Raw genomic sequence first — 57,671 nt, forward strand, 5'->3', positions numbered from 1 at the left:
CTTTTTTAGAAAATCCATTTTTCTTTTTAAATTTTCGTTATAGCTATTAAAACAATACTTCGCATCGTTTCAATAATTTTGATTTTTGAATTCATCTTAAATCCAAAGTTTTAAATTTTTTTTCTTCCAAATATTGTAATTTTGGGAGAATGGTTTTTAGAGAAGCTTAGGAAAAATTAATTTGGATATTTGTTAAAGAGAAAGGAACCACAAAAATGAAATCGCTTAGAGTAAAAGAAGTATATCTACCCAAAAAAAAAGGCAACCAAAAGATTGCCCTTACAGTTAAAATTTTTTAACCGTACGTTAAGGCAGTACGTCACCAATGAATTTAACCGTACGTTAAGGCAGTACGTCACCAATGAATTTGACCGTACGTTAAGGCAGTACGTCACCAATTTTTAACTGCATGAATATTTTACAAATTTTTATAAAAATAATCAAAACTTTCTGCCCTAAAAGACATCAATTTTGAACAATTCTATCAAATTTAAAATTATATCTATCTCCATCTTTTTCATATGAGAGATAGCTAGGATATTTTTGGCCTTCTATTTTTTTAACTACAATTTGCTTTTTATCGTTTCCATGGAAACTATATGTGATTTCTTTGGCTTGAACACCGTCTATGTCAACCATTTTAGACGATTCATTCATTACTAATGGATCCATCTTATAGATTTTTTTACCGTTTGTATATTGGAAACTATCAGGTAATTTTCCAAAATATGAGAGCTGAAAAGCAATGGAAAATAAATCGAATGTTGGTAATTCTAAAGTCACTGAATTCTTAGTTTCTTTAGCCTTACCGTATGTTAATTGACCGTTTTTCACGACCGCATCAGCATATACCTTTCCGTTTCTAACATCTTTATAAGTTTCAAGTTCAAAAATTCCGTTTTTGATACTACCTTCTGTTGAAAAACGCATTTTATATAAAGGTATATTTATAGCTGTTGAAACCTTATAATTTGAGCCATCAACAATGTATGTAATGTAAGCTGAAATAAGTTTATTGGAGTTATATTTAACAGTCACATTTTGATTTTCTTGTGCAAAGCTACTAGCAGCTACACCAAAACATAAACAGGCACTAATAAAAACGTTTTTAATCAATTTCAATGTTCATCCCTCCCGTAAAATTTAACCCCTAATTCAATCCTAGGGCGTCCTTGACTTAAACGGTATCGATTTGCATCTCTCAATGAATGACTGCATCCACAATATTCTTGCTGATAAAAGCCTTCTCGCTTGCTAATTTCAACCATACGAGCGGAGCCTCCACCTTTACGCCAATTGAAATCCCAATACACAAGATCAGGGTAGGGTTCGACAGCTCTGTGACCGCAGCCGTTGATTTGATTCATATCCTTCCATCGCGATATTCCTAGGCTACTTGTTAAACAATCAAATCCATGGTCGTGGGCAAATTTAGCACTTCTCTCAAATCGCATATCAAAGCATACTGTACAACGTGGGCCACGCTCAGGCTCCCACTCCATACCTTTAGTACGTGCATACCAATTTTCTGGATCATAGTCGTCATCGAAAAATTCAATTCCATGCTTTTCAGCAAATCGAATATTTTCGTTCTTACGAATATCATATTCTTTACGAGGGTGGATATTAGGGTTATAGAAATATATTGAATAATCTATTTCGGAAGCCAGTAGTGCTTCCATGATCTCACCAGAACACGGAGCACAACAGGAGTGCATCAAAAGTTTTTTCTTTCCCTGTGGCAATGAAAGTTTGGGTCTCTCAATAGGAGTGACAAAAGGTTTTTCGGTATTCATTGATGATTAATTTAATACTAAATTAGTTAATTGTTTAACGGCTTCAATCTCTGAATTTAAGGTACTTGGATCCACTTCCACGACCGACTTTTCTTGAAGCCTATACTCATGTTGTATTTTACGATAAGTTCTATATGCGCTTGCACATTTTGCGGCAAGTTCAGAAGGTATAAGTTCTAAATCAGATGCAATCTGCAATAGATTTATATTACCTAAGTTTTTAGTCAATATATCGTGTTTATGAGAATAGCTTAAAACTAAAAATTGAGTTATAAATTCGATATCAATCATGCCACCATTGCCATGCTTGATATTAAAAAATCCAGATTTGGGTGGAGGATGTGACCTAGAGATGCGCTCCTTCATTTTATGTATCTCGCCCTTGGTGTCCATTTGATCACGTTTACGTCTTAAGATTTCTAGACGCAGATTTTCAAATTCTTCGCCAATTGCAGGAGATCCAGCAACAAAGCGAGCTCGGCTAAGAGCCTGATGTTCCCATACCCATGCATCTTCAAGTTGATATTTTCTAAAACTATCCATAGTGACAGTCAGCAAACCCGAATCGCCATCTGGCCTAAGCCGCATATCGACCTCGTATAGACGTCCTGAGGAAGTCATCGCTGTAAGCCAATTTATAAGACGTCTGCCTAACTTACTATACATCTCAGAGGCATTTGGATCTTCGCTATCAAATATGAAAACTAAATCTAAGTCAGAGAAGTATCCGAGTTCTTTGCCACCTAATTTACCGTACCCAATAATCGCAAATTCTGGATTCTCGGGCCAATTTTCTTTGCGAAGATTCGCCCAGCACCATTTTAAGCAGGTCTCAAGCAAAATATCCGCTAATAAAGATAGGTGATCTGCAAGTTTTTCAACTGTAAAAGCACCCTCTAAATCTTGAGCAAGAAGTTGAAAGTTGGCAATGTTAAACGCATCTCTAACTAAATTCATTTGACGCTCAATGTCAGCATATCCTTTTGCATCTACGCTTGCAGCCATTTCCCTGTCTAAATTTTCTTTCAATGCATCAAAGTCTAACGGCTCCATTAATGCATTCCAATCAAGTAGACTATCTAGCAAAATAGGGTGCGTCAGAAGAACTTGAGCTGCTAATCTACTTGCACTCATAATTCTAGCTACTCTATCTATTACATCAGGATACTCAAGAAGCAACGTTATATATGTGCTTCTTTGGGCAATGGTCTCGATTAGCTCACATAATAGATTGAATGTTTTCACATAATCTTTGGATTTTAGGCTACTATTTGTAAGGTGAACAAACAATTCATCAAGACGTTTGATATTGCTAGTACTGAGCTGCTTTATTTTGTTTTTGTTTTTAAATTCTCCCCAGTTTTTTTTAAGCAACTGCAATTCTTCAGAATCATTAGATACCTCAAGCTCTGCATTATTTCGTGAAGAATCGCTTTGCAAACCGACTAAATTGAAGACTTCCTCAAATTTCTGAGAAACAAAGTCGCAATTTTCCTTTAAAAGCTCCTCAAACTTTTCTAATTCATAACCTAGTGCCTCAGCTAAATTTCGACGCGTTTCTTGATCATCAGGTAAATCATGAGTTTGCTGATCTTCGCGGTATTGCAACATATGCTCCAGTCTTCGATGGAAATAATATATTTCAATCAAACGAGAAGCATCTTCTGAGTCCATAAGACCAGCAATACTTATCGCCTTCAAAGCATTTACTGTTCCACGCTCTTGTAGACTAGGGAGCCTTCCACCTTTCATAAGCTGAATCAGTTGTGAGATAAATTCAATTTCTCGAATACCCCCATCACCCAATTTGATATTAAAAGCGGCATTTATTTTAGATTCAGTTTTTCTATCCCAATCTTCCTTAATTTGCTCCCTCAAATCTCTCAGCGAATTAAGCGTATCAAAATCGAAATATTTTCTATAGACAAATGAAGTCCTAAGGTCTTCAAAATAGTCATAGTCATCTATGTTTGACGGTTCCGAATCATCTAAATTTATTGCACGTGCTTTAAGATATGCATAGCGCTCCCACTCACGACCCTGAGTAATTAGATAATGTTCAAACGCCCCCAGACTCCATGCCAATGGACTCCCATCGCCGTCTGGTCTAAGTCTAAGGTCGGTCCTAAAAACAAATCCATCCGCATCCCTATCTGACAGAATATGCATTATTCTTTGGGTAAGTTTGTGATAAAACTCGTGATTTGATATAGGTTTGCGACTGTTTGTATTTCCTTGAACAGAATACAAAACAACTAGGTCTATATCGGATGATACATTAAGCTCATAGCCACCAAGCTTGCCCATCCCAATAATTATTGGTGCCAATTCCAATCCTGTCTCTGGATCGGTTGGATATCCATATGTAGCAGCAAGTTTTGAATTAATAGTTTGATAAGCTATTTTTATGCATGTGTCTGCAAGCAAGCTCATCATTTGAACTACTTGTGATGTATTTATTTCTTTGGCAATGTCCTCGACTATTGTCGTTAGGAGTATTCTTTCCCTAACTCGTCTAAGAGCCGACTTAATAATAGTGGGATCCAAATTTGCGATATCCTCATTTAAATCCAAACCTTCTTCTTTTAATACAAAAGAAAGTAAAGACCTTCCATAATCAATGGTAAGGTCCTTATGGAGATGCTCTAAAACAGTATTTTTCGAGTCTAATCGATTTGCTAAAAAATTAGACCATTTAGCGGCCTTATCGATTTTTTCCATTTATTATTTGGAGAAAATCCTCTTAAAGACTATTTGATCAACTGCAAATGCACCAAAAAGTGAAACTACAGCTAAATGTGACCAGTGTACTTGAACATGTTGAATAGTCATTAGAACAATTGCTGTACCCGATACTGCACCTATAACTGCTCTAGCAGCCAAGTAAACATAATTTTCATCTCTTAATTTAGGTAATTTTGATTTGGAAAAAGCTAAATCGCTATTACTGAAGCTACAAGTTCCAACAGATACTACAGTACCTAACATACCAAAAAATAAAGTTATAAAGCTAACAGACCAGGAAATAAGAAGCCCGATAATTCCAAAGGCAATTAAAACAAGAACAAACATGCCGTTTGAGAAAATTGATTCTTGCTTCAGTTGAAGCTCAGAATTATCTTCACCGTTAAACTGATTGATATCATTATTCATAGACACCTCACAAAATTAGTAGATAAGTAAGCTAAATTAAGCTATATTTTTACATAGAATAATAAATTTTTTAGGAGAATCATATGATTAGAATTATTATTACAAGTCTTTTAATTGCCTTAACAAGTGTATCAATTAGTGCATGCTCTGTAGGCGGTAGTGTTAAAGCGAATAATAGCGGTGTTGGCGCTAGTGTTGGTGGCGGAATTAATTTCAATTGAATTTAGTTAATTTTTTATTTCGACTTTAAATATTTCCCATCTTAAGTAAAATAACAAGTTAACAAAAAAATTTATAACTTATCTAGGGTATATTCATGATTACCAATAATGAATCAAAAGTTGAAAAACTTGATGGCTTAAAACGTCAAATTGAAATTCGTGTTAGCCAAAAAGCTGTGGAAGATGCTTCTCAAGCAGAACTTAAAAAAATCGCTAAAACAGCCAAAATTCAGGGCTTTAGACCAGGTAAAGCACCTATTAAAATGATAGAACAAAGCCATGGCCCTAGTGTTAGGTATGATGCATTAAATAAAGAAGTTACTAAAGAGTTAGATAAAGCAGTTCGTGAGCACGATTTACGTATTGCAGGTAAGCCAGAAGTTGTACCTAAAGAGGGTGAAACTTCAGAAGAGGATTTAGTATTTTTAGCTAAATTTGAGATATATCCTGAAGTTAATTTAGGTGATATTAGCTCTATGAATTTCACCAAGTTTAAAACTGAATTAGGTGATTCTGAAATCAACGATACTATTGAAATTTTACGCAAGCAACGTACAAAATTCTCAAAAGTTGACCGTGAGTCTCAAGATCAAGACCGTGTTACAGTCGATTTTGTAGGAAGAATTGATGGCACTGAATTTGAAGGCGGAAAAGCTGATGATTTTCCGTTTGTTTTAGGTGTTGGTGCTATGCTTCCCGAATTTGAAGAAGCAGCAAAAGGCTTAAAGGCAGGGGAAGAGAAAACATTTCCACTAGCATTTCCAGAAGATTATCACGGAAAAGAAGTTGCAGGAAAGACAGCAGAATTCACTCTTACTATGAAAGAAGTTGCTGAGCCTGTACTTCCAGAGGTTAATGAGGAATTTGCGAAATCCCTTGGTCAGACCGACGGAAATGTAGAAAAACTTAAAGAAGAAATTAAGTCTAATCTAGAACGTGAAACTAATACACGCACATTAGCTCGCACAAAAACATCTGTTTGGGATGAATTAGTTTCAAAAGTTGAGATGGAAGTGCCTAAAGCATTAGTTGATATGGAGATTGAGGATCGCATTGCCACAATACGTCAACAATTAGCCCAAACTAAAACTCCTAATGCAGATACATTGCCAATTGATGGTGAAAATTTTAGAGAAGAATCTGAAAGACGTGTAAAACTTGGTCTGATTGTTGCTCATATCGTAGAGAACGAGGATATTCAGCCTACTCAAGAACAAGTTAAGGCAAAAATCGAGGAGATTTCTAAAAACTATGAAAAACCTCAGGAATTCGTTGCTTATTGTTTAACTAATCGCGAGGCTCGTTCAAATATTGAGAACTCTGTTCTAGAAGATAATGTTGTGGATTATTTCCTATCTAAAGGACAAGTTAAAGAAGAGTCGATTCCTTTCAAAGAACTTATGGGTCAGAAATAATGAGTTCTTTTGATTACAACTCAAAATTCATCGATTTTTATACGTCATTTTATGGGGGCGATTCTGTTCGTCCTCATGGTTTAGGCTATATTCCGCATGTAATTGAGCAATCTGGTAGAGGGGAGAGAGCATATGATATATATTCTCGTCTTCTTAAAGAGCGTATCATTTTCATGGTCGGTGAAGTAAATGAGCAGACAGCTAATCTTGTCGTTGCTCAATTGCTTTTTTTGGAGTCGGAAAACCCAGAAAAAGATATCTCCCTATATATTAACTCCCCTGGTGGTGGGGTGTATGCTGGTCTTGCCATATATGACACTATGCAATTTGTAAATCCTGATGTGTCTACTATGTGTACTGGTCTTGCTGCAAGTATGGGTGCTCTTTTGCTGACTGCAGGTGCAGATGGTAAGAGATATAGTTTGCCTAATTCGCGTATTATGATTCACCAGCCATTAGGCGGGGCAAAAGGGCAAGCTACGGATATTGAAATTCAGGCTAGAGAGATACTTGATCTTCGTGAACGTTTAAACCGCATTCTTTCTAAACACTGCGATAAAGATATCGAAATCATTCGTAAGCATACTGAACGAGATTACTACATGAGCCCAGAGGAGGCTCTAGAGTTTGGTCTTATTGACACAGTATTTACTAAACGCAGTGACATTGCCAAATAATATATGACTTCAAAATCTACTAAAACTCAACGCTGTTCTTTTTGCTCCCGAAAAAAAGAAGAGGTTAACCAGCTTATTGCCGGGCCATCTGGCTTGTTTATCTGTGATGTGTGCGTAAGTGATTGTACAAATCTAATCAATGAACAATCAAAATCTGCTGAGGGGGATGCTGAACCAGTTAAGCTTCCAACTCCTACGGAAATTAAGGATTTTTTAGATAAGTATGTTATTGGGCAGGAAATTCCAAAAAAACAATTGGCCGTCGCAGTTTATAACCACTATAAACGTATCAGGCATGCAGGCACAAAAGCTGATGATGTTGAATTAAGTAAAAGTAATATTTTGCTAATTGGACCTACGGGATCTGGGAAAACTTTGCTTGCACAAACGATTGCAAGACAATTAGATGTACCATTTGCGATGGCAGATGCGACTACATTGACAGAGGCAGGATATGTAGGTGAAGATGTAGAACATATCATTCAGAAACTGTTACAAAACTGTGATTTTGATATTGAAAAAGCACAGCAAGCCATTATATACATCGATGAGATAGATAAAATCGCTCGGAAGTCTGAAAATCCTTCAATTACTCGAGATGTATCGGGTGAGGGTGTACAGCAAGCTTTGCTTAAACTCATTGAAGGAACGGTTGCAGCTGTACCACCGCAAGGGGGTCGTAAGCATCCAGGGCAGGAGTTCATTCAAGTTGACACTACAAATATATTATTTATAGTGGGTGGTGCTTTTGATGGACTAGAGAAGATCATTCAAAATCGCACTGAGAAATCAGGAATTGGTTTTAATGCATCGGTCTCTCATAAAACCGAGAAAGGTGTGGGTGAATTATTTGCTCAGGTCGAACCCGAGGATATTATTAAATTTGGATTGATTCCTGAACTTGTTGGTCGCCTACCAGTTGTGACTACATTGCAGGAATTGGATGTAGAGACTCTAGTACAGATTCTTACAGTTCCTAAAAACGCTTTAGTTAAGCAGTATCAGACTTTATTTGCGATGGAAGATGTTGAACTTGAAGTTACAGATGAAGCATTAAAAATAATTGCAGAAAAAGCGATTAAGCGTAAAACTGGGGCTAGGGGACTGAGATCCATAATTGAGTCGGTACTTATGCCTATTATGTATGAGATGCCTTCTCGTAAGGATATTAAAAAGGTTATCCTTAACAAAGAAGCCGTTTCAGGTGGAGAGCCAGAAATTATCAAATGATGACTCTCCCTTTATTTAGAGGAAGTATATGTCATTAGATAAAAAACAGGTAAATCTACCATTATTGCCACTACGTGATATCGTAGTTTTTCCTCATATGGTTGTGCCTTTATTCGTGGGTAGAACAAGATCTATTGCCACCCTCGAGAAGGCTATGGCCGAAAAAGATGTACATCAAGTTATTCTTACTGTTCAGATCTCTCCTGAAGTAGACGAGCCTAAGTTTGACCAAATTAACAAATTTGGTGTGGTGGCTAATATTCTTCAATTAATTAAACTGCCTGACGGAACTATAAAAGTTTTAGTGGAGGGTGTTGAGAGAGTTCTAATCGATTCTATCGAGGATGATGGGAATCACTTCATGGCTACTGGTAGTATCGTTGAGACTACTATATCGGATGAAGATCAGGTTTCACCACTTGTGCGTACTGTAGGTACAAAATTTGAGGAATTCGCAAAAATAAATAAACGACTTCAACCTGATGTTGTTCAATCTATTTTACGCATTGAAGACCCAGTTCGTTTTGCAGACACCATTTGTGCTCAACTTCATATTAACCAGAGTAAGAAACAAAGTCTCTTAGAAAAAGAAGATTTAGTCGATAGATTAAATAGTCTGCTTTTCTATCTTGAGTACGAGATGGATATCATCTCATTAGAGAAAAAGATTCAAGATCGCGTAAAAAAACAGATGGAAAAAAGTCAACGCGATTACTACTTGAATGAGCAAATTAAGGCTATTCAAAAAGAGCTTGGGGAAGGTGAAGACGGTGCGGATCTTGAGGCTTTAGAGAAAAAAATAAAAGATGCTGGCATGCCTCCAGAGACAGAAGAGAAGGTGCTATCGGAGCTTAAAAAACTCAAACAAATGGCCCCTATGTCTGCTGAAGCTGCGGTTATTAGAAGTTATATTGATGCCGTAGTTGCTGTGCCGTGGAAGAAAAAATCTAAAGTAAATACTAAGCTTTCATTTGCACAAGAAACTTTAGATGCGGATCATTACGGGCTAGAAAAAGTTAAAGAGCGCATTGTAGAGTATCTGGCTGTTCAAAAACGCGGTAATAAACTTAAAGCGCCTATTCTATGTTTGGTTGGGCCCCCAGGAGTGGGTAAAACTTCTCTTGGTCAATCTATTGCAAGAGCTACGAACCGTAAGTATGTTCGTATGGCCTTAGGTGGCATGCATGATGAATCAGAAATTCGTGGTCATAGACGTACATATATCGGGGCTATGCCAGGAAAAATTATTCAAAATATGACTAAAGTTGGAGTAAAAAATCCGCTATTTTTACTCGATGAAATCGATAAAATCGGTCAAGATTATCGCGGAGACCCTGCTGCAGCATTGCTTGAAGTTTTAGATCCTGAACAAAACAACACTTTCCAAGATCATTATCTTGAAGTGGATTATGACCTATCGGATGTATTGTTTGTTGCTACTAGTAACACGATGAATATACCTGCTCCATTACTTGATCGTATGGAAGTAATTAGGTTGTCGGGGTATACAGAGGACGAAAAACTGCACATTGCCAAAGACCATTTAATTCCAAAACTTATGAAAAATAATGGAATTAAAAAGGGTGAACTTAGAATCGATGACTCGGCTATTATAGATATTGTTAGATACTATACACGCGAGGCAGGTGTACGCTCTTTAGAGAGAGAATTAGGAAAAATTTGTCGTAAAGTCGTGAAGGCTGTAGTTCAAAAAGAAGAAGAGACATCCAAGAAAGTAGCAACTACATTGACTGTAGTCGATAGCGAAAATCTTGATAAGTATTTGGGAGTACGTAAGTTTACTTTTGGCCTTGCCGAAAAAGAAAACCGAATTGGACAAGTTACAGGTCTGGCTTGGACAGAGGTCGGAGGAGATCTACTATCTATTGAGGTTGCTGTTGTTCAAGGTAAAGGACAAATTCAGCATACAGGCTCGTTAGGTGATGTGATGAAAGAATCTATGAGTGTGGCACGTACTGTGATTAGATCGTGGGCATACCAATTAGGTTTTTTCGATAATCTTTTTGAGAAAAAAGATATGCATATTCACGTTCCAGATGGAGCTACTCCTAAAGATGGTCCATCGGCAGGTATTGCTGTGACTACTGCCCTTGTGTCTGCTTATTCAGGTATTCCTGTTAGGGCTGATGTAGCTATGACAGGTGAAATTACACTAAGAGGAGAAGTCCTTGCCATTGGTGGTTTGAAAGAGAAACTTTTAGCCGCACTTCGCGGAGGAATTAAAAAAGTTTTAATTCCTCAAGAGAACGTGAAGGACTTGGCTGAGATTCCAGATAACGTTAAAAATGGTCTTGAGATTATTCCTGTTAAGTGGATAAATGAGGTTCTAGAGCATGCTCTAGAAAGACTACCTAAGCCACTTTCCGAAGAACAAATCTCAAAACTAAAGGCAGAAGCGCTTAAAAACGAAACTTCTTCTGGTTCAGCTTCACAATCTATTAATTAATAGGTGTTGGAAATTCCCCACTTGGCTGAGGCTGAGTGGGTTCTTCAATGATAGGCTCTGGGAATGAATTCCTTGGGCTTTCATCATTTGATGTGGAATCAGCTTCATCCAAAGGCTCTGGAAAGACAGTATTTGTTGTTTCTCCAATATAGTCCTCTGAGTTTTCCCCTTCAGATGTATCTCCCATCTGTTCGGCGGCTGTATCAGATTGCAAATTATCGAAGGATGCCTCCGAACTCGTGTCAACCTGCTGGGTTTCAGGAGTATCAGGGGTATCAGGGGTTTGAGCTGTAATAGAGCCTGTAGCCGTAGGATTATCTTTAGTATTTGGTAAGTTAAGCATGTTTGAAATACCAGACTTTATTTCAGAGTTAGGGGTTGCTTTAACGACGGGAATACTTGGCTCTTCTTTTTTTATTTTTGGACCTGTGTTCGGTGCCGTTAGTACTCTAATTAATACTGTGGCAATGAACACGATAATTACAGCTGAAATTAGTAAATAAATCCAAGATATATTCTTTTTCATATAGATATTATATTTAGTGCTAAAATTTAGAGTTATATTGAAACTTTACTAATGATGCATTTTTATGCGTCTTTTTTATTTTAGGTTTATTTTTATAGATGATACAAGTAACCCTTCCTGACGGTTCTTCTAGAAGTTACGAAAGTCCACAAACCGTAGCTCAGATTGCACATTCAATTGCACCAAGTTTAGCTAAAGCTGCAATCGCAGCAACTGTGAGATCAAATGAAGGTATTGAATCAACGGTCGATACAAGTTATCTCATTGACCGTGATGTTTCCTTGTCTATTATCACACCTAAAGATGATATTGGCTTAGATATTATTCGTCACTCAACAGCTCACTTACTTGCTCATGCGGTTAAAGAATTATTTCCAGATGCTCAAGTAACAATTGGTCCAGTTATAAATAATGGCTTTTATTATGACTTCTCCTATAAGAGACCATTTACACCTGATGATCTTCAAAAGATTGAAAAACGCATGAATGAACTTGCTAAGCAAGACATTGCAGTCGTGCGTGAAGAATGGGATAGGGATGATGCAGTTGAGTTTTTTAAAAAAGAGGGTGAACTCTACAAAGCAGAGATTATTTCGTCTATTCCTCAAGGTGAAACTATTAGTCTTTACAAGCAAGGCTCATTCATTGACTTATGTCGTGGTCCTCATGTACCGTCAACAGGAAAGCTTAAGGTATTTAAGTTGATGAAAGTTGCGGGTGCTTATTGGAGGGGAGATTCTAATAATGAGATGCTTCAAAGAATTTATGGTACAGCTTGGAGTTCTAAAGAGGATCAAGCTCATTATCTGAATATGCTTGAGGAAGCAGAAAAAAGAGACCATAGAAAATTAGGTAAAGAACTTGATTTATTCCATTTTCAAGATGAAGCACCAGGGCTTATCTTTTGGCATCCAAAAGGTTGGACCATTTGGCAGCAAGTCGAGCAGTTCATGCGTAAGGTTTACATAGAAAATGGTTACCAAGAAATTAAGGCTCCTCAAATTCTTGATCTCAGTTTATGGAAGAAAACTGGACACTGGGATAACTATAAAGAAAACATGTTTACTACTCAGTCTGAAAACCGTGAGTATGGCTTAAAACCAATGAATTGTCCTGGTCATGTTCAGATTTTCAATTCAACCTTGCACTCATATAGAGAACTTCCAATAAGATATGGTGAATTTGGTCAGTGTCACCGAAATGAACCTTCAGGCTCATTACATGGCATGATGCGTGTTCGTGGCTTCACTCAAGATGATGGCCATATTTTCTGTACGGAGGATCAGCTTTTGGAAGAGTGTTCTGCATTTACGGCACTTCTTCAAAAGGTCTATAAACAATTCGGATTCGATAAGGTTCTTTATAAGATTGCAACTAGACCAGAAAAAAGAATCGGTGCGGACGAAATATGGGATAAAGCCGAAGAGGCTCTTATGGAAAGTTTACGCAGCTCTGGATGCGAATTTGAGATTTCTCCAGGTGAGGGTGCGTTTTATGGACCTAAGATTGAGTACACACTTAAAGATGCTATTGGTCGTCATTGGCAGTGTGGAACTATTCAAGTGGATTTCTCAATGCCTGCACGTTTGGGTGCTGAGTATGTGGATGCGGATGATACCCGTAAAACTCCTGTGATGTTACATAGAGCTATTTTAGGCTCTCTTGAAAGATTTATCGGTATGCTTATAGAAAACCATGCAGGTGCTATGCCTCCATGGTTATCTCCTGAACAAGTAGTGGTATGCCCAATTTCTGAGGCATTTAATGATTATGCACTCGATGTTCAGTCAAAATTAAACGAAAAATTTAGAGTTAAGGTGGATTTACGCAACGAAAAAATAACTAAAAAAATCCGTGAAAACTCTATGCAAAAAATTCCTTATATCCTTGTGGTTGGAGAAAAAGAGCGTAGCACATCAAGTGTTGCGGTTAGAGCCAGAGGAAATGTGGATTTAGGCGTTTTAACCGTTGATGAGTTTATAGCTCGTCTTCAAAATGAAATCGATAACAAATTAGATGTTGTCGTACCATCTGTTTAATTTAATAGGAGTTCTAACATAGCTACTGGAAAAACCCACAACATTAATGGCGAAATTAACGCCAAAGAAGTGCGTCTCATAGGTTTAGATGGGGAGCAATTAGGTATTGTCCCACTGAAAGCTGCTTTAGCTAAAGCCGAAGAAGAAGATACTGACCTAGTTGAAATTGCACCTAACGCTGAAGTTCCTGTTTGTCGACTAATGGACTACGGAAAATTCAAATATCAAGAGCAAAAGCGTCTTCAGGAAGCAAAATCAAAACAAAAGATTGTACAGGTTAAGGAAATTAAATTCAGACCTGGAACAGACGAAGGTGATTATCAAGTAAAACTTAGAAGTCTCAAAAGATTTATTGAAGACGGCGATAAAGCCAAGGTTACTTTAAGATTTAGGGGTCGTGAGATGACACATCAGGACCTTGGTATGAAGGTTTTGGAGCGAGTTAGAGAGGATTTAGGCGATTTAATTACCGTTGAATCAATGCCTAAATTTGAGGGCAGACAGATGGTTATGGTCGTGGCCCCTAATAAAAAAGCTAAATAAATGATATCAAATTCACCAGATACATTCGTTGTTCTTTGTGTTCATAGTCCTATGCATAAAGCCTATTTAGAGGTTATAGAACATATTGGAGAGAATAATACAAAATTTCTTGGGTATGACATTGTTGCAGATGTAGAGCCTGAAAGAATAGCGAATCAAATTTTTGATGAAATCTTAGGCACAATTGAAGAGAAGCAAAGTGTGCTGATACTTACCGATTTAATAGGTGCTACTCCATACAATATTTCTAAAAGTGTCTTAGAGAAATTACAAAAAAAAGGTGTTCAATCAGACTTGATTTCTGGCATTAATATGGGCATTTTGTTGACTGCATTACGAAGTCATTCTTTGCCATTTAATGAGCTGAAACAAAAGATAATTCTTTCGGGAAGAAAGTGTATGAAACTTGACTCGGAAGTGAACGATATAGCTGAGAGTTGAGGTTCATGTTATGACACAAGTTGAAGTAGTTATATCTAACAAACTCGGATTGCACGCAAGAGCCGCATCAAAATTAACTCAGCTTGCATCTAAATTTAAAAGCGAAATATCAATATCTAAAGGCAATCAAAAAGTTAACGCAAAAAGTATTATGGGCGTTATGTTGCTAGCAGCTGGAAAAGGTTCAACCGTTATATTAAATGCAAATGGTGACGATTCAGAAGAGGCTTTAGAAGCTATAAAGGAGTTGTTTGACTCTAAGTTTGGCGAAGAAGAGTGAGATAAATAAAATATGCGAAGTACTGCCGTTATTGCACTTTACGGTAAAGGAGTATCCAAGGGCATTGCCATCGGTAAAGCCTTGCTCTTAGGCTCTGAATTTAATGAATCAAATTTCTCACATATTACAGAGTCAGAGATAAGTAGCGAGTGCATTCGCCTTGAAAATTCACTAAAAGCGGTATCTAAAGAATTGCGTGCATTAAAGGATGCATTGCCACCAGATGCACCAAAAGAAATCGGACCACTTCTTGAAGTACATAGTTTATTGGCTTCTGACACTTCTCTTTGCTCGGAAACTAAGGAAATAATTAAATCTAATTTATACAATGCACAGTGGGCACTTGTTAGTTACGGCAAAAAAATAGAAAAACAATTTGAAACCATTGAAGATACGTATTTAAAAGAGCGTCTATCCGATATTCAACAGGTGATTGAAAGAGTTGTTTCGCATCTATCTGGAAATAGTGCACGTTATCTACCTAAAATTTCTAATAAGTCTGACAGCTTTATTCTTGTGGCTACGGATATAAGTCCAGCTGATTTGCTTGATCTTGGAAATCAAAAATTTGGAGCCTTTATATCGGATTTAGGTGGACCTACATCTCATTCTTCCATTGTCGCAAGAAGTATGAGATTACCTGCAGTAGTTGGAATGAAAAATGTCAGAGAGCTTGTAAATCCAATGGATTTGCTTATTGTGGATGGAGATCAAGGTCTAGTCATAGTAAATCCATCTCACAAAATATTAAGCCAATATAAGAAAAAGCAGTCTGAACAAAAATTAGCTCAAAATAAATTGATGGCTTCAGTGCCGAAAGTCCCACTTACTAAAGATGGTGTTGCTGTAAATTTAGAGGCTAATATCAAGCATCCTTCTGAAGTGGAGTTTGCTAGCAAGTCTGGAGCTCGTGGAGTAGGGCTCTTTAGAACAGAATTCTTATTTATGAATAGGGATGAGCTACCGACTGAGGATGAGCAGTTTGAGGCGTATAAGCATGTTCTAGAGACTATGAATCCATTGCCAGTTACTATCCGCACTCTTGATATCGGAAATGATAAGCTCTTTAAGAACGCCACCAATACAGAAGTAAATCCTGCTCTTGGTTTGAGAGCTATTCGTTATTGTTTGTTGAATTCTGAAATCTTTATTACTCAACTAAATGCTTTAGTGAGAGCTTCTAAATACGGTCGCTTGCGTATCTTATTACCTATGATTTCGCATGTAGACCAAGTTGCACAAGTTAAGGCCTTGCTTGAGAAATGTCAGGATTCTATTCAATTTGATAATCGATCCAATTCAACTAAGATTGAACTTGGTGCCATGGTTGAAATTCCTGCCATGGCTATAGCTATTGCACCTTTTCTTAAAGAGCTTGATTTTGTGTCTATTGGTACAAATGATTTAATTCAATATGCATTAGCAGTTGATAGGATTAATGATTCTGTGGCTAGTTTATTTGAGCCTTCACATCCTGCAGTAATTAAACTAATCAAAATGATTATCGATGCATCTGATAAATTTAAAAAACCTGTTCATATGTGCGGTGAGATGGCAGGAGACTCAATTTTTACTAGCCTTTTGCTTGGTTTGGGATTAAGAAATTTCTCCATGCATCCAAACAACTTTATCGAGGTTATTCAAAGAGTAAAATCCACTGATATATCGAAAGTTAAGCAATATATCGAGCCTTGTTTAGAAAAGGATGCATATATTGATTTAGAGAAGTTAAACGCATTATGAGAAATTTGCATTTCTTGATTCTGTCTTTTGCCATTATAGGGCTATCAGCATGTTCTGGTGCCATATATGAAGAGACTGATGTTCACTTCACCTACAATTGCACCTCAGGTGATGGATGTCCTAAGAAAATTGAAGAATTTAAGAATATTTGTTCTAAAAAATATAATGGAACTGTTATCGATACTGGCCGTCGAGGAAAATATGTTCACCTTAGATGTAGACCATCAGAAGCGAAAAAACCTAAATTTAAAATCTTCAATCCTAAAAAACCATTTGTAGAACCTAAAGCTTAGTGTTTCTTTTTATAAGATTTAAGCTTCTCTTGATATCGGCTTAGGACACCGCTAGGTCTTACAAAATCACCTCTAGCTCTCACGAGATCTGCTCTATCACTCTCTTTCGTATTAAATGCAGTCCCACCGTCCATAATTGATTCACTAAGTACATTACGCATAGCTTTAGCAATCTTTGTCCAATCTTTGTTTTTTAATAAACAAATTGGTGTGCTTGGATCGATGCCAGATTCGTATATAACCTCTCGAGAATAAATCGCCCCGCATCCCTTAATAGCTCCCGACTTTCCTATAAAAGCTAGTAAATTCATTTTCGAATTTACCCATTTTTTTGTCGTTTGAATTGGATGATTCTGAATAAAATTTATAAGAGATTTGGGGTCAAAGTCAGATAAGTGCGGATCCCAAGATGATATAAAACTATTCTTGAAGTCGGCTAATTCTTGATCATTTAAAATAGCCCATTCTCCAAATCTTCGTACATCGTGAAATAAGAATACGCGACCATCTTCAAGCAAAAATCCAGTGTGATGATGTTTTGCAAATACTCTGTCTGTTGATGTATTTAATAAAGAGAGAAAATCAAGTCCTCTGCCCAAAGCAATCAGTTCCTTATCGTTTTCTGTGGCAATGATAGGGTAAATTGTCGCTGACATGCCTAGATGGACAATAATATGCAAACCAATATTTGTGCTAATAATTATAAATTTGGCGATTCTTTCAATTGATAAAATCTGAGCACCAGATAAAAGTTTGCGTCTGTTTTCGTAGTCTAATATTTGAGCAATAAAATCTCTTTTGTTATTTTTTGGATTTGTTTTGGCAGAGTAAAACTCTTTTGTATATGGCAATGCATACGCAATTGTCTTCGATTTTGGGCTATTATCGCTTCCCAAAATCATATCGTTCATATCTTGTTTTGTGACTTCTACTTCTGGAAGTTCTGGCATATTAACAGAGTCCTAAACAGTGTGGATTCTGATGGTTTTTAGCATAATATTCAGTAACTATCTTAAGCACTTCATCTGCATCATCCGTAACGGAAATTAGATCTAAATCTTTGGGTGAAATATAACCATTTGCAAGCTGTCCATTTTTAATGAAATCTAATAATCCTGACCAGAATTCACTTCCAACTAAAATAATGGGTGCTTTATTTGCTTTGCCTGTCTGCACTAAAGTTAGGGCTTCAAATAATTCATCCATAGTGCCGAATCCGCCTGGCATAATTATGTATGCCCAGCTATTCATAAAAAAAGTGGTTTTTCTAGAGACAAAATATTTAAAATAAATGCTTTGAGATTGATATGGATTATTGGTCGTTTCATGCGGTAATTTAATATTTAATCCGATACTATGACCATTAACTTCATGTGCACCTCTGTTAGCGGCTTCCATTATCCCAGGTCCACCACCTGAGATAATAGTAAAACCAGCAGAAGCTAACTTTCTGCTAATATCAGTTGTTAGTGCATAAAGTGGATCATCTTGTTTTATACGAGCACTACCAAAGATACTTAGTGCTTGAGTTACATTTTTTAGATGAGATGCTGCATCTTGAAGTTCACCAGCAATCTCTGTAATTTGACCTTGTATAGTTTTAGATCTTAATTCGACCATGAAGAAAACCTTGTTATTAGTAGATGGTTCTAGTTTTTTGTATAGAGCTCATTTCGCGATGCCAAACTTGCGTAGCCCTGATGGTGAGCCTTCAGGAGCAATTTTTGGCTTAATTAATATGATGAAACGTACGCAAATAATAACTAAACCTGATTTTATAGCATGCGTTTTTGATGCACCAGGTAAAACATTTAGGCACGACTTATATAAAGAATATAAAGCTCATCGACCTGCTATGCCAGATGACTTAAGAGATCAAATTGAGTCAGTTCATCAAGCTATAGATGCTCTAGGATGCAATATTATAATGCAATCGGGGGTGGAGGCTGACGATATCATTGCCACCTTAGCGGACTACGCCACAAAAAATCAGATTAAAACAGTAATCGCTACTGGGGATAAGGATATCGCTCAACTCGTAAATAGTAATGTTGAAATTATTACTGGAAAAGAGGAAATCCTAGATAGAAACGGAGTTTTGGAAAAGTATGGTGTCTATCCAGAGCAAATAATTGATTATTTAATGCTTATGGGTGATAACTCGGATAATATTCCAGGCGTAGATAAGGTGGGCCCTAAAACTGCAAGCAAATGGCTACAAGAATATGGCACATTGGAGAATCTTCTACAAAATATTGACTCACTTAAAGGTAAGGTTGCTCAAAATTTAAAAGAAGCTAGTCCGCAATTTGAATTGACTAGAAAATTAGTAACCATCAAAAATGATTGCGATATTAGTCAGTGGGTTTCATCGATGGATGATTTGCTACCTAAAGATAAGGATTATGCTGTTCTTAAGGAGATATATACGCGATATGGTTTTAAAACATTTTTAAAAGACTTAGAGCGGATAGATGAGCTCTCTAATGAAGAAAATGATATGGGTGGAGAAGGCGAGGGCATTGCCACCATAGAAAATATAGAAACTAACTATAAGTTAGTAGATACAAAAGAGGCATTAGCTGAGTGTATTGAAAATATTCAGAAGGCGGATTTAGTTGCAATTGATACGGAGACAAATAGTCTAGATCAAATGCAAGCTAGGCTTGTTGGTATCAGTCTATCAACAGAGATCGGCAAGGCTTGGTATATACCCGTGGCACATCAAAATGAGCTTGGCATAAAGCAGCTTGATAAAGCTGAAGTTTTAGATGCTTTGAGGCCGTGGCTTGAGTCAGAAAAGCAAAATAAGATTCTTCAAAATGCAAAATATGATATGCATGTGTTCGCAAACGAAGGTATATCGCTGCGTGGTATTAAGCACGATACTATGGTATTGGCTTATGTAATCGATACAAATCAGAAAGTAGGTTTGGAGGCTTTGGCAGAGAAATATCTGAGCAGAAAGGGGTATAGCTATGAGGATATTTGTGGAAAAGGGGCTAAGGCCATAACTTTTGACTATGTGCCGTTGGATAAAGCGACTCAGTATGCATGTGAGGATGCGGATTTTACTTTTCACTTGCTAAGTGTGATTAAACCTCTATTAGATATATCAGAGGGTTTGCAATTTATATATGATTTGGAGATGAAAGTATTGCCAGTTTTATTTGATATGGAAAGAGCTGGTGTACGAATTGATTCTAAAAAATTGCTTAATCAGTCAGAAGGTATTTCTGAACGTCTTAAGGAACTGGAAGGAAAAATATATGAATTGGCTGGTGAAGAATTTAATATTAATTCTCCAAAGCAGTTAAGTGAAATTTTATTTAATAAATTAAAACTTGAAGCACAACGTAAAACAAAAAGAGATATTGGATCGACCGATGAAGATACGCTTCAAAAGCTAGCACTGGACCACCCTATTGCTGTTCATTTGCTTGATTATCGCAGTTTGTCTAAGCTTAAATCGACATATACGGACAAGTTGCCGACTATGGTATCAAAAAAGACAAACCGCGTGCATACTGTGTTCTCGCAAACAACTGTGATTTCTGGAAGGTTATCCTCTTTTGACCCGAATTTACAAAATATTCCTGTTAGAAATGATGATGGACGTATGGTGCGACAGGCTTTTATCGCACAAGATGGTTTTAAACTCGTATCTGCAGATTATTCGCAAGTAGAGTTGCGACTTATGGCTCATATCTCAGATGATGACGGGATGAAAAAGGCATTTAAAAAAGGCTTGGATATTCACAGATCTACTGCATCTGAAGTTTTTGGTGTACCTATTGAGGAAGTTCAGGATAGTCAAAGGAGAGCGGCTAAGGCTATTAATTTTGGATTGATTTATGGCATGGGTGCTTTTGCTTTAAGTAATAATCTCGGAATTGATCGCATGACGGCACAAAACTATATCATGACTTATTTCGACCGTTACCCTAACGTAAAGCACTTTATGGATAATATAAAACTTAAAGCGTTAAATGATGGATTTGTAGAGACGATCTATGGAAGACGTATCTATCTGCATGGCATTGAAAACTCTAAAGGTGCTCAAAGATCGGCTATAGAAAGAGTAGCAATAAATGCACCTGTTCAAGGCAGTGCGGCCGATATTATCAAAATGGCTATGGTGGCTGTACATGATTGGCTTAAATCTGAAAATCTAAAATCAAGATTGATTTTGCAAGTGCACGATGAGTTGATTATTGAAACTCATGAAACAGAAATCGATTTAATTAAAGAGAAATTACCGCAATTAATGCAGGATGTAGCCGATTTGAGTGTGCCGTTAATAGCGGAAGTAAGTGTAGGGGAAAATTGGGATGAAGCACATTAATTTCCTTCACCTTACGTAAATTGAAAAAGGCCCATTGAGTGGGCCTTTATTTATTTAAAAAATCCTGACCTATCAAAGTCTTTATTTAGTGGTTTATTTTTGGATTGTGAAACTTGAGTTTGAGTAACCTGAGGTCTTTCGAAGTTTTTAGGATTCGCCTTCCAATTTTGAAGACTAGCTATACGTTTTTCGATAGGAGGGTGTGTAGATAATACGCCCCCAAAACAGATTCCGAAAGCAGCAAATCCACTAGGTAATTTTGCTGAATCTTTTAAGCCACCTAAAACACTTAAAGCATCAATCATAGACTGATTATTTTGAAGTAAGTCAGCAGAACCACTATCAGCCCTGAATTCTCTTCGACGAGAGTACCAACAGATAATTAAAGTGGCAATGCCTCCGAGAAAGGTCTGCAATACAAAATAAACGCCGAAGTACATAAATCCACCTCCGCGATTATCTCTAGCAACTGCTCTGCCAATTAAACGAGATAAGAAAATAACAAATGTGTTTAATACACCTTGAAGAAGAGTCATAGTGACCATATCCCCATTTTTAATATGAGACATTTCGTGGCCAATAACTGCTTCAACTTCATCTTTATTCATGCTTTGCAAAAGACCTGTAGACACGGCTACCAATGAGTTATTTTTGCTAGGACCAGTTGCAAATGCATTTGGTGCACCTTGGAAAATTCCAACTTCAGGGCGTTTTACATTAGCAGCGTCAGCTAATTTGTAAGTAGTATTTAAGATCCATCTTTCTGCTTCGTTGCGTGGAGCATTAGGGTCAATCATCTGTAAACCCATAGTGGTTTTAGCAACAGTTTTACTTAAAAGAAGTGAAATGAAAGAACCAGTAAAACCGAAGATTAGAGAAAAAATGCCTAATGTAACAGTTTCGTTTGATGTGATTCCATATTGTTCAAGAAATGGTGACAATAGAAAAAACATAATCATTAGTAGGGCTACTACAGCTAAGTTAGTAATAGCCAATAAAAGGAAGCTTTTCATTAAAATATCCTGTAGAGGGTGGAAATGTCTTGATGAAATAAAATCTATTAAATTATACTAAATAGAATTTTTTTTATTATTTACAAGAATATGCAGTCTTTCTGGATGTTACTTGCGAGCATAATGTTTGCTATTATGGGGGCAACGATCAAAATCTCTTATGATTTTGGTATGAGTACTCCTATGATTGTTGTGTTCAGAGGAATGCCTTCATTTATTATCATTTTTGTGTGGGTGATACTAACCCACAAATCTCTTAAAACTAAATACCTTGGCTTACATATAAAAAGGAATGTACTCGGAACTACGTCGATGTGGCTTAATTTCAATGCATTGAATTTATTGCCACTTGCAACTAGTACCAGTTTGAACTATTCCTCATCTTTATTTTTAGGCCTCTATCTTGTTTTAATTACTTGGCGCAAACATGCTAATTGGGGAAAATTAGGCTCTTTAGTCGTTGGGTTTTTTGGTATTTTATTAATACTAAGGCCTAGTATTGGACATGATCAGTATCTCGGAGCTGCTTTTGGTTTGGGAAGTGGGATTCTGGCAGCATTTGCTATGTTGCAAGTTAGGTCTTTAGGTGCGACAGGTGAACCTGTTTGGAGAACCGTATTTTATTTTTCCATTATGATGAGTTTAACTGGCTTAATTGCAGTTGACTATAATGAATTTGCAACCTTAGATATTAGATCTTGGATGATTTTGCTTTTGGTTGGGGTGTCTGGTCTTGGGGGTCAATTAGCCTTAACTCAAGCCTTTGGTGCTGGTTCGCCAATAGTTTCAGCCGTTCTCCAATACTCTACAATTATATTCTCGGCTATCTTAGGAATCATTATTTGGAATACCATACCAGACTTGTTGTCATGGGTTGGTATGTTGCTTGTTATTGTCGCAGGCGTGCTAGTAGTTGTTATAGATCAAGCACGTGCTTTAAGAGTTAGATGGAAGTATATTGTTAGACATTACCATCATCACCATCATCCTCCTCATCCTCATCGAATGCACGACAGGAAGCACTAATGACATACTTGATATCCCCAGAAAAGCTAAAAGATAAGTTAGATTCAGTTAGGATTTTAGACGTTAGACATGATTTAAATGACCATTCTTGGGGACGTAAAGTATACGAAAAATCCCATATTCCTGGGTCGATATTTTTTGACCATGAAATTGATTTATGCGGTCCTAAAACAAAGCATTCGGGCAGGCATCCATTGCCAGATAGGAATCAATTCGCAAAATTTTTAGCCAGAAATGGAATTGCTTTTGATGATGAAGTTATAGCCTACGATAATGGTGTATTAATGTTCGCTACACATATGTGGTGGATGCTCAGATGGCTTGGCATGAGCAATGTTAAGATTTTATCAGGCGGTTATGATGCGTGGGTGGAATTGGGATATCCTACTTCGCAAAATATTGAATCTTATAAACCTGTTGAGGAATGGGCTCCTAGAGACTCCCTAGTTCGTCTTGTAACTATGCAGGAGGTACAAAATAATCTTAAGGATAAAAAATTTGATCTACTTGATGCCCGTGTAGAGGGAAGATATAAGGGTGAATTTGAACCTATGGATCCCGTGGCTGGACATATTCCTGGTGCATTAAATCATTCTGTGGAATTGAATCTAGAAGACTTAGGTGTTTTAAAGGAAAAAGGTGAATTAGAGGGTATATTTAAAAAAATAAATACTGACCCATCAAAAATTGTTCATCAATGTGGTTCGGGTATTACAGCCTGCTTAAATTTGTTTGCCATGGAAGAGGCGGGATTAACTGGAAGTGGCTTGTATGCAGGTTCTTGGAGCGAGTGGATAACGTATCCAGAAAATCCTGTGGTTACTAAATCAGATTAATTTAAATCACCATCGAAACAGAATTTATCTCCGTTATGCCACATCTCAACATATGTGAGTGGCATTTCATTTGAGTACGTATATCTGGTGAGAACTAAAGCTGGATCGGACTCGTTCATTTTGAGTTGCAAAGCAATATCTCTAGGACAACGATAAGCATTTATTTTGTAGTGACCATTTTCTAATGGTGAATTCTTAATTAAATATTGACTAGGACTTATAGTTAAGAAATCTTGCACTTCAAATGAAGGAATTAAATTTAAGTCGACAAAACGCCTTTCGTATTGAACTGGAATGCCATCAGCCATATGAAGCATCTCTATACAAAATAAATTTTGACATTCGAAAAAAACATGAATGGCTTCCTCAGGAAGCTTTTTATGCTCTATTCGACCTTTGCGGACCAATATCGCCGAATAAAAACGTCCAGTAGCCTCAATGTCAGCCCTAATATTTCTTAAAGTAACGAAAACATTACTAAATTTTTTCTGAGCAACATATGTGCCAGCTCCACGTCTTCGCGTTAATACACCTTCGGCCGTAAGTTCAGTAACGGCTCGATTAACTGTCATACGCGATACATTAAACAATTGAGCTAACTCATGTTCGCTTGGTATTAATTGATCCATTAGCCAAACACCAGTATGAATTTGTTCCACTATATAGTTTTTAATTTTTTTGTATTCAGGCAATGTATCTTGCGTCAAAATGTTACTCCGTAATTAAAACGATTAAATTCTATCATTGAAAATATTAACTAAGATTGGGGTTTCACCCAAGAGCAATGATTATAGACAAATAAATAATTATGTTAAATTTTTGATTGTATATACAAATTGAAAAAGGTTTCTAAGAGCAAATATTAAAATTGAAGATACTGATATAGAGACTTTGCAAAGAAATCTGATTCTATCGCATTCGGTTGGCACTGGCCCTTCATTACCTGAAGATGTTGTTCGGCTTATTATGGTTATGAAAGTAGCTAGTCTTGCTCAAGGTGTATCGGGTGTACGTCGAGAGGTTATAGATTGTCTTTTGGCATTGATTAATAATGATATTATCCCCGACATTACTGAAAAGGGCTCTGTAGGTGCATCTGGGGATTTAGCTCCATTATCTCATATGACATTGACCATGATTGGTGAAGGCAGTGCATATGTGGATGGAGGATTATTGCCGTCTAATGAGGCACTGGAGCGTTTTGGTCTTAAGCCTATCAAGCTAAAAATTATTGAGAGATAATTTTTTTATAAGCAAAAAAAGGGCACTCAGTGATTGGTGCCCTTAAATGTTTATTTCATCATTTTTCGATACCAAGCATGGAAATGTTCCATACCATCCTCAAATGGTGATTGATATGGACCGTATTCATCCACGCCTCTGTTCATCAAAGAAAGACGTCCTTGATCCATTCTTTCAGCAATTTCATCGTCTTCTATAGCCGTTTCCATATAAGCAGCTTGCTGTGCTTCAATAAACTCTCTTTCAAAAGCTACTATTTCTTCTGGATAATAGAATTCAACAACATTTAAAGTTTTCTGAGGACCTTGTGGATAAAGGGTAGAGAGAACTAAAACATGAGGGTAAAGCTCAATCATATGCGTAGGGAAATAGGTTACCCATACAGCACCAAAATTAGGAGTTTCACCTTGACGATAATTTAAAAGTGCATCATGCCACTTTTGATATGTTGGGCTACCAGGATTCGCTAGAGCTTGATGAACTCCAACTCTTTGAGAACTATACCAATCCGAAAAATCCCACTTCAAATCCGAACAGCTTACAAACTTTCCTAATCCTGGGTGAAAAGGCTCAACATGGTAGTCTTCTAGATAAACTTCAATAAAAGTTTTCCAGTTGTAATTACATTCATGGACAATGGCCTTATCGAACACATATTCAGAGAAATCAAATTCCGCAATTTCAAATAAAGCCTTCATATCAGAGGCTGCATCCCGTGCACCTTCAAATAAAAGACCATGACAATTTGAAAGATTAAAAGGAGTTAAGTTCTTACAGGGATTCTCTGGAAAATGTGGTGCAGCAATCTGTTCGCCCTTAGAGTCGTAAGTCCATCTATGAAGCGGGCACACAATATTTCCTCCCGTTTCCGAAAGATTTCCACGAGATAAGTTAGGGTCACTAACATTACCCGCACGCCCTCCAAGCATTAATGCTTGACGATGTCTGCAAACATTTGAAAGTAGTTGAGGGCCACTTTCATTATGTACAAGAACACGCCCAGCTTTATCTTGTGGCAATGTATACCAGTCCCCTAATTCAGGTACTGTTTTCTCATGGGTAACATATATTGAAGAATTTTTAAAGATTCGCTCCATTTCTAGAGCAAAGTGATTTTCATCGAAGTAAGCGGCTACTGGTAGTGTTGTTTCGCCAGATGAAAAGTTTGTTTCCTTTACGGACATTTCGGTTCCCCCCGATTTAAATAAACTAGAAACCACTCATCACCAAGGGTCATGTTGAGTGGACCAAATGAAATAGTATTTTATATTAAAATATACGTTTACTTCTTGGAGGCAGCTATGACAAATAATGAATTTGAAACTCCTAGCAATTTTGAAGACGCTATCAGTGAACTTGAGAGTATTGTTTCTGATATGCAAAACAACAAACTGTCTTTAGAAGATTCGATGAATAAATATAAAAGAGGTTTAGATCTTGCTAATTTTTGCAAATCTAAACTCGATGCTGCTCAAGCTCAAATTACCGTGATGCAAGAGGACGGCACTAAAAAACCTTTGGAACAAAACACTTTTCCAATTGAATGAACAAGCTTCAAGATATTAAGAATTTTGATGAATGGCTCGAATCAGTCGTTAAAATTTCAAATTCTAATCTAGAAAAATTATTTGCATCTCTCTCTGATGTACCTTCAGAACTTTTAGAGGTTATGAAGTATGCTTCATTAGGACCAGGAAAAAGACTCAGAGCTGCTTTGGTGTATGCTACTTCCGAAATTTACCTAAAGGATATTGATGAGACTGAAAGCGATTATTTATCGCATATAGTTAGTGCAATAGAACTAATTCATGCATACTCCTTGGTACATGATGATTTGCCTTGTATGGATGATGATGATCTAAGACGCGGTAGACCAACATGTCATATTAAATACGGTGAAGCTATGGCATTGTTGGCTGCTGATGCACTACAGCCACTAGCTCATGAGCATCTTCTAAGTTCTTCTATAGAAGCTGAAATAAAGGTTAATTGTTCTTTAGAGCTTCTTAATGCCACAGGTGCTTCGGGCATGGTGGGAGGCCAAGTTATAGATATATTAAATGTTTCTAATCTTCTTAAAATAGAAGATTTGAAAGATATGCATAGTAGAAAAACTGGTGCCCTTATTAAGTCATGTTTAACTATGGTTATTGCACTATTTAGGGATAAACACGGTTTCAGTGAGAGTCTAAATAAATATGCTGAGCACATAGGCATTGCCTACCAAGTAGTGGATGATATTTTAGATGTAACGCAAGACAGTGATACACTAGGAAAAACTGCTGGAAAGGACGAGCAGAACAATAAACCTACTTATGTAACGATTTTGGGTTTATCGAAAGCCAGAGAATATGCTACTGAACTTTATGAAAAAGCTATCGAGGCTCTCGCTAGTATTCCAAATTCAGACAGGCTTAAAGATTTAGCCCACTACATTATTTTGAGAAATTTCTAAGAAGATGACCACATCAGACCCGATTCTAAAATCTATAAATTATCCGGAAGATCTACGGAAACTTGACGTAGATCAATTGCCAGAGTTGTGTTCTGAATTGCGGGAATTTATCTTAGAGTCTGTTTCTAAAACTGGTGGTCATCTATCTTCTAACCTTGGTACTGTTGAGCTTACTGTTGCTTTACACTATATTTTTAATACTCCAGACGATAAATTGATTTGGGATGTTGGACATCAAGCCTATACGCATAAGATTCTCACTGGACGTCGAGATCGCATGTCAACCTTACGACAAGCAAAAGGTCTCTCTGGATTTCCAAAACGTGATGAATCAGAATATGATGCTTTTGGAACAGCCCACTCTTCAACTTCGATATCTGCAGCCTTGGGCATGGCTATAGCCTCCCACTTAGATAATGAGGAGCGTCAACATATTGCAGTGATAGGAGATGGGGCTATGAGTGCGGGCATGGCCTTCGAGGCTCTGAATAATTCTGCTTCCGTTGAGGGTATTAATCTAATTGTCATCTTAAACGATAACGATATGTCTATTTCGCCGCCAGTAGGAGCATTAAACAAATACTTAACGCGTCTATTATCTGGTTCTTTAGCTCGTGATGCTCACGATTTCGGCAAAGCAATGTTGGAGCGTCTCCCTAGTCCTGTTCTAGATTTGGCTAGAAAACTCAAGGGTCACGCTAAGGGAATAATTAGCCCTGCAACATGGTTTGAGGAATTTGGATTTAATTACTCTGGTCCTATTGATGGACATGATTTAGGGGCTTTATTACCCACACTAAGAAATCTAAAAGAACTAGGCGGACTTCAATTTTTACATGTGGTAACTAAAAAAGGTTACGGATATAAATTAGCTGAAAATGACCCCATACTCTATCATGGCCCAGGTAAATTTGATAGGACCATCGGTATTTTAAAACCCTCAAAAAAAGCTTTAAATTTTTCTGATATTTTTAGCGATTGGGTATGTTATCAAGCAGCTGCTGACTCTAAACTTATAGCCATCACACCTGCTATGAGAGAAGGTAGTGGGCTCGTAAAATTTGAGCAACTTTTCCCAGAGCGTTATTTTGATGTAGGTATTGCAGAACAGCATGCGGTGACATTTGCTGGTGGATTAGCGTGTTTAGGATATAAGCCGGTAGTAGCTATTTATTCTACTTTTCTTCAAAGAGCATACGACCAATTAATTCACGACGTGGTATTGCAAAATTTGGATGTCACAATTGCTGTTGATAGAGCTGGGATAGTGGGTGCGGATGGAGCAACTCATGCGGGAGTTTTTGATATAGCATTTATGCGTTGTTTGCCTAACTTAGTCATTGCCACTCCATCTGATGAGGCTGAATGTCGTTTGCTTTTATCAAGCTGCTATATGCATAAAGGTCCAGCAGCCATTAGATACCCACGAGGAACTGGTATTGGCAGTGAAGTCGCAAAATCATTAGATACAGTTAGTATTGGAAAAGGTGTAGTTAAAAGAGAGGGTAGTGAAGTAGCGATTTTATGTTTTGGCCCGCTAGTGCATGAGGCACTTAAAGTAAACGACACTTACACCGTGGTTGATATGCGATTTGTTAAACCACTAGATACAGATTTAATCGATAATCTTCTTGCAAATCATAAGGCATTTGTTACTGTCGAGGAGGGTGTTGTATCAGGCGGGGCTGGTAGTGCTGTGAATGAGTATCTTACGTCAAAAGCCTGTAAAATCCCACTTCTTCAGCTTGGACTTCCTGATCGTTTTATAGATCACGGCGATCAAAAGCAATTAATGATTGAGGCGGGTCTTGACGCAGCTGGTATTCTAAAATCTATAAAAGAATTTGAATCAAAAATTTCATGATAGTTGATGAGCAAAATGCTATTCCTGATGTTCAAAATCGGGATGATGAACGCAATTTAGTTATACAAAAAGTAGGTATACGACGTATTAAATATCCCTTTAAATTATTGAGCCAAGAAGGGAGTATCTCTACTATAGGGGAATGGTCATTAGCGGTGACATTGCCAGAAAATAAAAAGGGCACTCATATGTCAAGGTTTGTAAATCTTCTACAAACGCATAAGGACCATACGTTTACGCTTTCTGAATTTAAAACTCTATGCAGCGAAATGACGGATTTGCTTGAGGCTGATAGGGGATTTATTGAAACGCAATTTACTTTTTTTGTGCAAAAAGAGGCACCTATATCTAAGGTTTTAAGCTTGATGGAATATGCGGTTAAGTGGGGGGTGTCTTATGAAAAATCCAAAAACTCATATGGTTTATCTGTTGAAATTTTAATCCCTGTCATGAGCCTATGTCCATGTTCTAAGGAGATTTCTGATTACGGGGCTCATAATCAAAGATCGCATATAACGGTAACTTTGTACGGAGATTTATGCGAAAAGTGGGAGAGTGTTATTGCTATTGTAGAGGGGCAGTCATCAAGCCCACTTTGGGGATTGCTTAAGAGATCGGACGAGAAATTCGTTACTGAGCACTCTTACGATAATCCTAAGTTTGTGGAAGATTTAATACGAGATGTGGCTCGAGCTCTAAAATCTATGCAGGGAAATGGAAGATTTGATATACAAGTTGAAAATTTCGAATCTATTCATAACCACTCTGCTTTCGCTCAAATGTCTATAAATGCGGGCGATTTATAAAAGCTACAAAATTTTAAAAAGCTATTGATTTAAAACGATAATTTATACTAAAATATACGCTTTTCTTTTGCTCGATATAAATTTATGTAGGGTACATATGATTTATACGGGCTTTAATCCAAAAAAGGAGTTATAAATTTTATGCGTCACTATGAAGTCGTATATATAGTGCACCCTGATCAAAGCGAACAGGTGCCAGCTATGACTGAGCGTTACACCACACTAATTAAGTCTAATGGCGGACAGGTGCATCGTTCAGAGGATTGGGGTCGTCGTATTTTGGCTTACCCAATTCAAAAATTAGTTAAAGCTCACTATGTGTGCTTAAATATAGAGTGTAATCAAGAAACTCTTGATGAACTAGAAAATAATTTCCGTTATAACGATGCGATCCTTCGTCACCTTGTTATTAAGCAAAAAGCTGCAGTGACTGAGCCATCTATTATGATGAAGTCTACTGAACGTGAAGAATCTCGTAAAGCTGCTTCAGCTGAAGAGAGAAATAATCCTAAACCAAGTAATGTTTCTGAAGAATCTGATTCAGATAACCAGGAATCAGTAGAAGATTCAGATTCGGATGCGAATTCTGATTCTGATTCTAATTCTGAAGAGGATACAAAAGAGTAGTTTGGGGAAATCGCTTGAATATTGTTCGCCTCGATGGAGTGATTGTTGAGGCTTCAGAGATTAGATATTCTCCAGCCCAAGTTCCGATTTTAGATTTGATTTTAGAACACAGTTCTGAATTAGATTTAAAGCATAGTAAAAGAAAGTTGAATTTCAAAATCATGGCTCAAGCTAGTAATTCATTAGCTGAAGAGATTTCAAAAATTACTATAGGAACTAAATTGGAAGTAACTGGATTTTTGAGTGAGACTAGAAAAAATTCAAGCAAACTTCGATTACTGATTCAGTCATTTAAGAAAATTTAATTGGATGTAGTTAGGACTACATTCTTAAGAGAAAGGAAATATCATGGCTTTCATGAAAAAAGGTAAAGAAAAACGCAGCAAATTTACTCAGCAGAACCCTTTATTTAAACGCCGTAAATTCTGCCGCTTCACAGCTGCAGGCGTTGATGAAATTGATTATAAAGATATCGACACACTTAAAGATTTCATTACAGAGACAGGAAAAATTATTCCTGCACGTCTTACTGGTACAAAAGCAAACTACCAACGTCAACTTGACACAGCTATCAAACGTGCTCGTTTTTTAGCTTTGCTTCCATACACCGATAATCACCAATAAGGAGTCCTCAAATGCAAGTTATTCTTTTAGAAAAAATCGGTAAATTAGGTGATTTAGGCGAGGTAGTAAAGGTTCGTGATGGTTATGCACGTAACTATTTAATCCCTCAACATAAAGCTCGCAGAGCTACAAAAGAGGCTATTGCTGAATTTGAAACTCGTCGTGCTGAACTTGAAAAACAACAAGCTGAACGTCTTGCTCAAGCTCAATCATTAGGCGAAAAATTAAACGGCTATCGTTTAGAAATGCCTCAAAAAGCTGGCGTTGATGGACGTTTATTCGGATCAGTTACTTCTATGGATATCGCTTCTGCACTTTCTGAAGCTGGGTTTGATGTTACTAAACAGCAAGTTCGCCTACCTCAAGGTTCGCTTAAAGCAGTTGGTGAATATGAAGTATCTTTACACTTACACGCTGACGTAGATGCGGTTATTGTCGTAAACGTTATTGGTGAGATGGTTTAATTTACTTAAAACTTTTCAACCAAATAATCCCAAAGCGTTTATAGTCTTTGGGATTTTTTTTCTATAAAATAAAACTTTTTACCCCCATCAATTTATGCATTCCGAGTACAGTGGTCCTCCTGTAATAGAGTCTGATAGTATTACTGAGGATACAGCATTAAAACTGCCACCCCAATCAGAAGAGGCCGAGCAATCTTTGATTGGTTCATTACTTATTAATCAAGATGCTTTTGATTTAGTGTCTTCCATTATTACGGATGATGATTTTTATTTCAGTAACCACCGAATAATTTGGGAGCATATAAGAAAATTACATTCTATTGATAGACCAGTAGACTCTATCACTGTATTTAATGCATTAAAAAACTCCGATAAAGATGAACAGGTTGGCGGATTTGAATATCTACAAAAACTTGCTTTTAATACACCATCTGCACAAAATGCTGTTAGATACGCCGATATTGTTAGAGAGAAATCAATACTTAGGAATTTAATTTCAGCTTCAGAATCTACTATTGATGAGTCATATCATCCGCAAGGCAAAGATGCGAATACTATATTGGTTGATGCTGAAGCAAAAATATTAGATATTGCTCAGCATGTTAGTAATAAAACATCTGATTTTAAACAGCTTAATGAAGTAATGGCCTCAGTGTTGGACGAGGTTGAAATCCTTAGCACTCGCAAGGATAAATCTGTTATCACTGGTCTTAAAACAGGGTTTACAGATCTCGACAGAATGACTACTGGACTGCATCCTGGACAATTAATAATAGTAGCGGGTAGACCTGCTATGGGCAAAACCTCATTAGCGATGAATATAGTCGAGAGCATTGCCATAAATGAAAAAAAACCAGTTGCGGTTTTTAGTATGGAGATGGATGCTTCTCAACTTGTTCAACGCATGCTTGGGTCATTAGCTAGGATAGATCATATAAAAATACGAACAGGAAATTTAGGTAATAGTGATTGGCCTAATATTACTGAAGCAGCCAAGAAATTGAGGGATGCAAAAATTTATATTGATGAATCTCCTGTGCTTAATCCACTCGATATACGTGCACGTGCTCGTCGACTTAAGGCTAGAGAAGGATCTTTAGGTTTAATAATGGTCGATTATCTGCAGCTTATGTCTGGTACAAACAAACGCTCTGATAATCGGGTGGCTGAAATTTCTGAAATTAGCCGCTCGCTTAAGCAACTTGCACGTGAGCTTGAATGTCCGATTATTGCATTGTCACAGCTTAATCGTAGTCTTGAACATAGAGCTGACAAGCGACCCATCATGTCAGATTTGCGTGAATCTGGAGCTATTGAGCAGGATGCGGATACTATATTGTTTATTTATAGAGATGAGGTATACAATCCCGATAGCCTTGAAAAAGGATTCGCAGAGATTATTATCGGTAAGCAAAGGGCAGGTCCTATCGGTACTGTAAGACTTGCGTTTGTAAAAGAGATCACTAAGTTTGAAAACGCCTTAAAAGAAACTGCTTATGGTTTAGATGGGCCTAATTCATATTGATGAAAAGAGTGTGCCCCGCACCATGAGGGCAGCCCCGTGCCCCGCACCATGAGGGCCAGCCGAATCTCCAAGCCCAGAGCCCCAAGCCCCGTGCCTTAAACACGCATTTATTACTCAAGATTCAAGGACTGCTCTCTTAATTGGTCCACAAGAACTTTAAGATCAATCACATGATTCGTAATTGAAGTGTCGCTTGATTTGGAGCCTATAGTATTTATTTCACGATTCATCTCTTGATATATAAAATCAAGCCGCTTTCCCTTGCTTTGATTTGCCCTCAAAGCTGAATCTTCAGAGAGTATAGAGCGAATTTCTTTGCTATGAGATGTAATCCTATCGAGCTCTTCATTGATATTGCCCTTAACAAGCATAGTTGCGACTTCAAGGGCAATGCGGCTATTTATCTCTTCCTTCGATAGCCCCTCGAGTCCCTTAGGATTCAACTCCTCCATAATATTTTGGATCTTAACAGTCAGTTTTTCGTTTATCTCTTTTGTTAGTTCAGGAAGCTTCGCCCTAATTTGCTCATGAATTTTTTCGATTTCTTCTACATATTCAAGCATCACGTTTGCAAGCCGCTGCCCCTCACGAGCACGCGACTGCAGAAATTGGCTCAAAATCTCTTCTATTTGGTTCAGAATGGTTGCGTCCTCTAGCTCTTCACTTTCCTTGCTTTTAAAAGTCTGACTTAATTCAATAACTTCTTTAAAGCTCGGTGCCTCTAACTTTGGTATAAAATTCTTGATATGCAAATATGCATCATTTATTTGGGTGGCAATGCCCTCGCTTACAACCGCTTTACTATCTTTTACACTATTATTTCTAGTTATCTGCAGGTCGATTTTCCCGCGTAATAAACTTTTGCTTATTTTCTCGCGAATCTGTAGTTCTAAATGTCTTATAGATTCGGGAAGTTTTAAATTCACGTCTAGATATTTATTATTCACGCTTTTCATTTCGACAGTAAAAGTCGAATTTTCGCTTGCGTTACTAGCAAATCCAGTCATACTGTAAATCATTTTTAATCCCAGATATTAGTTAAAATTAATTTTACTAAATCAATCCTATAGGACGCATATGTCAGATTCATTGAACAATAGGTCTAATGGCAGGGCTTATAACCAAATTCGCGAAATATCTATAACTCGAAATTACACACCGTATGCGGAAGGTTCAGTTCTTATTAAAGTGGGTAATACTCATGTTCTATGTAACGCAAATGTTCTTCAGAAAGTGCCTCCATTCCTTAAAGGTAAAGGCACAGGGTGGGTGACCGCAGAATATGGAATGCTACCTCGAGCTACTCAGGAGAGAACTGATCGTGAAGCCGCAAAAGGTAAACAATCAGGTCGCACACAAGAAATTCAAAGACTAATAGGCCGAAGCTTAAGAGCATGTATAGACCTAAAAGCATTAGGTGAAATAAGCATACATCTTGATTGTGATGTTATTCAAGCTGATGGTGGAACTAGATGTGCGAGTATAACGGGTGCATGGGTTGCCCTTTATGATGCCATTCAAAACTGTGTAGAACAAGGCATAATCAGCTATAACCCTATCCATCAACAAATCGTAGCCACTTCGGTTGGTGTTGTAGGGGATAAAGCATATTTGGATTTAGATTATTCAGAAGATTCAAACTGCGAGTCCGATATAAATGTGGTCATGACCTCGAATAAAACTTTTGTTGAAATTCAGGGTACGGCGGAAGGTGAAACCTTTTCGCGATCAAAATTTAATGAACTATTAGACCTTGCAGAACTTGGGTGCGAGCAATTGATTAAAGCTCAATTAGATAGTTTAGGCCTTAAATAATTCACAATTAAGACATAGTATGAAAGTAGTTTTAGCCTCAAATAATAAAGGGAAACTTCGAGAATTCGCAGAACTTTTACAAGGTTTTGAAGTCGTATCACAGGGTGATTTAGGGGTAGGTCCCTGTAGTGAACCATTTGATACTTTTCTTGAAAATGCACTTCAAAAAGCAAGACATGCTGCTCGAGAAACTGGTCTACCATCAATCGCAGATGACTCTGGAATCGTGGTTCCTTCTTTAGGTGGTGCCCCTGGTGTTAAATCAGCAAGATATAGTCCTCCGATTGAGGGCCTAGAACAAGACGAAGCAAACAACAGGCTCCTTGTGCAAAATCTAAAACATAAACATGATCGATCTGCCTACTATGTTTGCTATATCGTATGGCTAAATTCGCATAATGATCCAAGTCCCATAGTTGCCTCTGGACGATGGCACGGAGAAGTTCTTCTCGAACCCCGCGGAAATGGCGGCTTTGGCTATGACCCATATTTTTATGTGCCATCTTTGCAAAAAACAGCAGCAGAATTAGAACTATCCCAAAAAAATCGCATTAGTCATAGAGGATTAGCCCTGCAATCCCTTCTAAAACTTTTACATGAAAACAATATCATCTAATGTGAGGTTTACGGGGGCATTGCCACCATTATCGATTTATATTCATATCCCTTGGTGTGTGCACAAATGCCCATATTGCGACTTTAATTCGCATGAAAGGCCCTCTGAAGGTATCCCAGAAGAGGCATTTCTGAGAGCTCTGGAAGAGGACCTTATCTACAATCTTCCGCATATTTGGGGACGCTCGATAATTTCCGTTTTTATAGGGGGTGGCACTCCTAGCTTGCTCTCAGTAGCCGCTATTGATCGCATTCTTCAAATACTTCGAAATTTACTTAATATTTCGAGCGATATTGAAATTACGATGGAAGCGAATCCTGCTACATTTGAGTCCGAGAAGTTTGCTTCGTATCGTTCTTCAGGGATAAATCGACTCTCAATCGGCGTGCAAAGCTTTAATAATGAGCATCTCAAGGCACTTGGTCGCATTCACGATTCTGATGATGCTGTACGTTCGGCCGAGATTGCACATAAGCATTTTGAGAATTTTAATTTGGATTTGATGTATGCATTGCCAAATCAGAGCGTAGAGAATAGTATCTCTGACTTGCAGATGGCTCTAAAGCTTGATTCGACGCACTTATCAATGTATCAACTTACTCTTGAGCCGAATACTGTTTTTGCAAAATTTCCGCCGCCCAGAATGCCCTCTGACGATGACATTATTAATATGGAAGAAGCATTGGTTGATATTGCAGATGCCCATGGATTCAAGCGATACGAGGTATCAGCCTACGCAAAGCACGGGTGGCAATGCTCCCATAATCGCAACTATTGGGAATTTGGCGATTATTTGGGTATTGGTCCAGGTGCTCATAGCAAAATAAGTTTCCACGATAGGATTGTTCGTGAGGTGCGTGAGCGTCATCCGATGCGATGGATGGAGAAGGTATTGTCTGGCGAGAAGGGGGAGAAGGGGGAAAAGGGGGCTCAGATTATTGAGTCACGCTCTGTGGGTGTGCATGAACTTCCGTTTGAATTTATGCTTAATGCTCTGCGCTTACGGGAGGGTGTACCTACGCATTATTTTGAGGAAAGATGTGGGGTGTCGATTGCGGTGTTATTGCCACTTTTAGAAGAGGCTGTAAAGAAGGGGCTTATGAGTGAATTGCCAACAGAATTACGGGCCACGGAATTGGGGTGGAATTATTTAAACAACCTACAAGAAATTTTTTTAATTTAATTGAATTGCTTTAAAAAAAATGAAACAATATGAGATTATTCACGGAGAAGTGTATGTTTTCTATAGAAGATATCCTAAATCTTATTAGCGAAAGGGAAGTGAAATTTGTTGATCTAAGGTTTACCGATACTCTAGGTCAGGAACACCATATCACTATCCCATCACATCAACTAGACGAAGATCGTTTTGAATCTGGTCAGCCATTTGACGGTTCATCGATTGCCGGATGGAAGGGGATTGAAGCTTCAGATATGTTGCTTATGCCCGACTCTAAGTCAGCTAGGATCGACCCATTTAGAGAAATCCCAACTTTAGTTATGACTTGCGATGTAGTTGACCCTACAAATCTTCAAGGATATGACCGCGATCCGCGTTCGATTGCAAGACGTGCAGAGCATTATTTGCAATCTTCGGGCATTGGAGATCAAGCTTATTTTGGACCTGAGCCTGAATTCTTTGTTTTTGATGGTGTGTCTTGGCATGATGATATGTATAACCGTTTCGTTAAGATTTCTTCTGAAGAAGCGGCCAGTTCTAGTGCTCTTGATATGGAGGGAAAAAACCCAGGACATAGACCTCGAATTAAGGGTGGTTATGTACCTGTTTCACCTATCGATTCTTTTAGCGATCTTCGCTCAGAGATGTGTACTGTTCTTGAAGAGCAGGGCGTGCCAGTCGAAATTCATCACCATGAAGTTGGAAATTCAGGGCAATTAGAGATTGGTACTAAATTTAGTACTCTTGTCCAAAGAGCTGACTGGAATCAAATCCTTAAATACACGGTAAAAAATGTTGCACACCTATACGGTAAAACAGCAACATTTATGCCTAAACCAATTGTTGGGGATAATGGCTCTGGTATGCATGTTCATCAATCCATTTGGAAAAATGGTGAAAATCTCTTCCACGGAAATGGATATAGTGGCTTATCAGAGACTGCACTTTATTATATTGGCGGCATTATTAAGCATGCACGTGCTTTAAATGCTATTACTAATCCAGGTACAAATTCTTATAAACGCCTTGTACCTCATTTTGAAGCTCCAGTTAAACTTGCTTACTCAGCTCGTAACCGATCTGCTTCAATTCGTATTCCTTACTCAAGCAGTCCAAAAGGGCGTCGCATAGAAGCAAGATTCCCAGATCCATTAGCAAATCCTTATTTAGCTTTTGCTGCACTTCTGATGGCTGGGCTTGATGGTATTCAAAACAAAATTCATCCAGGCGATCCAGCAGATAAGAATTTATATGATTTGCCACCTGAAGAAGATAAATTAGTACCTACAGTGGCGGCTTCATTAGAACAAGCTATTGAGGCACTAGATGCTGATCGAGAATTCTTAACTAAAGGCGGTGTCTTTAGTAATGAGATGATTGATGCCTATATAGGTTTAAAAGAGCAAGAAATCAATAGACTCAGAATGACTACTCATCCTGTTGAATTTGATCTTTATTACTCTTTATAAATAAAGCCCCAAAAATTTGGGGCTTTTGGTTATCTGTCGTAGGCCTGAGCTACATCTTTGCGTATATAGCTTTTAATTTTTTCATCTGTGCTTTGAAGAAAAGATTCTGGTGTTCCCCATTGCACAAGTTTTCCATCATTAATAATGCCAATCTTATCTGCAAATGCAAAAGCTTCTACCTGATTATGGGTGACTAAAATTGCACTCATTCCTTGATCCTTAAGAATTTTCCTAACATCTAAGGCTAACTTTTCACGCGTATCCACATCAAGATTTGAAAATGGTTCATCAAGTAGTAATAGTTTTGGATTTGGAGCTAGTGCACGTGCCAATGCAACTCTTTGCTGTTGTCCACCACTAAGTTCATGAGGATAATTATCTTTATACTCAGAAAGACCAACCAAATTTAGCATATCTTTAGTAATTTCTTTGGATTCGCTTTTTGGTAGTTTGTATAAACCAAAAGAGACATTTTTCTTTATATCTAGATGTGGAAATAATGCATAATCCTGAAACATCATTCCAATTTGACGTCTTTCAGGCGGGACCATCTCACCTTTGCGAGAAAAACATTTTCCACCCACGTTTATTGAACCCTCGTAAACTGGCTCAAAGCCTGCGATGGAGCGTAAAACGGTGGTTTTCCCTCCACCTGAAGGGCCAAGTAAACATGCAATTTCGCCTTCTTTTAGATCGAAGTTTAAATCGGAAACAATAATCTTAAATTTATTGTCCACTTCATAACCAAGTTTTAAATTGCGTACTTCAAGAAGTATTTGTGGGTTATTGAGATTTTTCATGATGATTAATGGCATGCCTCAATTGAGTGCGTGCTAAAAAAATAACAGGCATTATGCCTACTAAAACAATTAAAAGAGCTGCAATTGCACCTTCTTCATAAGTCTCACGTGCAGCTTCTGCGTAAAGCCATGTTGAGAGAGTTTCAAAACTCAAAGGTCTAAGTAGAAGTGTGGCTGATAGTTCTTTCATAGAATCTACAAAAACTAGTAATGCAGCAGCCCCTAAAGCTGGTTTAAGGAGCGGTAAATGAATTTTCATAAAGGTTTTACCTTGTTTAACTCCTAGGGATTTAGCAGCATCATCAAGTGAGAGCGGAATTCTAGAAAGCCCTGCTTCCAATGCCCCAGTACTAACAGATAAAAAGCGAATGACATAAATAATCACAAGGCCAGCAATACTACCTGTTATATATAGTTGAGGTGGGGCGTTAAGCAAAAATTCCATAACTGAACTTATATAGTTATCAATATGCCCTAAGGGGTATATGAGGCCTATTGAAATAACTGAAGCAGGTACAGCATAACCAATAGTTGCTAATCTAACTAAAATTTTCCCAAATTTATATCTTGGATTTCTGACCACCCATGCAATTATCAAACCTAGCAAAACAGTAATAACTGTAGCGATTGTTGCTAACATAAAAGTATTAAATGTTGCATCAAACAGATCAGAGGACACATGACCATAATTATCAATCCGTATATATGATTCGTAAATTAAATAGGATGCAGGAAAGAAAAATCCTACGAATATAGGCAACCACCCAAATATTATGGCTAAGGTTGCACGAATTCCTTTCAGTCTAACAGGCTCAATCGGCTTTAATTTTTGAGTGTTTGAATAACGTTCACGATTTCTACTAATTCTCTCTAAATACAATAAAACGGTTACTACAGCGAGCATAAGCATAGCAATTTGAGCAGCCGATTGCATATTGTGTTTAGTAGTCCACTCCGTATAAATTGATACAGTCATGGTCTGAATTCCTAAAAACTCCGATGCACCAATATCATTCAGAGTTTCAAGCAATGCCAAGCTTATTCCGACAGCGATGGCTGGTCGTGCCATTGGAATCATGACACGAATGAATGCTTTGGATGGTGTACATCCTAGTGTTCGAGCAGCTTCAATCAAATTTGCTGATTGGCTCATAAACATTACTCTTACGCTTAGGTAAACATATGAATAAAGCGATAGACCTAAGACAATAACAGCTCCGAATATGCCCATATCACGCACATCTGGGAGCCTAAATTCTCTTGGAGAGGCATATCCTAAAATTTCTCTTATAGTGCTTTGAATTGGACCAAGTGCATGAGTTAAATCTAAGTATGCAAATGCCATAATATAAGACGGTACTGATAGTGGCAATAACATAGCCCACACTAATACACCTCTTGTTGGAAATGCAAATGCTGTTGTAAGCCAAGCAGCTCCCGTCCCTACAGCCCCTACAAAAATTGCTACTCCTATTAAAAGAGCCACAGTATTAAAAGCTGTATTTGGCAATGAATACCGCAATAAATGAGACCAATTATTAAAGTCGCCGAACAGCGCAATCAGTAGTAGTGTGACAATAGGCAATAAAACCACTGCGGTTATACCATACGCAACCCATGTCCACTTTAAATGATAATTATTTCTTTTTAACTTCGGCATTTCGTAAGTATACAAAAAACAAAGGGATGATAGATTCATCCCTCTGTTATTGGAGTCATATTCCTAATTAGTTATCAAAACCAATTTTTTCAACTATTTCAGTAGCTGTTTTTCGGTGTTTAGGTACCTCTATTAGTGGCAATGAATCCGCTTTAAATTCTCCAAATGCGGCAATAATAGGGTCAGGTGCTACACCAGCTCGAATTGGATGCTCAAAGTTTACTTTTGCATACATTTCTTGAGCATTAGGTCCTACTAAGTATTCAAGCAATTTGACTGCATTTTCTTTGTTTGGTGCATATTTTGCTACAGCTGCACCTGAAATATTTGCGTGTGTACCGCCTGTTTTCTTAAATGTAGGTTTAATAACTTTAATAGCTTCAGCCCATTCTTTTTGTCTAGGGTCAGCATGCATTTTCCCTACATAGTAAGAATTAGCAAATCCTAAATCGCAAATTCCGCCTAGAATATCGCGTGCAACATTACGGTCACCGCCGGTAGCTTTACGTGCCAGATTGTTTTTAACGCCTTTTAAGAATTCCTCTGTTGCTTCTACACCGTTATGAGCAATCATTGCTCCAAATAGTGTTGCATTATATGGGTGTTTACCAGAGCGTATGCATACACGACCTTTGTATTTAGGATCAGCTAAATCTTCATAGTTAAAGGTCTCTAGAGGCATATCTTTGCTTACGTAAAGAACACGATATCTTAAAGATAGGGCAAACCAATGGTTGTTAGGGTCACGATATTGTGCTGGAATAATATCTGTAAGCACTTTTGAATCAACTGCTTGAGTTAGACCGCGATCAACTATATTTGTTAGTTGTGAAATATCCACAACCATTAATAAGTCAGCTGGAGATTTATCGCCTTCACTCTCTACGCGTTCAGCCAAACCGTCTTTTACGAAAACAGTTTCGGCTTTAATGCCTGTATCTTTTTCGAACGCTTCAAGAATTGGTTTTAAAAGACCTGGTTCACGGGTTGTGTATACATTTACTACTTCATTAGCTTGAGCAGCAGAAGCACCTAGTAAAACAGCTAATACTAATGGTTTAAGAAAATTCTTAATATTCATATTTAATATACCTTTTTTGTAAATAAGAATCATTTTCAATCGCAATAATAATTAGTTTTATGAGATATGTCAATTTATTATTTAAAAATATTAAATTAATGCACCATTCATATAAAATTATGTAATTGCCAAAGAGGTTATTCATGGAAAAGTTAACTATCAAATCATCGAATGCCCCAGAAGCATTGGGCCCCTATTCCCAAGGAGTCCTAGTGAATTCTGGTAAAACACTATACTTGTCTGGTCAAATTGGTTTAGACCCTAAAAGCAATGAACTTGTATCAGTTGATACATCTGAGCAGGCTCAACAAGTGTTTCAAAATATAAAAGCTGTACTTCAAGAAGCTGGCTGCGGATTTGAAAATGTGGTGAAACTTACTATTTTCCTTACAGATTTATCTAAGTTTTCAGAGGTTAACGAAATTATGAAAACTTATTTTAAGGAACCATTTCCAGCACGTTCTACAGTAGAAATTAAATCCCTACCTAAGAATGCTCAGATCGAGATAGAGGCTATAGCAGTTTTTTAATCTATGGTTAGACCTTCAAAATCACTCATAGATGAAAAGATTAAATCTCTAGGTCTATTAAGACCTATTGATTTTGCTTTGCATATTCCTTTGAGATATGAAGATGAAACCAAGATTTATAAAGTTTTTCAAGCGCAAACTGATGCGATGATGCAGTTTGAAGGTCAAATACATAATGCGGAAGTTACTTATGCTCCTAGAAAGTCCCTAAATGCTGTTCTAGATGATGGAACTGGACTTCTAAAACTTAGATGGCTTAATTTTTATCCTAACCAAGTTAAATTTTTGGAGACTTCTCCTAAAGTTAGAGTTAGAGGACCAGTGAAGGGCAATGATAGGTGGGGTTTTACGATTACCCATCCAAAAATTGGAAAAGTCACGGATCCATTGCCACAGACACTTACTCCAATTTATCCTAGTACAGCGGGCCTAACACAAGACGTTTTACGCAGAAAAATTAGAGACGTGATTTTGCATATGGATTCCGTAGATGGGCTTAAGGATACATTGCCACAGGAAATCCTTACTAAATATTCTCTTCCATCATTTAAAGAGACTATTTTTACTTTGCATAATCCAAAAATCCAAGATGCTCTGGCCTTAGAAAATAAAACGCATCCAGCTTGGCTACGACTGGTTTTTGATGAACTTTTAGCTCAGCAATTAACTCTTCAAATTGCACGTGAGAAAAGAGAACAACTAAAGGCTATTGCTCTTGTTTTAGATGATACGTCTCTGTATGAGGGGGTTTTACGTGAATTTTCTTTAAAACTAACCAGTGCACAGATTAGAGTTTTGGAAGAAATCAAGGAAGATTTAAAAAAATCTAAGCCTATGAATCGACTTTTACAGGGGGATGTTGGAAGCGGTAAAACTATTGTGGCAGCATTGGCAGCTTCTCTTGTGATATCAAATGGTTATCAAGTTGCGATAATGGCTCCCACTGAAATTCTTGCAGAACAACATTACTTAAAACTAAGTAAATGGTTTGAGCCCTTAGGAATAAGTGTTACAAAGCTATATGGTAGTTTAAAGGCTAAGGAGAAAAAAGAGGTCTATAAGTCTATAACTAATTCAAGTGCAAAATTAGTTGTGGGTACGCAAGCTTTAATTCAGGATACTGTTGATTTTGCAAATCTTGGATTGTTGATTGTAGATGAGCAACATAGATTTGGTGTGATGCAGAGACTGACGCTTAATAAAAAAGGTGAATCGGGTGAATTAGTTCCTCATCAACTAAGTATGAGTGCTACTCCTATTCCACGAACATTAGCGATGTCTTATCTTGCTGATATTGATGTGTCTACTATAGATGAATTACCTCCTGGCAGAACACCAATTGTGACTAAATTAGTGAAAATCGAGAGAAGAGAAGAAATTCTCTCATTCTTAATTTCTCAATGTAAGAAAGGTCATCAAGCTTACTGGGTTTGTCCTTTAGTAGAAGAGAGTGAAGCTTTGCAACTTCAAACAGCAGTAGACACATATGATTGGATTAAGGGTTTATTGCCAGATTTAAAAGCTGGGCTGGTTCATGGAAAACTTAAGCCACAAGAAAAAAATGAGATTATGGAGAAGTTTAAAAAAAATGAACTCCAAATACTTGTGGCTACTACAGTTATTGAAGTTGGGGTCGATGTGCCTAATGCCTCAATTATGGTTATCGAACATGCAGAAAGATTCGGCTTAGCACAATTGCATCAACTTCGGGGTCGTGTTGGAAGAGGTTGTAACTCCTCGATTTGCATTTTGATGTATCAGGAACCATTGACGGCCGTAGGGAAAGAGAGAATTCGTGCTATGTTTGAGACTACCGACGGTTTTGAAATAGCAAAAAGAGATTTGCGAATTCGAGGGCCGGGAGAGATTTTGGGTCAAAAGCAATCAGGTATAGCAATGCTAAAGTTCGCACATATTGAGATTGATTATGAAACCTTAAGCATTGCCAGAGAAGAAGCAAAAAAATTTATTAAAAATTATCCAGATTTAATTAAAGCGCATATAGAAAGATGGACGTTCGGCAGAGACGAACTTCTAAGAACTTAATAGGAGAACCTCTATGAAATTGATGGAATTAAAGTATGTTTTGGCCGTATATAAGGCCAAGCATTATGCTCGAGCGGCGGAGTCGATGAATGTAAGCCAACCGACTCTATCAGTTGCTATAAAAAAACTTGAGAACGAACTCAATGTTGTTATTTTTGAGCGCGGAAGTGGAGAGGTTACCACAACTCCTATTGGTCAAAGAATTGTCGATCAGGCTCAAAGAGTAATCGAAGCCACAGAGGATATTTATGATACGGCCAGAAGAGGCCAGGACCCACTGACTGGGCCACTTAGATTAGGCATTATTTATACAGTGGCTCCATACATTATTCCGAAGTTAGTCGGAAATCTTCGTACCATAGCACCTCAAATGCCACTTATTTTGCATGAGCACTTTACGACAGACTTATTTGATAAGTTAAAAACAAATGAAATTGACTGTGCAATAATGGCTATAACTCAGCCTATTGAGGAATCTCAATTTGAATATTTGCCTCTTTACAAAGAAGATTTTGTCTTAGCTGTAAATACTAATCATCCGTGGGCTTCAAAAGAAAGCATCTCTATACAAGATGTTCAAAGAGAGACTATGCTCTTACTAGGGGCTGGACATTGTTTGCGCGATCAAATAATTAAATCACTTCCAGAAGCTAATTATTCTAATCCCAAAGAAAGAGCCCTAAGGTCGTTTGAAGGGTCCTCTCTACACACGATATTGCACATGGTCTCTGCTGGGCTTGGAATTACCCTAATACCAAATAGTGCAGTGCAAGAAGGCCGTCATGTGGTGAATATTAAGTTTGTAAAACTGCTAGAGACAACCACAAATCGTGAAGTTGGTATTGTGTTTAGAAAAACTTTTCCAAGAACAAAATCAATTGATGCGGTTGTCGAGGCTCTTAGAACTAGTTCTATAAAGGGTATCGAATTTATCGAGAAATCAAAATATGAAAGATAATTTTATAGCACAAGATAAATTAGTTCTCAATGACTGCTTTATCTTGTGTCTTAATCCCTTGTTTTTCAAACCACCCTTTATTAACCTCTAGTGCGTATTTTGCTGGTTTGCTTGAACAAATTGGAGTTAAATCCAATGGTTTCATGTCAAGCAAATCAATTATTTTATAATCTTCATCCATATAAGCGATACTTAGAGGAATCAGTGTATTTTTCATCCAAAAGCAAAGCTTTTGCGATTCTTCAAAAATAAATAGCATTCCAGAATTTTCTTCGAGTTCTTTACGAAGCATGAGACCAAACTCTCTAGAGCCTGGATTATCTGCTATTTCAACAGTAAGTTCAGAATCATTAATTTTAAGTATTTTTTTATCTGAAGAAATTTTTTCTTGATTGGTTCTAGAGGTTTCTTCAGAGTGAATAATAGGGGAATGACTCGCAAATATCGATAGGAAGAGGAAGTATGTTAGAAATTTGCGAGTCATATATAATTAAACAACTGGTTGAATATTGATAGCTTGTTTGCCTTTAGGGCCTTCAGTAATTTCAAAAGAAATCTTTTGATTTTCTTTTAAGGTTTTAAATCCATCCATTTGTATAGATGAAAAATGGATAAATAAATCTTCGTTACTGCCTTCAGGAGTTACAAATCCAAAACCTTTTGTATCATTGAACCATTTTACGGTACCGATAACTCTATTACTAGAGGTTGAATTTTCAGACATACTATACCTACATACAAGTTTATAAATTCTGATTATTATGAATTAATTAAGAATTTGTTCAATCAGCACTTTTACTAATAAGCTCATTAGAGAAGACAATTATGGGAAACAATTTGTTAAACAAGTTACTTTCAGAAACATTCGCAGAGGCTATGGTCCTTAAATCACCTGAAGTAAATACATTGCATATGTTATTAGCTCTTGTCAGAAAAGACATAATTAAGTTGTTTGTCGACGCAATAGGTTTTGGGTCAGATAGACTTGTCGATAAAATCCATGAAAGATTGAAGCAAGATGGTGAATATCAACGTCAAAAAGATGAAGAAATTTCACCCTCTAAGGAGCTCGAGGTTATTATTGCCATCTTTAATTCTCCTAGATTAGAGAAGTTAATTAGAGATGATACGGATGAAGAAATTTATCTGCATTATTTTGAGGTTTTAATTAAATCAAAAGAGGTATCAGATTTTTTAGAGCCTTTAAATATGTATGAGGATTTATTGAAAGGGATTCCCATGCAAGATGATTCGAAAGAAGAGGATACATCCCGTCCATCTGAGGAGTCATCAAAATCAAAATCTAAATCTAAATCCAATAAGATTTCAAAAAAAGACAGACTTTATTTAGATGATATTTCCTACTATAAAGATAAGGACAAAGAAGAATTTGAATTAATCCCTAAATTTGCTGTGAATCTTAATGAACTTGCAGAGAAAGGATTAATCGCAGACGCCTACGGACGGGACACAGAGATTGAAAAACTTATTCATTGTCTAGGGCGACTAAAAAAAGGAAACCCCCTATTGGTTGGTGAAGCTGGGGTGGGAAAAACTGCTATTGTCGAGGGTTTGGGCTATAGAATATTCAAAGGTGAGGTTCCAGATTTTCTAAAAGAATCGACAGTATTTAATGTGGATATTGGTGGCATGCTGGCGGGTTCTAAACTGAGGGGAGAATTCGAGATGCGCTTAAAAGGACTTATTGAAGAAATCAAGCAAGTTCCTAATTCCATTATATTTATAGACGAAATACATACCATAGTTGGAGCTGGTAATTCTGTTAATAATGAAAATCTCGATGCTGCAAACATGATGAAGCCAGCCTTAAGTGCTGGTGAAATTCGTTGTATAGGCTCTACTACGCATGAAGAATACGAAAACTCTATAGCTAAAGACCCTGCACTAAAACGTCGGTTCCAGACGATTAATATTGATGAACCCGATCCAGAAATAACTCTGGAAATATTAAGAAGATCTCAGAATAAATATTCAGATTTTTTCAAGCTTAGATATACAGAAGAGGCCCTTAAGGCTTGCGTTACATTGGCAGAAAGGTACATTACGGACAAACATTTCCCAGATAAAGCATTCGATCTAATGGATTTAGCTGGTTCTTATGTAAGAATTAATAAACCTGAGGCATCACTTGTTGAAATCAGTGATATAGAGAAGATGGTGTCTATCCTAGTTAAAGTCCCTGAGGTTCAATTATCTACTTCTGATAAGCATAAATTAAAAACCCTTTATAAAGATCTTACTTGCGTAATTTTTGGACAAAATCAAGCGATAAGCAAAGTAGTTGATGCTATTAAATTAAATCGATCTGGATTAGGCAAAAGTAATGGTCCTATAGGAAGTTTTTTATTTGTTGGTCCAACTGGAGTTGGTAAAACAGAGCTAGTTAAACAACTATCAGAACTACTTACCGTTCATTTGATCAGATTTGATATGTCGGAATACAACACTGAGATGGGCATTACTAAATTGCTTGGTACTACAGCTGGCTATGTTGGATATAAAGATCAAGGATTACTCTCAAAAGAGATATTAAAAAATCCTTATTCCATTTTATTGTTGGATGAAATTGAGAAATCACATCCATCAATCTTTAATTTACTTTTACAGATAATGGACAATGGCATTGCCACAGATAGTATAGGACGTCGATTAAATTTCAAGCATTGCATCATTGTTATGACCAGCAATTTAGGAGCGGACAAACTAACTTCACAAATGGGATTTACTAATTCTCCTAATTCAAGAGATGTAATACCCGAAGTTAAGAAATTTTTTACACCAGAATTCGTAAATCGACTAGATGCTATTGTGCCATTTGAACATCTGAGTGAGGAAATTATTCTTAGGGTGGTGGATAAATTTTTCCTTGAACTTTCGCATCAACTGAAAGAAAAGAACGTATTTATTATTTTTTCTGATAAAGTTAGAAAATACGTCGCAAAAGAGGGCTACGACAAATTTATGGGAGCTCGGCCGATGTATAGATTTATCGAAGAACATATTCGCAAACCTATAGCTGATGAACTCCTATTTGGAGCATTGTCAGAGGGTGGGTCTGTGTCAGTGGATTTAGATGAATTCGATAAACTTAAATTTGTTTTTTCAAGCGATTCTCATAAAGATGAGGATCTTATTTTTTAATAACCTTTTAGGAGAAAGGATGAAGTCTTTATTGAAGCAAATAGGCATCGCATCCGTGATGCTAGCTCCTCTGACAGTGTCTGCAGAGGTTACAGTTGGTGTAGTTTTGTCTAGTACCGGTCCAGCTGCGGCTATCGGTATTCAATCACAAAATGCCATCAACTTGTGGCCTAAGACAATTGCTGGAGAGCCGCTTCGATGGCTTATCTTGGATGATGGATCGGATGTTAGTCGCTCAGTAAAAAATGTTCGTAAGCTTATTTATGAAGATAAAGTAGATGTAATTGTAGGACCTAATTTAACGGCTACTGCAGTCGCTTACCTTGAGACTCTTGCCGAAACTAAAACTCCTATGATTGCACTTGCGGCTAATTCTACGATTGTCGAACCTCAAAGCGATACAAATAAGCAATGGGCGTTTAAAATGCCACAAAACGATAGTCTAATGGCTGATGTTTTAGTCAAAGATATGATTGACAGAGGCTATAAGAAGATCGCATTTATTGGGTATGCGGATGCCTATGGCGAAAATTGGTATAAGGAGTTTGCTAAAAGAGCCGAAGGAAAAATTGAGATAGTTGCCAGAGAGGCGTTCCAAAGAACAGATACATCGGTGACTGCTCAAGTTCTAAAATTGATAGCATCAAATCCAGAGGCGATTTTAATTGCAGGTGCAGGGACTCCGGCAATATTGCCACAAAGAGCTCTTTATGAGAGGGGATATAAAGGCCAAATTTACCAAACTCATGGTATAGGCACTTTAGAATTTCTTCAAATAGGAGGAAAAGTAGTGGAGAATACTCTTTTCCCAACAGGGCCTGGAGTTGTAGCTAGAACATTGCCAGATAGTAATGAAGTTAAAGATGTTGCCCTTGAATTTACGAAAAAGTTTGAGGAAAAACATGGTGAATTTACTACCACGCAATTTGCGGGCGACGCTTATGGGGCTTATTTAGTATTAGATTCAGCTATAAAAAGGGCTTTAGAGGCTGGAGTAAAGCCTGGCTCCGTTGAATTTAGAACTAAACTAAGGGATGAAATTCAAAACACTAAGGAGCTTACAGTCCCAAATGGTGTTTTGAATATTACTCCAAAAGATCATCAAGGATTCGACTCAAGAGCTGCTGTAATGGGCACAATTAAGGAAGGTAAATTCGTTTACGCTCCAAGATAATTACATAATTACAACTAGCTAATTTAAAAAACCTCATGAGTACGCATTTAGCGGAAAATGAGGTTTTATTTTTCTTGACAAAATCATACTCAGATAAGCTGCAATTCGTGATCCAAAGCTCAATAACTTAGCTACACTACATTATTCTATGCAGCTCCAGTGCTACCAAATCCACCACTGGCCCTATCTGAAGCCTCAAAAGAATCAACAACATTAAATTCAACCTGTTGTACAGGAACGATCACTAATTGTGCCATACGATCTAGAGGATTTAATGTGAAAGTCTCAGTTCCACGATTCCAAATCGAAACCATAAGCTGCCCTTGATAATCTGAGTCGATAAGCCCAACCAAATTTCCAAGAACAATTCCATGTTTATGGCCCAATCCTGATCTAGGTAAAATCATAGCAGCATAATCTGGATTTGCTATATGGATGGCAATGCCTGTGGGAATCAAATGTGTTTGTCCTGGTTCAATCGTAAGAGGCTCATCAATACATGCTCTTAAATCAAGTCCAGCTGAGCCAGCAGTCGCATATTTAGGTAGCTGATTCTTAATTTTTGAATCCAAAACTACTATATCAACCTTTTTTAGTGTCATCCTTGATCTCCTCAGTTTTATGATTTGAATAAATGATTTTTGATTTAGATTTCGCCTCTTTTTTTGATGGCCATATTAAAAAAAGAAATAAGACCACACCTAAAAACACCGAAAAATAAGTAAGATATGTCCCGATATTGCTACCACTTGCTTCTACAACTTGTTTTGAAGCCTTAGCCGAGAAATACCCAGGTGCTAGCATCACAGGGACCCACACAATAGCAGATAATATATTTGCTATTTGAAATTTACTTTGCGATAAGCCCATCACTCCAGCTATAGCAGGAATTGTTGAGCGAATAGGTCCCATAAAGCGACCTAAAAATACCGACATTGTCCCGTATTTTCTAAATAATAATTTTGCTTTAACAAACATAGGCCTATATCTGGCAAGTCGAGGCTTTTTCGTTATATCCCATCCTAGCCATCGGCCAATATAAAACGATATTGCATCGCCGACAATGGCCCCAGCCATACCCCATAATCCTATTTCAATAGGGTTTAATATATCTAGACCAATAAGTCCACCTGTAAACAGCATTAAAGCAGTAGCTGGAATTAAAAGTCCAATTACAAGCAATGATTCTCCTATGCAAGATAGGAAAATGATAAATCCCGCCCACTCTCTATGAGCAGAAATATACTCCTGAGCCGCTATTAAGAAATCATGCATCTTTGCTAAATCTTTTATGGATGGCAATGATTAACTCATCCGCCGCTTTTGTTTTGGGAAGAGTATCAAATTTTTCTACGCCATTAGAATCGAATAATAGTAGGGTAGTCGTTTCTTTACCCATAACGTTTTGGGCTAGATTACCAACCAATAGCGGAACACCTTTGGACTCAAGTTTTTCTTTTGCATATTGCTCGAGGTTTTCCGTCTCAGCAGCGAAACCTACACACCATGGGCCATCTTCAAGTGCTGCAACTTCAGCCAAAATATCTGGATTTTTGTGAAATTCCCAATTTGGACTCCAAGTATCTACACCTACTTCTTTTTTTATTTTTTGTTTTGCTGGATTAGGCAAATACCAGTCCGCAACCGCTGCCACACTAATGAAAATATCGTATTCTGAAGCCACTTGCATAACTTTTGTATGCATCTCTTTTGCGGTAGTGACTTCTTGAAACTCAATGCCATAAGGTGCTCTTAGGCACGTAGGTCCAGATATCAATTTAACTTCAGCCCCAAAATCTCTAGCAGATTTTGCAAGCTCGTATCCAGTTTGTCCAGATGAGCGATTCCCTATATATCGCACAGGATCTATTTCTTCGTGAGTAGGTCCCGATGTAATCAAGATTTTCATTCCATCTAAGATATCAGGCTTAAAGTATGCAACTACCTCGTCCAATATATCTTCAGGCTCTATCATGCGGCCAACACCAGTTTCACCACATGCTTGAGAGCCGCTATCTGGGCCCCAAACATGAATGCCATTAGAGAGCACTTCAAAGTGATTTTTTTGAGTAGCAGGGTTCATCCACATAAAAGAATTCATGCTTGGTACTATGGCAATGTCCTTGTTACTAGCCAAACACAAAGAGCTAAGTAAATCATCTGCTATCCCGTGAGCTAGCTTCGCCATAAAATTAGCGGTGCATGGAGCAATCAAAACTAAATCACACTCTCGACTTAAGTGTATATGAGACATTGAATCGGCCATGCTAGAGTCAAGAATTTCAGTATGCACAGGGTTTCCGCTTAAAGCTTGCATAGTTGTAGGCGTAATAAAGCTTTGAGCCGCTTCTGTCATAACAACAGTAATATCCGCTCCTTGAGCCTTAAGCTTACGACATAGGTCTGCTACCTTATAACAGGCAATGCCACCAGTCATACCTAATAGAATCTTTTTATTTGCTAGCTTCATTTAACTCTCGTGATTTCTTATGTAGAAAAAACTCGTTTATTAATAATAAGATTACTCCAACTGTAATACATGAATCCGCTACATTAAAAGCGGGGTAGTAAAAATTCCAACTCTCCCAGTAAAACAGTAAGAAATCTACCACATATCCATAAACAATTCTGTCGATAGCATTTCCCAAGGCCCCTGCAATAATCAGGCTCATCGCAATGCATCCAAATTTATCGAGAACATTTTTGCGAATAGTATAAATAAGCCAGGCACTAATTCCGAAGGCCAAAGCTAAAAACATATATTTTTGCCAGCCACTAGCATTGGAAAACATACTAAAAGCAGCTCCGTTATTGTGTGCCAAAATAAAATCAAAAAATGGCAATACATTCGTTCTTTGCCCAAGCTCATAAGTTGACTCAAAATAGAATTTTGTAATTTGGTCAACTATGATTAAAACTAGTACTAAGAAAACATATAAAAACTTAAGTTTTCTTGCTTGCTCAGAAATATTGTGCTTTGAAGTATCAGGCATAGTTTCTTGATTCGCCACCTTCAAACAAATTGCTCACGCATCTAGAACATATAGTTGGGTGCTCGGAATTTGAACCCACATCTTCTCTATAATGCCAGCAACGCTCGCATTTTTCATGTTCTGAAGTTTTTATTTCAAAGGCCAGAGTTTCGTTTTCTGATTTTTCTAGGGTCACATAAGAAACCATAAACACAAAACGTAAATCATCTTTTAATGAAGCAAGTAACTCATATTCTGCATTTGGAGCCTTAATTACTACCTCAGCTTGTAATGAAGAGCCAATTTCACCAGCCTCACGCTTATTTTCGAGTTCTTTATTTAAAAGATCCCTGATATCAAGAATTTTTGACCATTTCTCTAAAAGTTTTTCCGCACCTGTAACTTCAGGAAGAACCTCAAATATCTCAGTGAATATAGTTAAGTCGCTCTTAAAATCTGTGTTTTTTAAGAAAGTTTTGCACATCTCACTCCACGCTTCTTCTGCTGTAAATGATAGTATTGGTGCCATCAACTTAATCATATTCATAGTAATATGGTATAGAGCAGATTGAGCAGAACGACGAGCAAAACTTTCAGCTGCACATGTATACAAGCGGTCTTTGAGAATATCTAAGTAGAAAGAACCCAAGTCTTCAGAACAATAAGTTTGCAATCGAGCGACTGCAGGGTGAAACTCAAATCTTTCATACAAAGCAGAAATTTGAGCTTTTAATCTAGATGAAACTGCAACGGCATATTGGTCAACTTCCATCATTTCATCTACAGAAATTAAATCCCTTGATGCATCAAAATCATGTAAATTACCTAAGAGGAAACAAATCGTATTTCTTATACGACGATAGCTTTCAACAACGCGCTTTAATATTTGATCGGAAATTGTAAGTTCACCTGAATAGTCATTAGATGCCGTCCATAGCCTTATGATTTCAGCACCTAAAGAATCTGCTACTTGTCTTGGAGCAATAACATTTCCCAAAGATTTAGACATCTTGCGTCCCTGTCCATCCACAACAAATCCATGAGTGAGAAGAGATTTATATGGTGCACGACCATAAATCATAGAAGAGGTTAGAAGCGATGAATGAAACCACCCACGATGCTGATCAGAGCCTTCAAGATAGAGATCCGCAGGCCATGAAAGCACATCTTTGTGTGAGCCATTAAAATCTTTATCCTTACCGCCGTTTACTGTGATATGTGTAGATCCAGAATCAAACCACACATCTAAAGTATCTGAATTTTTAATATAATCTTTAGCCTCTTCTGGTGGCAATAAATCCGCTACCTCCACCGACTGCCATTTCTCAATACCTTCTTTTTCTACTAAGTCTGCAACTTTGTTAAGCAACTCAACAGTTCGCGGGTGAAGCTCTCCTGTTTCCTTGTGTACCAAAAAGGCCATAGGAACACCCCACTGTCTTTGACGTGAAAGCGTCCAATCTGGCCTATTTGCAATCATGGCATGTAAACGTGCTCGACCCCAAGAAGGATAAAAATTGGTTTCCTCGACAGCTCTTAATGCTTTTTCTCGTAAAGTTGCAGATTCATCTTTAGGCTTAATATCCATACCTGCAAACCACTGACTTGTAGCACGGTAGATAACAGGAGTTTTATGACGCCAACAATGCATATAGCTATGTTGAAGTTTCAATGTTTTAAGTAAAACCCCTTGTTCACGCAAAGTGTCTACAATTTTTGGATTCGCATCCCATATGCTTAATCCGCCAAACAATGCAAGCTTCGATGAATAGACACCATCAGCCATAACTGGACTAATAATCCGCTCATCAGATAAGCCACGTGATTTGCATGAAATAAAGTCATCCACACCATAAGCTGGGGCAGAGTGAACAATACCAGTACCTGTGTCTGTAGTTACATAGTCAGCCACATAGATAGGAGATAGCCTGTCGTACTGAGGATCTGCCTTATATAGTGGATGATGAAAGGCAATGCCATCGAGCTTATCCCCCTTACATGTGGCAATAATCTCGCCTTCCAACCCCCAATTCTCTAAACACGCTTCGACTCTCTCCTTAGATAAAAGCAGTAAAGACCCAGTCCCTTCGCGAACATTAGATAATTTCACTAAGGCATATTCAGTTTCAGGACCTACGTTGAGAGCCTGATTTGAAGGGATTGTCCAAGGAGTAGTAGTCCATATCACTACCGCACCATCTTCAACTGAATCAACCCCAAACGCAGACGCCAATTTTTCTTTTTCTGCAAACGGAAAAGCAACATCTATAGTCGGGTCTGTTCTATCCTGATACTCAACCTCAGCCTCTGCCAATGCCGACTGACAATCAAAACACCAATTAACGGGTTTTAAGCCTCTAAATACGTAGCCATTTTCTATAATGCGAGCAAGTGCACGAATCTCGTTTGCTTCATTAAGATAATTCATGGTTAGATAAGGATTTTCCCAATCACCCAAAACCCCAAGCCTTTGAAATCCCTCCATCTGTCTTTGAACCTGCTCTGCAGCATATTCACGTGCTTTTGATTGCACCTCAGCCGTAGGAAGGTTTTTACCGAATTTTTTCTCGATTTGAATCTCAATAGGCATACCATGACAATCCCACCCTGGAATATATGGTGCATCAAAACCCGCCATAGACTTGCTTTTCAGAATAATATCTTTAAGGATTTTGTTTGCTGCATGCCCTATATGAATATCTCCATTAGCGTACGGAGGTCCATCATTTAGAATAAATTTAGGTCTGCCTGAACTAGCTTTTCTGATAGCAAGATAGACACCATTATCCATCCAATCTTTAATCCATTGCGGCTCCCTTTTTGAGAGATTGCCGCGCATAGGGAAGTTAGTTTTTGGTAGTTGTAAAGTATCTTTATATTCCATATTTTTTAAAATAATTTTTTGTTTTTTCTATATCTTGGTGGATGGCAATGGCCATGGCTTCAACGGACGAGAATTTTTCCTCGTCCCTGATAAATTCTAGGAATGAAACATTAATAATTTTACCGTAAGAAAAAATGTTTCTATCTAGAATGTGAACTTCTAGTAATACATCACCCGAACTATCTACAGTTGGGCGAATGCCTAAATTAGCCACAGCTGGCAATGCCCCCGCACTCAATCCTCTCACTTCAACCACATAAATCCCTGATCTTAGTGCAAACCGCTGTGGCACTCTCATATTCATAGTAGGAACACCTATGTCGGTTCCAAGTTTACGGCCATGTATAACGCGTGCTGTGACTTGATAGGGCCGTCCCATAATCTCTTTGGCAATGCCCACGTTGCCGTAAGCAAGTGCTTGTCTTAATTCTGAGCTTGAATATCGAACCTCATTTTTATCTAAAATGTCTTCTATAAATTCGATTTCAAATCCAAATTTTTCGCTATAAGACTTAAGCATCTTAACGTCGCCTTGTCTTTTATAGCCAAAACGAAAATCTTCTCCAACGTATAAATATTTAGTTTTTAACCCTTTAACTAAAATTTCTTCAATAAAAGCTTCAGGTGCCATAGAAGCTGTTATCTTATTAAACCTATGTATAAAAACTTTTTCTATCCCGCAACTGAGTAAAGATATAACTTTATCTCTCAAACTTTGTATTCGAGTAGGTATTAGCTCGGGCCTATTACCGATAACTCCAAAGTATTCTCTTGGATGTGGTTCGAAAGTAAGAACACTGGGAATAAGACACCTATCTTTTGCAACTTGTGTTACTTGTTTTAATATAGCTTGATGACCAAGATGTACACCATCAAAATTTCCGATTGTGAGGGCTGTATTAGACGTGGCATTAAGATTTCTGAAAATATGTTTGGAATTGATGGAATTAGACACTTCTGAGCGATTAAAATTTTATGTTTTATATTTAAGGATTAAGCATTCATGCGTTTTGTTATTTTAATCTCTGGTCGCGGTTCAAATATGAAAGCGATAGTGAATCACGCAAAAATTAATAAAAATATAGAAATTTGTGCTGTTATCTCACATAATGCTAAATCTGAAGGGCTCGCTTGGGCTAGGGAAAATGGTGTACGTGTAGAGCACGTGCCACTGCCACAGGATAAGGGATACGATAGGGAAGAGTTTGATCGCAAGCTCCTAGATATAGTTATATCATTGAACCCAGATTTTGTGTTGTTGGCGGGCTATATGAGAGTGTTAAATGCTTCTTTTGTTAGACCATTAGAGGGCAAGGTCATTAATATACATCCATCACTTCTTCCAAGTTTTCCTGGACTGCATACTCATGAGAGGGTTATCGAGGCAGGAGTAAAAGTTCATGGTTGTACTGTTCATTTTGTAACTTCACTTTTAGATGATGGTCCAATTATTGCTCAAGGTGTAGTGCCCGTTAAGCCTGAAGATGATGCGGATTCATTGGCTGCAAGAGTTTTAAAGGTTGAACATGTAATATACCCTTCAGTGGTTGGGTATTTAGCTGATGGCTATGTGATTAATGAAGATGGTGAAGTGAAGTACAAAAAGTCTATAAAAACCACGTTTTATTCTGAAGAAATATGAAACTAAAATTATCTTATCTAAGAGTTTTTCA

General features: G+C 37.5%; 56 protein-coding genes and 1 pseudogene (1 of these 57 running past the window's edge). 35 read left to right on the forward strand and 22 right to left on the reverse strand.

Annotated elements, in window-relative coordinates; all coding sequences use genetic code 11:
• Positions 1-465: 465 nt before the first annotated feature.
• Genes T432_RS0105745 through T432_RS0105760 form a run of 4 tightly spaced genes read right to left on the reverse strand, consistent with a single transcriptional unit; the run spans position 466 to position 4,949 of the window.
• Complete coding sequence (locus T432_RS0105745; RefSeq protein ID WP_015551266.1) at positions 466-1,122, reverse strand: hypothetical protein; 657 nt, start codon at positions 1,120-1,122, stop codon at positions 466-468.
• On the reverse strand, positions 1,119-1,796 hold the full coding sequence (locus tag T432_RS08495; RefSeq protein WP_014111793.1) for an epoxyqueuosine reductase QueH: 678 nt from the start codon (positions 1,794-1,796) through the stop codon (positions 1,119-1,121). Before T432_RS08495 ends, T432_RS0105745 begins: the two co-directional genes overlap by 4 nt.
• Positions 1,797-1,802: 6 nt before the next feature.
• Positions 1,803-4,517 carry a bifunctional [glutamate--ammonia ligase]-adenylyl-L-tyrosine phosphorylase/[glutamate--ammonia-ligase] adenylyltransferase gene (gene glnE / locus T432_RS0105755; RefSeq protein WP_028884529.1) on the reverse strand — a complete coding sequence of 905 codons (2,715 nt, stop codon included), beginning with the start codon at positions 4,515-4,517 and terminating at the stop codon, positions 1,803-1,805.
• Positions 4,518-4,520: 3 nt separating this feature from the next.
• Positions 4,521-4,949: a hypothetical protein gene (locus T432_RS0105760; RefSeq protein WP_028884530.1), complete on the reverse strand. Its 429-nt coding sequence runs from the start codon at positions 4,947-4,949 to the stop codon at positions 4,521-4,523.
• Positions 4,950-5,032: 83 nt separating this feature from the next.
• Between T432_RS0105760 and T432_RS08565 the strand changes: the two genes are divergently transcribed.
• The 5 genes from T432_RS08565 to lon all read left to right on the forward strand — a co-directional run bounded on the left by T432_RS08565 (position 5,033) and on the right by lon (position 10,959).
• Positions 5,033-5,170: a hypothetical protein gene (locus T432_RS08565; protein ID WP_169735857.1), complete on the forward strand. Its 138-nt coding sequence runs from the start codon at positions 5,033-5,035 to the stop codon at positions 5,168-5,170.
• Between the two features lie 95 nt (positions 5,171-5,265).
• Positions 5,266-6,585 carry a trigger factor gene (gene tig / locus T432_RS0105770; protein ID WP_028884531.1) on the forward strand — a complete coding sequence of 440 codons (1,320 nt, stop codon included), beginning with the start codon at positions 5,266-5,268 and terminating at the stop codon, positions 6,583-6,585.
• Complete coding sequence (clpP, locus tag T432_RS0105775; protein ID WP_014111788.1) at positions 6,585-7,262, forward strand: ATP-dependent Clp endopeptidase proteolytic subunit ClpP; 678 nt, start codon at positions 6,585-6,587, stop codon at positions 7,260-7,262. The genes tig and clpP overlap by 1 nt, the downstream gene beginning before the upstream one ends.
• A 3-nt stretch (positions 7,263-7,265) precedes the next feature.
• Positions 7,266-8,492, forward strand: coding sequence for an ATP-dependent Clp protease ATP-binding subunit ClpX (clpX, locus tag T432_RS0105780; protein ID WP_015551262.1), 1,227 nt, complete (start codon positions 7,266-7,268; stop codon positions 8,490-8,492).
• 28 nt (positions 8,493-8,520) lie between these two features.
• Positions 8,521-10,959, forward strand: coding sequence for an endopeptidase La (gene lon, locus T432_RS0105785; RefSeq protein ID WP_028884532.1), 2,439 nt, complete (start codon positions 8,521-8,523; stop codon positions 10,957-10,959).
• Here the strand turns inward: lon and T432_RS0105790 are convergent.
• Positions 10,952-11,485 carry a membrane protein gene (locus T432_RS0105790; RefSeq protein WP_028884533.1) on the reverse strand — a complete coding sequence of 178 codons (534 nt, stop codon included), beginning with the start codon at positions 11,483-11,485 and terminating at the stop codon, positions 10,952-10,954. The genes lon and T432_RS0105790 overlap by 8 nt on opposite strands.
• A gap of 98 nt (positions 11,486-11,583) precedes the next feature.
• Here T432_RS0105790 and thrS point away from each other — a divergent pair, with 98 nt between their 5' ends.
• Genes thrS through T432_RS0105820 form a run of 6 tightly spaced genes read left to right on the forward strand, consistent with a single transcriptional unit; the run spans position 11,584 to position 16,824 of the window.
• The gene (gene thrS / locus T432_RS0105795; protein ID WP_028884534.1) at positions 11,584-13,524 is read left to right on the forward strand and encodes a threonine--tRNA ligase; all 1,941 of its coding nucleotides are present in this window, start codon (positions 11,584-11,586) and stop codon (positions 13,522-13,524) included.
• A gap of 18 nt (positions 13,525-13,542) precedes the next feature.
• Positions 13,543-14,067, forward strand: coding sequence for a translation initiation factor IF-3 (infC, locus tag T432_RS0105800; protein ID WP_081462462.1), 525 nt, complete (start codon positions 13,543-13,545; stop codon positions 14,065-14,067).
• Positions 14,068-14,508, forward strand: a complete 441-nt coding sequence (locus T432_RS0105805; protein WP_028884535.1) for a PTS sugar transporter subunit IIA — start codon at positions 14,068-14,070, stop codon at positions 14,506-14,508. It abuts the gene before it with no gap.
• A gap of 10 nt (positions 14,509-14,518) precedes the next feature.
• Positions 14,519-14,788, forward strand: a complete 270-nt coding sequence (locus T432_RS0105810; RefSeq protein WP_014111781.1) for an HPr family phosphocarrier protein — start codon at positions 14,519-14,521, stop codon at positions 14,786-14,788.
• A 12-nt stretch (positions 14,789-14,800) separates the two neighbouring features.
• On the forward strand, positions 14,801-16,531 hold the full coding sequence (ptsP, locus tag T432_RS0105815; RefSeq protein ID WP_028884536.1) for a phosphoenolpyruvate--protein phosphotransferase: 1,731 nt from the start codon (positions 14,801-14,803) through the stop codon (positions 16,529-16,531).
• The gene (locus T432_RS0105820; protein WP_028884537.1) at positions 16,528-16,824 is read left to right on the forward strand and encodes a hypothetical protein; all 297 of its coding nucleotides are present in this window, start codon (positions 16,528-16,530) and stop codon (positions 16,822-16,824) included. The genes ptsP and T432_RS0105820 overlap by 4 nt, the downstream gene beginning before the upstream one ends.
• Here the strand turns inward: T432_RS0105820 and T432_RS0105825 are convergent.
• The gene (locus T432_RS0105825; RefSeq protein ID WP_028884538.1) at positions 16,821-17,774 is read right to left on the reverse strand and encodes a DNA-formamidopyrimidine glycosylase family protein; all 954 of its coding nucleotides are present in this window, start codon (positions 17,772-17,774) and stop codon (positions 16,821-16,823) included. The genes T432_RS0105820 and T432_RS0105825 overlap by 4 nt on opposite strands.
• 1 nt (position 17,775) lies before the next feature.
• Complete coding sequence (locus T432_RS0105830; RefSeq protein ID WP_028884539.1) at positions 17,776-18,444, reverse strand: LOG family protein; 669 nt, start codon at positions 18,442-18,444, stop codon at positions 17,776-17,778.
• Here T432_RS0105830 and polA point away from each other — a divergent pair.
• A complete protein-coding gene (gene polA, locus T432_RS0105835; protein WP_028884540.1) occupies positions 18,443-21,169 on the forward strand; it encodes a DNA polymerase I in 2,727 nt (908 codons plus the stop codon). The genes T432_RS0105830 and polA overlap by 2 nt on opposite strands.
• 50 nt (positions 21,170-21,219) lie before the next feature.
• On the opposite strand, the gene htpX is transcribed toward polA, so the two are convergent.
• Positions 21,220-22,182 carry a protease HtpX gene (gene htpX / locus T432_RS0105840; protein ID WP_028884541.1) on the reverse strand — a complete coding sequence of 321 codons (963 nt, stop codon included), beginning with the start codon at positions 22,180-22,182 and terminating at the stop codon, positions 21,220-21,222.
• Between the two features lie 90 nt (positions 22,183-22,272).
• On the opposite strand from htpX, the gene T432_RS0105845 reads away from it, so the two are divergent.
• Both T432_RS0105845 and T432_RS0105850 read left to right on the forward strand, forming a co-directional pair.
• Positions 22,273-23,208 (forward strand): DMT family transporter, encoded by a 936-nt coding sequence (locus T432_RS0105845; protein WP_248646289.1) that lies wholly within the window; start codon positions 22,273-22,275, stop codon positions 23,206-23,208.
• On the forward strand, positions 23,208-24,044 hold the full coding sequence (locus T432_RS0105850) for a sulfurtransferase (RefSeq protein WP_028884543.1): 837 nt from the start codon (positions 23,208-23,210) through the stop codon (positions 24,042-24,044). Before T432_RS0105845 ends, T432_RS0105850 begins: the two co-directional genes overlap by 1 nt.
• Here the strand turns inward: T432_RS0105850 and hutC are convergent.
• On the reverse strand, positions 24,041-24,751 hold the full coding sequence (gene hutC, locus T432_RS0105855) for a histidine utilization transcriptional repressor HutC (RefSeq protein ID WP_015551250.1): 711 nt from the start codon (positions 24,749-24,751) through the stop codon (positions 24,041-24,043). The genes T432_RS0105850 and hutC overlap by 4 nt on opposite strands.
• Positions 24,752-24,911: 160 nt before the next feature.
• Between hutC and T432_RS0105860 the strand changes: the two genes are divergently transcribed.
• Positions 24,912-25,286 (forward strand): aromatic amino acid lyase, encoded by a 375-nt coding sequence (locus T432_RS0105860; RefSeq protein ID WP_439645523.1) that lies wholly within the window; start codon positions 24,912-24,914, stop codon positions 25,284-25,286.
• 50 nt (positions 25,287-25,336) lie between these two features.
• Here T432_RS0105860 and T432_RS0105865 read toward each other — a convergent pair whose 3' ends face one another.
• The gene (locus T432_RS0105865) at positions 25,337-26,470 is read right to left on the reverse strand and encodes an aromatic ring-hydroxylating oxygenase subunit alpha (RefSeq protein WP_028884545.1); all 1,134 of its coding nucleotides are present in this window, start codon (positions 26,468-26,470) and stop codon (positions 25,337-25,339) included.
• A gap of 117 nt (positions 26,471-26,587) precedes the next feature.
• On the opposite strand from T432_RS0105865, the gene xseB reads away from it, so the two are divergent.
• The 9 genes and pseudogenes from xseB (at position 26,588) to dnaB (ending at position 33,651) form a co-directional block, all read left to right on the forward strand.
• The gene (gene xseB, locus T432_RS0105870; protein WP_028884546.1) at positions 26,588-26,833 is read left to right on the forward strand and encodes an exodeoxyribonuclease VII small subunit; all 246 of its coding nucleotides are present in this window, start codon (positions 26,588-26,590) and stop codon (positions 26,831-26,833) included.
• Positions 26,830-27,741 (forward strand): polyprenyl synthetase family protein, encoded by a 912-nt coding sequence (locus tag T432_RS0105875; RefSeq protein WP_014111768.1) that lies wholly within the window; start codon positions 26,830-26,832, stop codon positions 27,739-27,741. The genes xseB and T432_RS0105875 overlap by 4 nt, the downstream gene beginning before the upstream one ends.
• Positions 27,742-27,745: 4 nt before the next feature.
• Complete coding sequence (gene dxs / locus T432_RS0105880; protein ID WP_028884547.1) at positions 27,746-29,605, forward strand: 1-deoxy-D-xylulose-5-phosphate synthase; 1,860 nt, start codon at positions 27,746-27,748, stop codon at positions 29,603-29,605.
• Positions 29,602-30,411, forward strand: coding sequence for a GTP cyclohydrolase FolE2 (folE2, locus tag T432_RS0105885; protein WP_028884548.1), 810 nt, complete (start codon positions 29,602-29,604; stop codon positions 30,409-30,411). The genes dxs and folE2 overlap by 4 nt, the downstream gene beginning before the upstream one ends.
• Positions 30,412-30,552: 141 nt before the next feature.
• Positions 30,553-30,900, forward strand: a pseudogene (gene rpsF / locus T432_RS0105890) (30S ribosomal protein S6); the annotation flags it as partial.
• A 152-nt stretch (positions 30,901-31,052) separates the two neighbouring features.
• Positions 31,053-31,343: a primosomal replication protein N gene (gene priB / locus T432_RS0105895; RefSeq protein WP_014111764.1), complete on the forward strand. Its 291-nt coding sequence runs from the start codon at positions 31,053-31,055 to the stop codon at positions 31,341-31,343.
• Between the two features lie 43 nt (positions 31,344-31,386).
• On the forward strand, positions 31,387-31,662 hold the full coding sequence (rpsR, locus tag T432_RS0105900) for a 30S ribosomal protein S18 (protein ID WP_013521272.1): 276 nt from the start codon (positions 31,387-31,389) through the stop codon (positions 31,660-31,662).
• Positions 31,663-31,673: 11 nt separating this feature from the next.
• Entirely contained in the window at positions 31,674-32,126 is a 453-nt protein-coding gene (rplI, locus tag T432_RS0105905; RefSeq protein ID WP_028884549.1) for a 50S ribosomal protein L9, read from the forward strand.
• A 94-nt stretch (positions 32,127-32,220) separates the two neighbouring features.
• Positions 32,221-33,651 (forward strand): replicative DNA helicase, encoded by a 1,431-nt coding sequence (gene dnaB, locus T432_RS0105910; protein WP_014111762.1) that lies wholly within the window; start codon positions 32,221-32,223, stop codon positions 33,649-33,651.
• A gap of 110 nt (positions 33,652-33,761) precedes the next feature.
• Here the strand turns inward: dnaB and T432_RS0105915 are convergent, their stop codons facing one another.
• Complete coding sequence (locus T432_RS0105915) at positions 33,762-34,670, reverse strand: YicC/YloC family endoribonuclease (protein WP_028884550.1); 909 nt, start codon at positions 34,668-34,670, stop codon at positions 33,762-33,764.
• A gap of 58 nt (positions 34,671-34,728) precedes the next feature.
• Here T432_RS0105915 and rph point away from each other — a divergent pair, with 58 nt between their 5' ends.
• Genes rph through glnA form a run of 4 tightly spaced genes read left to right on the forward strand, consistent with a single transcriptional unit; the run spans position 34,729 to position 38,731 of the window.
• Complete coding sequence (gene rph, locus T432_RS0105920; RefSeq protein WP_028884551.1) at positions 34,729-35,466, forward strand: ribonuclease PH; 738 nt, start codon at positions 34,729-34,731, stop codon at positions 35,464-35,466.
• Positions 35,467-35,485: 19 nt separating this feature from the next.
• On the forward strand, positions 35,486-36,082 hold the full coding sequence (rdgB, locus tag T432_RS0105925; protein ID WP_028884552.1) for an RdgB/HAM1 family non-canonical purine NTP pyrophosphatase: 597 nt from the start codon (positions 35,486-35,488) through the stop codon (positions 36,080-36,082).
• Positions 36,063-37,265 (forward strand): radical SAM family heme chaperone HemW, encoded by a 1,203-nt coding sequence (gene hemW / locus T432_RS0105930; protein WP_028884553.1) that lies wholly within the window; start codon positions 36,063-36,065, stop codon positions 37,263-37,265. Before rdgB ends, hemW begins: the two co-directional genes overlap by 20 nt.
• Before the next feature lie 53 nt (positions 37,266-37,318).
• Positions 37,319-38,731: a type I glutamate--ammonia ligase gene (gene glnA / locus T432_RS0105935; RefSeq protein WP_028884554.1), complete on the forward strand. Its 1,413-nt coding sequence runs from the start codon at positions 37,319-37,321 to the stop codon at positions 38,729-38,731.
• Between the two features lie 29 nt (positions 38,732-38,760).
• Here glnA and T432_RS0105940 read toward each other — a convergent pair whose 3' ends face one another.
• The 3 genes from T432_RS0105940 to T432_RS0105950 all read right to left on the reverse strand — a co-directional run bounded on the left by T432_RS0105940 (position 38,761) and on the right by T432_RS0105950 (position 42,272).
• A complete protein-coding gene (locus tag T432_RS0105940; RefSeq protein ID WP_044971169.1) occupies positions 38,761-39,531 on the reverse strand; it encodes an ABC transporter ATP-binding protein in 771 nt (256 codons plus the stop codon).
• Positions 39,515-41,191 (reverse strand): ABC transporter permease, encoded by a 1,677-nt coding sequence (locus T432_RS0105945; RefSeq protein ID WP_028884556.1) that lies wholly within the window; start codon positions 41,189-41,191, stop codon positions 39,515-39,517. The genes T432_RS0105940 and T432_RS0105945 overlap by 17 nt, the downstream gene beginning before the upstream one ends.
• Positions 41,192-41,258: 67 nt before the next feature.
• Positions 41,259-42,272 carry an extracellular solute-binding protein gene (locus T432_RS0105950; protein WP_028884557.1) on the reverse strand — a complete coding sequence of 338 codons (1,014 nt, stop codon included), beginning with the start codon at positions 42,270-42,272 and terminating at the stop codon, positions 41,259-41,261.
• 143 nt (positions 42,273-42,415) lie between these two features.
• Here T432_RS0105950 and T432_RS0105960 point away from each other — a divergent pair, with 143 nt between their 5' ends.
• From T432_RS0105960 to T432_RS0105970, 3 genes are read left to right on the forward strand one after another with little or no spacing between them, the layout of a single operon-like run.
• A complete protein-coding gene (locus tag T432_RS0105960) occupies positions 42,416-42,802 on the forward strand; it encodes a RidA family protein (protein ID WP_028884558.1) in 387 nt (128 codons plus the stop codon).
• Positions 42,803-42,805: 3 nt separating this feature from the next.
• Positions 42,806-44,848: an ATP-dependent DNA helicase RecG gene (gene recG / locus T432_RS0105965; RefSeq protein WP_044971171.1), complete on the forward strand. Its 2,043-nt coding sequence runs from the start codon at positions 42,806-42,808 to the stop codon at positions 44,846-44,848.
• A gap of 13 nt (positions 44,849-44,861) precedes the next feature.
• Positions 44,862-45,806 (forward strand): LysR substrate-binding domain-containing protein, encoded by a 945-nt coding sequence (locus T432_RS0105970; protein WP_028884560.1) that lies wholly within the window; start codon positions 44,862-44,864, stop codon positions 45,804-45,806.
• Positions 45,807-45,825: 19 nt separating this feature from the next.
• On the opposite strand, the gene T432_RS0105975 is transcribed toward T432_RS0105970, so the two are convergent.
• Positions 45,826-46,290: a DUF192 domain-containing protein gene (locus tag T432_RS0105975; RefSeq protein ID WP_028884561.1), complete on the reverse strand. Its 465-nt coding sequence runs from the start codon at positions 46,288-46,290 to the stop codon at positions 45,826-45,828.
• A 6-nt stretch (positions 46,291-46,296) separates the two neighbouring features.
• On the reverse strand, positions 46,297-46,530 hold the full coding sequence (locus tag T432_RS0105980; protein WP_014111747.1) for a cold-shock protein: 234 nt from the start codon (positions 46,528-46,530) through the stop codon (positions 46,297-46,299).
• A gap of 101 nt (positions 46,531-46,631) precedes the next feature.
• Between T432_RS0105980 and T432_RS0105985 the strand changes: the two genes are divergently transcribed.
• Both T432_RS0105985 and T432_RS0105990 read left to right on the forward strand, forming a co-directional pair.
• Complete coding sequence (locus T432_RS0105985; RefSeq protein ID WP_028884562.1) at positions 46,632-48,968, forward strand: AAA family ATPase; 2,337 nt, start codon at positions 46,632-46,634, stop codon at positions 48,966-48,968.
• Between the two features lie 19 nt (positions 48,969-48,987).
• The gene (locus T432_RS0105990) at positions 48,988-50,142 is read left to right on the forward strand and encodes an ABC transporter substrate-binding protein (protein ID WP_014111745.1); all 1,155 of its coding nucleotides are present in this window, start codon (positions 48,988-48,990) and stop codon (positions 50,140-50,142) included.
• A gap of 146 nt (positions 50,143-50,288) precedes the next feature.
• On the opposite strand, the gene dut is transcribed toward T432_RS0105990, so the two are convergent.
• Genes dut through T432_RS0106020 form a run of 6 tightly spaced genes read right to left on the reverse strand, consistent with a single transcriptional unit; the run spans position 50,289 to position 56,953 of the window.
• Complete coding sequence (gene dut / locus T432_RS0105995; protein WP_028884563.1) at positions 50,289-50,744, reverse strand: dUTP diphosphatase; 456 nt, start codon at positions 50,742-50,744, stop codon at positions 50,289-50,291.
• Positions 50,725-51,417, reverse strand: coding sequence for a DedA family protein (locus T432_RS0106000; RefSeq protein ID WP_028884564.1), 693 nt, complete (start codon positions 51,415-51,417; stop codon positions 50,725-50,727). The genes dut and T432_RS0106000 overlap by 20 nt, the downstream gene beginning before the upstream one ends.
• Entirely contained in the window at positions 51,410-52,612 is a 1,203-nt protein-coding gene (gene coaBC, locus T432_RS0106005; RefSeq protein ID WP_028884565.1) for a bifunctional phosphopantothenoylcysteine decarboxylase/phosphopantothenate--cysteine ligase CoaBC, read from the reverse strand. The genes T432_RS0106000 and coaBC overlap by 8 nt, the downstream gene beginning before the upstream one ends.
• Positions 52,596-53,135 carry a signal peptidase II gene (lspA, locus tag T432_RS0106010; RefSeq protein ID WP_014111741.1) on the reverse strand — a complete coding sequence of 180 codons (540 nt, stop codon included), beginning with the start codon at positions 53,133-53,135 and terminating at the stop codon, positions 52,596-52,598. The genes coaBC and lspA overlap by 17 nt, the downstream gene beginning before the upstream one ends.
• Positions 53,128-55,998, reverse strand: a complete 2,871-nt coding sequence (gene ileS, locus T432_RS0106015; RefSeq protein WP_028884566.1) for an isoleucine--tRNA ligase — start codon at positions 55,996-55,998, stop codon at positions 53,128-53,130. The genes lspA and ileS overlap by 8 nt, the downstream gene beginning before the upstream one ends.
• Positions 55,988-56,953 carry a bifunctional riboflavin kinase/FAD synthetase gene (locus tag T432_RS0106020; protein WP_044971174.1) on the reverse strand — a complete coding sequence of 322 codons (966 nt, stop codon included), beginning with the start codon at positions 56,951-56,953 and terminating at the stop codon, positions 55,988-55,990. Before T432_RS0106020 ends, ileS begins: the two co-directional genes overlap by 11 nt.
• A gap of 48 nt (positions 56,954-57,001) precedes the next feature.
• Here T432_RS0106020 and purN point away from each other — a divergent pair, with 48 nt between their 5' ends.
• Entirely contained in the window at positions 57,002-57,640 is a 639-nt protein-coding gene (gene purN, locus T432_RS0106025) for a phosphoribosylglycinamide formyltransferase (protein WP_028884568.1), read from the forward strand.
• Positions 57,637-57,671, forward strand: partial view of an RsmB/NOP family class I SAM-dependent RNA methyltransferase gene (locus tag T432_RS0106030; RefSeq protein WP_028884569.1) — the 5' portion only. Its footprint extends 1,237 nt past the window's final position; the window shows 35 of its 1,272 coding nt (coding positions 1-35); its start codon is at positions 57,637-57,639; the stop codon falls past the right edge of the window. The genes purN and T432_RS0106030 overlap by 4 nt, the downstream gene beginning before the upstream one ends.

The organism is Taylorella asinigenitalis ATCC 700933, from assembly GCF_000687755.1.
Taxonomy (GTDB): Bacteria; Pseudomonadota; Gammaproteobacteria; order Burkholderiales; family Burkholderiaceae_B; genus Taylorella; species Taylorella asinigenitalis.

Bases quoted from the DNA above. Each gene is read 5' to 3' on its own strand.
- T432_RS08495 (WP_014111793.1), bottom strand. From the start codon at position 1,796: ATGAATACCGAAAAACCTTTTGTCACTCCTATTGAGAGACCCAAACTT.
- glnE (WP_028884529.1), bottom strand. From the start codon at position 4,517: ATGGAAAAAATCGATAAGGCCGCTAAATGGTCTAATTTTTTAGCAAAT.
- T432_RS0105760 (WP_028884530.1), bottom strand. From the start codon at position 4,949: ATGAATAATGATATCAATCAGTTTAACGGTGAAGATAATTCTGAGCTT.
- T432_RS08565 (WP_169735857.1), top strand. From the start codon at position 5,033: ATGATTAGAATTATTATTACAAGTCTTTTAATTGCCTTAACAAGTGTA.
- tig (WP_028884531.1), top strand. From the start codon at position 5,266: ATGATTACCAATAATGAATCAAAAGTTGAAAAACTTGATGGCTTAAAA.
- clpP (WP_014111788.1), top strand. From the start codon at position 6,585: ATGAGTTCTTTTGATTACAACTCAAAATTCATCGATTTTTATACGTCA.
- clpX (WP_015551262.1), top strand. From the start codon at position 7,266: ATGACTTCAAAATCTACTAAAACTCAACGCTGTTCTTTTTGCTCCCGA.
- lon (WP_028884532.1), top strand. From the start codon at position 8,521: ATGTCATTAGATAAAAAACAGGTAAATCTACCATTATTGCCACTACGT.
- T432_RS0105790 (WP_028884533.1), bottom strand. From the start codon at position 11,485: ATGAAAAAGAATATATCTTGGATTTATTTACTAATTTCAGCTGTAATT.
- thrS (WP_028884534.1), top strand. From the start codon at position 11,584: ATGATACAAGTAACCCTTCCTGACGGTTCTTCTAGAAGTTACGAAAGT.
- T432_RS0105805 (WP_028884535.1), top strand. From the start codon at position 14,068: ATGATATCAAATTCACCAGATACATTCGTTGTTCTTTGTGTTCATAGT.
- T432_RS0105810 (WP_014111781.1), top strand. From the start codon at position 14,519: ATGACACAAGTTGAAGTAGTTATATCTAACAAACTCGGATTGCACGCA.
- ptsP (WP_028884536.1), top strand. From the start codon at position 14,801: ATGCGAAGTACTGCCGTTATTGCACTTTACGGTAAAGGAGTATCCAAG.
- T432_RS0105820 (WP_028884537.1), top strand. From the start codon at position 16,528: ATGAGAAATTTGCATTTCTTGATTCTGTCTTTTGCCATTATAGGGCTA.
- T432_RS0105825 (WP_028884538.1), bottom strand. From the start codon at position 17,774: ATGCCAGAACTTCCAGAAGTAGAAGTCACAAAACAAGATATGAACGAT.
- polA (WP_028884540.1), top strand. From the start codon at position 18,443: ATGAAGAAAACCTTGTTATTAGTAGATGGTTCTAGTTTTTTGTATAGA.
- T432_RS0105830 (WP_028884539.1), bottom strand. From the start codon at position 18,444: ATGGTCGAATTAAGATCTAAAACTATACAAGGTCAAATTACAGAGATT.
- htpX (WP_028884541.1), bottom strand. From the start codon at position 22,182: ATGAAAAGCTTCCTTTTATTGGCTATTACTAACTTAGCTGTAGTAGCC.
- T432_RS0105845 (WP_248646289.1), top strand. From the start codon at position 22,273: ATGCAGTCTTTCTGGATGTTACTTGCGAGCATAATGTTTGCTATTATG.
- T432_RS0105850 (WP_028884543.1), top strand. From the start codon at position 23,208: ATGACATACTTGATATCCCCAGAAAAGCTAAAAGATAAGTTAGATTCA.
- T432_RS0105865 (WP_028884545.1), bottom strand. From the start codon at position 26,470: ATGTCCGTAAAGGAAACAAACTTTTCATCTGGCGAAACAACACTACCA.
- xseB (WP_028884546.1), top strand. From the start codon at position 26,588: ATGACAAATAATGAATTTGAAACTCCTAGCAATTTTGAAGACGCTATC.
- T432_RS0105875 (WP_014111768.1), top strand. From the start codon at position 26,830: ATGAACAAGCTTCAAGATATTAAGAATTTTGATGAATGGCTCGAATCA.
- dxs (WP_028884547.1), top strand. From the start codon at position 27,746: ATGACCACATCAGACCCGATTCTAAAATCTATAAATTATCCGGAAGAT.
- folE2 (WP_028884548.1), top strand. From the start codon at position 29,602: ATGATAGTTGATGAGCAAAATGCTATTCCTGATGTTCAAAATCGGGAT.
- rpsR (WP_013521272.1), top strand. From the start codon at position 31,387: ATGGCTTTCATGAAAAAAGGTAAAGAAAAACGCAGCAAATTTACTCAG.
- rplI (WP_028884549.1), top strand. From the start codon at position 31,674: ATGCAAGTTATTCTTTTAGAAAAAATCGGTAAATTAGGTGATTTAGGC.
- dnaB (WP_014111762.1), top strand. From the start codon at position 32,221: ATGCATTCCGAGTACAGTGGTCCTCCTGTAATAGAGTCTGATAGTATT.
- T432_RS0105915 (WP_028884550.1), bottom strand. From the start codon at position 34,670: ATGATTTACAGTATGACTGGATTTGCTAGTAACGCAAGCGAAAATTCG.
- rph (WP_028884551.1), top strand. From the start codon at position 34,729: ATGTCAGATTCATTGAACAATAGGTCTAATGGCAGGGCTTATAACCAA.
- rdgB (WP_028884552.1), top strand. From the start codon at position 35,486: ATGAAAGTAGTTTTAGCCTCAAATAATAAAGGGAAACTTCGAGAATTC.
- hemW (WP_028884553.1), top strand. From the start codon at position 36,063: ATGAAAACAATATCATCTAATGTGAGGTTTACGGGGGCATTGCCACCA.
- glnA (WP_028884554.1), top strand. From the start codon at position 37,319: ATGTTTTCTATAGAAGATATCCTAAATCTTATTAGCGAAAGGGAAGTG.
- T432_RS0105940 (WP_044971169.1), bottom strand. From the start codon at position 39,531: ATGAAAAATCTCAATAACCCACAAATACTTCTTGAAGTACGCAATTTA.
- T432_RS0105945 (WP_028884556.1), bottom strand. From the start codon at position 41,191: ATGCCGAAGTTAAAAAGAAATAATTATCATTTAAAGTGGACATGGGTT.
- T432_RS0105950 (WP_028884557.1), bottom strand. From the start codon at position 42,272: ATGAATATTAAGAATTTTCTTAAACCATTAGTATTAGCTGTTTTACTA.
- T432_RS0105960 (WP_028884558.1), top strand. From the start codon at position 42,416: ATGGAAAAGTTAACTATCAAATCATCGAATGCCCCAGAAGCATTGGGC.
- recG (WP_044971171.1), top strand. From the start codon at position 42,806: ATGGTTAGACCTTCAAAATCACTCATAGATGAAAAGATTAAATCTCTA.
- T432_RS0105970 (WP_028884560.1), top strand. From the start codon at position 44,862: ATGAAATTGATGGAATTAAAGTATGTTTTGGCCGTATATAAGGCCAAG.
- T432_RS0105975 (WP_028884561.1), bottom strand. From the start codon at position 46,290: ATGACTCGCAAATTTCTAACATACTTCCTCTTCCTATCGATATTTGCG.
- T432_RS0105980 (WP_014111747.1), bottom strand. From the start codon at position 46,530: ATGTCTGAAAATTCAACCTCTAGTAATAGAGTTATCGGTACCGTAAAA.
- T432_RS0105985 (WP_028884562.1), top strand. From the start codon at position 46,632: ATGGGAAACAATTTGTTAAACAAGTTACTTTCAGAAACATTCGCAGAG.
- T432_RS0105990 (WP_014111745.1), top strand. From the start codon at position 48,988: ATGAAGTCTTTATTGAAGCAAATAGGCATCGCATCCGTGATGCTAGCT.
- dut (WP_028884563.1), bottom strand. From the start codon at position 50,744: ATGACACTAAAAAAGGTTGATATAGTAGTTTTGGATTCAAAAATTAAG.
- T432_RS0106000 (WP_028884564.1), bottom strand. From the start codon at position 51,417: ATGCATGATTTCTTAATAGCGGCTCAGGAGTATATTTCTGCTCATAGA.
- coaBC (WP_028884565.1), bottom strand. From the start codon at position 52,612: ATGAAGCTAGCAAATAAAAAGATTCTATTAGGTATGACTGGTGGCATT.
- lspA (WP_014111741.1), bottom strand. From the start codon at position 53,135: ATGCCTGATACTTCAAAGCACAATATTTCTGAGCAAGCAAGAAAACTT.
- ileS (WP_028884566.1), bottom strand. From the start codon at position 55,998: ATGGAATATAAAGATACTTTACAACTACCAAAAACTAACTTCCCTATG.
- purN (WP_028884568.1), top strand. From the start codon at position 57,002: ATGCGTTTTGTTATTTTAATCTCTGGTCGCGGTTCAAATATGAAAGCG.